Annotated in this window: 59 protein-coding genes, 4 tRNA genes and 1 riboswitch (1 of these 64 running past the window's edge); of the genes, 49 read left to right on the forward strand and 14 right to left on the reverse strand. The window is 51.9% G+C overall.

The window, feature by feature from the left end:
* From CVU77_05590 to CVU77_05650, 13 genes are all read left to right on the forward strand, one after another.
* Nucleotides 1–2014: hypothetical protein (locus CVU77_05590; protein PKN01273.1), on the forward strand; the 2014-nt coding region annotated here is incomplete at its 5' end.
* A 142-nt stretch (nucleotides 2015–2156) separates the two neighbouring features.
* On the forward strand, nucleotides 2157–2402 hold the full coding sequence (locus CVU77_05595) for a hypothetical protein (GenBank protein PKN01274.1): 246 nt from the start codon (nucleotides 2157–2159) through the stop codon (nucleotides 2400–2402).
* Between the two features lie 250 nt (nucleotides 2403–2652).
* Nucleotides 2653–3261: a translation initiation factor IF-3 gene (locus CVU77_05600; protein PKN01275.1), complete on the forward strand. Its 609-nt coding sequence runs from the start codon at nucleotides 2653–2655 to the stop codon at nucleotides 3259–3261.
* A 40-nt stretch (nucleotides 3262–3301) separates the two neighbouring features.
* Nucleotides 3302–3694 carry a 50S ribosomal protein L20 gene (locus CVU77_05605; GenBank protein PKN01276.1) on the forward strand — a complete coding sequence of 131 codons (393 nt, stop codon included), beginning with the start codon at nucleotides 3302–3304 and terminating at the stop codon, nucleotides 3692–3694.
* Nucleotides 3695–5029 carry a Trk family potassium uptake protein gene (locus tag CVU77_05610; protein ID PKN01277.1) on the forward strand — a complete coding sequence of 445 codons (1335 nt, stop codon included), beginning with the start codon at nucleotides 3695–3697 and terminating at the stop codon, nucleotides 5027–5029.
* A gap of 5 nt (nucleotides 5030–5034) precedes the next feature.
* Nucleotides 5035–5739 (forward strand): potassium uptake system protein, encoded by a 705-nt coding sequence (locus tag CVU77_05615; GenBank protein ID PKN01278.1) that lies wholly within the window; start codon nucleotides 5035–5037, stop codon nucleotides 5737–5739.
* Nucleotides 5740–5761: 22 nt separating this feature from the next.
* Nucleotides 5762–6037 carry a hypothetical protein gene (locus tag CVU77_05620; GenBank protein PKN01279.1) on the forward strand — a complete coding sequence of 92 codons (276 nt, stop codon included), beginning with the start codon at nucleotides 5762–5764 and terminating at the stop codon, nucleotides 6035–6037.
* Nucleotides 6037–7080 carry a phenylalanine--tRNA ligase subunit alpha gene (locus CVU77_05625; GenBank protein ID PKN01280.1) on the forward strand — a complete coding sequence of 348 codons (1044 nt, stop codon included), beginning with the start codon at nucleotides 6037–6039 and terminating at the stop codon, nucleotides 7078–7080. Before CVU77_05620 ends, CVU77_05625 begins: the two co-directional genes overlap by 1 nt.
* Before the next feature lie 124 nt (nucleotides 7081–7204).
* A complete protein-coding gene (locus CVU77_05630; protein ID PKN01281.1) occupies nucleotides 7205–9646 on the forward strand; it encodes a phenylalanine--tRNA ligase subunit beta in 2442 nt (813 codons plus the stop codon).
* 69 nt (nucleotides 9647–9715) lie between these two features.
* Complete coding sequence (locus tag CVU77_05635; GenBank protein ID PKN01282.1) at nucleotides 9716–10075, forward strand: hypothetical protein; 360 nt, start codon at nucleotides 9716–9718, stop codon at nucleotides 10073–10075.
* On the forward strand, nucleotides 10072–10413 hold the full coding sequence (locus tag CVU77_05640) for a hypothetical protein (GenBank protein PKN01283.1): 342 nt from the start codon (nucleotides 10072–10074) through the stop codon (nucleotides 10411–10413). The genes CVU77_05635 and CVU77_05640 overlap by 4 nt, the downstream gene beginning before the upstream one ends.
* A gap of 34 nt (nucleotides 10414–10447) precedes the next feature.
* Nucleotides 10448–10696, forward strand: a complete 249-nt coding sequence (locus CVU77_05645) for a hypothetical protein (protein PKN01284.1) — start codon at nucleotides 10448–10450, stop codon at nucleotides 10694–10696.
* A gap of 18 nt (nucleotides 10697–10714) precedes the next feature.
* Nucleotides 10715–10787 (forward strand) — tRNA-Phe (locus CVU77_05650).
* Between the two features lie 36 nt (nucleotides 10788–10823).
* Here CVU77_05650 and CVU77_05655 read toward each other — a convergent pair.
* A complete protein-coding gene (locus tag CVU77_05655) occupies nucleotides 10824–11534 on the reverse strand; it encodes a hypothetical protein (protein ID PKN01285.1) in 711 nt (236 codons plus the stop codon).
* Nucleotides 11535–11694: 160 nt separating this feature from the next.
* Between CVU77_05655 and CVU77_05660 the strand changes: the two genes are divergently transcribed.
* From CVU77_05660 to arsB, 6 genes are all read left to right on the forward strand, one after another.
* Nucleotides 11695–12915: a hypothetical protein gene (locus tag CVU77_05660; protein PKN01286.1), complete on the forward strand. Its 1221-nt coding sequence runs from the start codon at nucleotides 11695–11697 to the stop codon at nucleotides 12913–12915.
* A gap of 12 nt (nucleotides 12916–12927) precedes the next feature.
* A complete protein-coding gene (locus CVU77_05665) occupies nucleotides 12928–13161 on the forward strand; it encodes a thioredoxin family protein (GenBank protein ID PKN01287.1) in 234 nt (77 codons plus the stop codon).
* Nucleotides 13162–13221: 60 nt separating this feature from the next.
* Nucleotides 13222–13563, forward strand: coding sequence for a transcriptional regulator (locus CVU77_05670; GenBank protein ID PKN01288.1), 342 nt, complete (start codon nucleotides 13222–13224; stop codon nucleotides 13561–13563).
* A gap of 6 nt (nucleotides 13564–13569) precedes the next feature.
* Nucleotides 13570–14139 carry a hypothetical protein gene (locus tag CVU77_05675; protein PKN01289.1) on the forward strand — a complete coding sequence of 190 codons (570 nt, stop codon included), beginning with the start codon at nucleotides 13570–13572 and terminating at the stop codon, nucleotides 14137–14139.
* 214 nt (nucleotides 14140–14353) lie between these two features.
* Complete coding sequence (locus tag CVU77_05680; protein ID PKN01290.1) at nucleotides 14354–14800, forward strand: arsenate reductase ArsC; 447 nt, start codon at nucleotides 14354–14356, stop codon at nucleotides 14798–14800.
* Between the two features lie 33 nt (nucleotides 14801–14833).
* Nucleotides 14834–16006, forward strand: coding sequence for an arsenical-resistance protein (arsB, locus tag CVU77_05685; protein ID PKN01291.1), 1173 nt, complete (start codon nucleotides 14834–14836; stop codon nucleotides 16004–16006).
* Between the two features lie 36 nt (nucleotides 16007–16042).
* Here arsB and CVU77_05690 read toward each other — a convergent pair whose 3' ends face one another.
* The 4 genes from CVU77_05690 to CVU77_05705 all read right to left on the reverse strand — a co-directional run bounded on the left by CVU77_05690 (nucleotide 16043) and on the right by CVU77_05705 (nucleotide 19749).
* On the reverse strand, nucleotides 16043–17176 hold the full coding sequence (locus tag CVU77_05690) for a hypothetical protein (GenBank protein ID PKN01292.1): 1134 nt from the start codon (nucleotides 17174–17176) through the stop codon (nucleotides 16043–16045).
* Nucleotides 17145–17831 (reverse strand): ABC transporter permease, encoded by a 687-nt coding sequence (locus CVU77_05695; protein ID PKN01293.1) that lies wholly within the window; start codon nucleotides 17829–17831, stop codon nucleotides 17145–17147. The genes CVU77_05690 and CVU77_05695 overlap by 32 nt, the downstream gene beginning before the upstream one ends.
* Nucleotides 17831–18829 (reverse strand): hypothetical protein, encoded by a 999-nt coding sequence (locus tag CVU77_05700; GenBank protein ID PKN01294.1) that lies wholly within the window; start codon nucleotides 18827–18829, stop codon nucleotides 17831–17833. The genes CVU77_05695 and CVU77_05700 overlap by 1 nt, the downstream gene beginning before the upstream one ends.
* Before the next feature lie 71 nt (nucleotides 18830–18900).
* Nucleotides 18901–19749 carry a tungsten ABC transporter substrate-binding protein gene (locus CVU77_05705; GenBank protein ID PKN01337.1) on the reverse strand — a complete coding sequence of 283 codons (849 nt, stop codon included), beginning with the start codon at nucleotides 19747–19749 and terminating at the stop codon, nucleotides 18901–18903.
* A riboswitch (molybdenum cofactor riboswitch) is annotated at nucleotides 19738–19896 on the reverse strand. Its footprint overlaps the gene before it by 12 nt.
* A gap of 60 nt (nucleotides 19897–19956) precedes the next feature.
* Here CVU77_05705 and modA point away from each other — a divergent pair.
* From modA to CVU77_05820, 23 genes are all read left to right on the forward strand, one after another.
* A complete protein-coding gene (gene modA, locus CVU77_05710) occupies nucleotides 19957–20856 on the forward strand; it encodes a molybdate ABC transporter substrate-binding protein (protein ID PKN01295.1) in 900 nt (299 codons plus the stop codon).
* Nucleotides 20857–20859: 3 nt separating this feature from the next.
* Entirely contained in the window at nucleotides 20860–21648 is a 789-nt protein-coding gene (locus CVU77_05715) for an ABC transporter permease (GenBank protein PKN01296.1), read from the forward strand.
* Between the two features lie 3 nt (nucleotides 21649–21651).
* Entirely contained in the window at nucleotides 21652–22746 is a 1095-nt protein-coding gene (locus tag CVU77_05720; protein PKN01297.1) for an ABC transporter, read from the forward strand.
* Between the two features lie 43 nt (nucleotides 22747–22789).
* Nucleotides 22790–26260 (forward strand): DNA polymerase III subunit alpha, encoded by a 3471-nt coding sequence (locus tag CVU77_05725; GenBank protein PKN01298.1) that lies wholly within the window; start codon nucleotides 22790–22792, stop codon nucleotides 26258–26260.
* Nucleotides 26261–26361: 101 nt separating this feature from the next.
* Nucleotides 26362–27315, forward strand: coding sequence for a hypothetical protein (locus tag CVU77_05730; GenBank protein PKN01299.1), 954 nt, complete (start codon nucleotides 26362–26364; stop codon nucleotides 27313–27315).
* Between the two features lies 1 nt (nucleotide 27316).
* On the forward strand, nucleotides 27317–28018 hold the full coding sequence (locus CVU77_05735; GenBank protein ID PKN01300.1) for a hypothetical protein: 702 nt from the start codon (nucleotides 27317–27319) through the stop codon (nucleotides 28016–28018).
* A 14-nt stretch (nucleotides 28019–28032) separates the two neighbouring features.
* The gene (locus CVU77_05740) at nucleotides 28033–29058 is read left to right on the forward strand and encodes an acetyl-CoA carboxylase carboxyl transferase subunit alpha (GenBank protein PKN01301.1); all 1026 of its coding nucleotides are present in this window, start codon (nucleotides 28033–28035) and stop codon (nucleotides 29056–29058) included.
* A gap of 18 nt (nucleotides 29059–29076) precedes the next feature.
* On the forward strand, nucleotides 29077–30066 hold the full coding sequence (locus CVU77_05745; protein ID PKN01302.1) for a fructose-1,6-bisphosphate aldolase: 990 nt from the start codon (nucleotides 29077–29079) through the stop codon (nucleotides 30064–30066).
* Between the two features lie 33 nt (nucleotides 30067–30099).
* Nucleotides 30100–31788: a diphosphate--fructose-6-phosphate 1-phosphotransferase gene (locus CVU77_05750; GenBank protein ID PKN01303.1), complete on the forward strand. Its 1689-nt coding sequence runs from the start codon at nucleotides 30100–30102 to the stop codon at nucleotides 31786–31788.
* Nucleotides 31785–33245 carry a pyridoxal-5-phosphate-dependent protein subunit beta gene (locus CVU77_05755; GenBank protein PKN01304.1) on the forward strand — a complete coding sequence of 487 codons (1461 nt, stop codon included), beginning with the start codon at nucleotides 31785–31787 and terminating at the stop codon, nucleotides 33243–33245. The genes CVU77_05750 and CVU77_05755 overlap by 4 nt, the downstream gene beginning before the upstream one ends.
* A gap of 107 nt (nucleotides 33246–33352) precedes the next feature.
* Complete coding sequence (locus tag CVU77_05760; protein PKN01305.1) at nucleotides 33353–33811, forward strand: hypothetical protein; 459 nt, start codon at nucleotides 33353–33355, stop codon at nucleotides 33809–33811.
* A 54-nt stretch (nucleotides 33812–33865) separates the two neighbouring features.
* Nucleotides 33866–35071 (forward strand): YgeY family selenium metabolism-linked hydrolase, encoded by a 1206-nt coding sequence (locus CVU77_05765; protein PKN01306.1) that lies wholly within the window; start codon nucleotides 33866–33868, stop codon nucleotides 35069–35071.
* A gap of 108 nt (nucleotides 35072–35179) precedes the next feature.
* Complete coding sequence (locus CVU77_05770) at nucleotides 35180–36376, forward strand: knotted carbamoyltransferase YgeW (GenBank protein PKN01338.1); 1197 nt, start codon at nucleotides 35180–35182, stop codon at nucleotides 36374–36376.
* A gap of 153 nt (nucleotides 36377–36529) precedes the next feature.
* The gene (locus tag CVU77_05775) at nucleotides 36530–37591 is read left to right on the forward strand and encodes a hypothetical protein (protein PKN01307.1); all 1062 of its coding nucleotides are present in this window, start codon (nucleotides 36530–36532) and stop codon (nucleotides 37589–37591) included.
* Nucleotides 37588–38517, forward strand: a complete 930-nt coding sequence (locus CVU77_05780) for a hypothetical protein (GenBank protein PKN01308.1) — start codon at nucleotides 37588–37590, stop codon at nucleotides 38515–38517. The genes CVU77_05775 and CVU77_05780 overlap by 4 nt, the downstream gene beginning before the upstream one ends.
* Before the next feature lie 97 nt (nucleotides 38518–38614).
* The gene (gene arcC, locus CVU77_05785; GenBank protein ID PKN01309.1) at nucleotides 38615–39556 is read left to right on the forward strand and encodes a carbamate kinase; all 942 of its coding nucleotides are present in this window, start codon (nucleotides 38615–38617) and stop codon (nucleotides 39554–39556) included.
* Between the two features lie 73 nt (nucleotides 39557–39629).
* On the forward strand, nucleotides 39630–40397 hold the full coding sequence (locus CVU77_05790; protein PKN01310.1) for a hypothetical protein: 768 nt from the start codon (nucleotides 39630–39632) through the stop codon (nucleotides 40395–40397).
* Nucleotides 40398–40430: 33 nt separating this feature from the next.
* Complete coding sequence (locus CVU77_05795) at nucleotides 40431–41375, forward strand: hypothetical protein (GenBank protein PKN01311.1); 945 nt, start codon at nucleotides 40431–40433, stop codon at nucleotides 41373–41375.
* Nucleotides 41369–42493, forward strand: coding sequence for a hypothetical protein (locus tag CVU77_05800; protein ID PKN01312.1), 1125 nt, complete (start codon nucleotides 41369–41371; stop codon nucleotides 42491–42493). The genes CVU77_05795 and CVU77_05800 overlap by 7 nt, the downstream gene beginning before the upstream one ends.
* Nucleotides 42494–42499: 6 nt before the next feature.
* Entirely contained in the window at nucleotides 42500–43735 is a 1236-nt protein-coding gene (gene thrC, locus CVU77_05805; protein ID PKN01313.1) for a threonine synthase, read from the forward strand.
* A 2-nt stretch (nucleotides 43736–43737) separates the two neighbouring features.
* On the forward strand, nucleotides 43738–44355 hold the full coding sequence (locus tag CVU77_05810) for a hypothetical protein (GenBank protein ID PKN01314.1): 618 nt from the start codon (nucleotides 43738–43740) through the stop codon (nucleotides 44353–44355).
* Between the two features lie 47 nt (nucleotides 44356–44402).
* Complete coding sequence (locus CVU77_05815) at nucleotides 44403–44720, forward strand: hypothetical protein (GenBank protein ID PKN01315.1); 318 nt, start codon at nucleotides 44403–44405, stop codon at nucleotides 44718–44720.
* Nucleotides 44721–45019: 299 nt separating this feature from the next.
* Nucleotides 45020–45364 carry a hypothetical protein gene (locus CVU77_05820; protein ID PKN01316.1) on the forward strand — a complete coding sequence of 115 codons (345 nt, stop codon included), beginning with the start codon at nucleotides 45020–45022 and terminating at the stop codon, nucleotides 45362–45364.
* Nucleotides 45365–45400: 36 nt separating this feature from the next.
* On the opposite strand, the gene CVU77_05825 is transcribed toward CVU77_05820, so the two are convergent.
* From CVU77_05825 to CVU77_05865, 9 genes are all read right to left on the reverse strand, one after another.
* Nucleotides 45401–46243, reverse strand: coding sequence for a 23S rRNA (guanosine(2251)-2'-O)-methyltransferase RlmB (locus CVU77_05825; GenBank protein PKN01317.1), 843 nt, complete (start codon nucleotides 46241–46243; stop codon nucleotides 45401–45403).
* Nucleotides 46244–46387: 144 nt separating this feature from the next.
* Nucleotides 46388–47728, reverse strand: coding sequence for a cysteine--tRNA ligase (locus CVU77_05830; protein ID PKN01339.1), 1341 nt, complete (start codon nucleotides 47726–47728; stop codon nucleotides 46388–46390).
* 114 nt (nucleotides 47729–47842) lie between these two features.
* The gene (locus tag CVU77_05835) at nucleotides 47843–49222 is read right to left on the reverse strand and encodes a hypothetical protein (protein ID PKN01318.1); all 1380 of its coding nucleotides are present in this window, start codon (nucleotides 49220–49222) and stop codon (nucleotides 47843–47845) included.
* A complete protein-coding gene (locus CVU77_05840; protein PKN01319.1) occupies nucleotides 49223–49690 on the reverse strand; it encodes a 2-C-methyl-D-erythritol 2,4-cyclodiphosphate synthase in 468 nt (155 codons plus the stop codon). It lies immediately after the preceding gene.
* Nucleotides 49687–50400 (reverse strand): 2-C-methyl-D-erythritol 4-phosphate cytidylyltransferase, encoded by a 714-nt coding sequence (ispD, locus tag CVU77_05845; protein ID PKN01320.1) that lies wholly within the window; start codon nucleotides 50398–50400, stop codon nucleotides 49687–49689. Before ispD ends, CVU77_05840 begins: the two co-directional genes overlap by 4 nt.
* A 15-nt stretch (nucleotides 50401–50415) precedes the next feature.
* Complete coding sequence (locus CVU77_05850) at nucleotides 50416–51402, reverse strand: PIN domain nuclease (GenBank protein PKN01321.1); 987 nt, start codon at nucleotides 51400–51402, stop codon at nucleotides 50416–50418.
* A gap of 125 nt (nucleotides 51403–51527) precedes the next feature.
* Complete coding sequence (aroE, locus tag CVU77_05855; protein PKN01322.1) at nucleotides 51528–52409, reverse strand: shikimate dehydrogenase; 882 nt, start codon at nucleotides 52407–52409, stop codon at nucleotides 51528–51530.
* Nucleotides 52406–52918, reverse strand: coding sequence for a hypothetical protein (locus tag CVU77_05860; protein PKN01323.1), 513 nt, complete (start codon nucleotides 52916–52918; stop codon nucleotides 52406–52408). Before CVU77_05860 ends, aroE begins: the two co-directional genes overlap by 4 nt.
* 81 nt (nucleotides 52919–52999) lie before the next feature.
* Nucleotides 53000–54109 (reverse strand): hypothetical protein, encoded by a 1110-nt coding sequence (locus tag CVU77_05865; GenBank protein ID PKN01324.1) that lies wholly within the window; start codon nucleotides 54107–54109, stop codon nucleotides 53000–53002.
* A gap of 225 nt (nucleotides 54110–54334) precedes the next feature.
* Between CVU77_05865 and CVU77_05870 the strand changes: the two genes are divergently transcribed.
* The 7 genes from CVU77_05870 to CVU77_05900 all read left to right on the forward strand — a co-directional run.
* On the forward strand, nucleotides 54335–54865 hold the full coding sequence (locus CVU77_05870; protein PKN01325.1) for a hypothetical protein: 531 nt from the start codon (nucleotides 54335–54337) through the stop codon (nucleotides 54863–54865).
* 283 nt (nucleotides 54866–55148) lie between these two features.
* On the forward strand, nucleotides 55149–56246 hold the full coding sequence (locus tag CVU77_05875) for a nitronate monooxygenase (protein PKN01326.1): 1098 nt from the start codon (nucleotides 55149–55151) through the stop codon (nucleotides 56244–56246).
* A 62-nt stretch (nucleotides 56247–56308) separates the two neighbouring features.
* Nucleotides 56309–56381, forward strand: a tRNA-Lys gene (locus CVU77_05880).
* Nucleotides 56382–56395: 14 nt separating this feature from the next.
* Nucleotides 56396–56467 (forward strand) — tRNA-Glu (locus CVU77_05885).
* Nucleotides 56468–56553: 86 nt separating this feature from the next.
* Nucleotides 56554–56627, forward strand: a tRNA-Arg gene (locus tag CVU77_05890).
* Nucleotides 56628–56663: 36 nt separating this feature from the next.
* Nucleotides 56664–57443, forward strand: a complete 780-nt coding sequence (locus tag CVU77_05895) for an ABC transporter ATP-binding protein (protein PKN01327.1) — start codon at nucleotides 56664–56666, stop codon at nucleotides 57441–57443.
* On the forward strand, nucleotides 57430–57671 hold the 5' end (the start) of the coding sequence (locus tag CVU77_05900; GenBank protein ID PKN01328.1) for an ABC transporter permease. 550 nt of this gene lie beyond the right edge of the window; 242 of the gene's 792 nt are visible here — the first part of the coding sequence; the start codon lies at nucleotides 57430–57432; its stop codon lies beyond the right edge, outside the window. The genes CVU77_05895 and CVU77_05900 overlap by 14 nt, the downstream gene beginning before the upstream one ends.

The following is a 57671-nucleotide window of genomic DNA, read 5'->3' on the forward strand; positions in this document are numbered from 1 at the left end:
GATTCTTCGCTTCGCTCAGAATGACGCTCGCCAAAGGACTCAGGATGACAAAAAACTCAGGGTGACGGATCCCCGTGTTACTCGCAATGACAATAGCGGTTTCGTCCTCCGCCGCGCCGCCGCCTTTGTCTTTTTCTCTTTACTCTTCACCCTTCCCGCTTCCCGTCTTTTGGCCTCATCCCAAATAACCCACACATCCAAAACCGACTGGCAAAACGGCGTTTTAGTAAACGCTACTTGGTATCCCGAAACCCAAATCCAGCTTGATTGGCAGGGTTCGACATTTACCACGCCCGGCCACTCCCCGTCCGAGATGTGGCTCGCCGGATGGAAGTATCGTCGGAGAATCACGATAAACAACTCCCTCGCTTACGGCCTTAGCGATTATCAGGTCTGGATTCCGACGAGCGCCTTTGGCTCAAACTGGACGCTGATACGCTCATCCGCGCAAACAACAATGGCGGATTTTCGTTTCACACCCTCGACAGCCACAACAACAATACCATACTGGATAGACCCCGACACCACAACCGCCAACTGTCGCGGATTTTGGGTGAAAATCTCTACACTACCCGCTACTTCAGGAACTACGATTTATATGTATTATGGAAACCCAAGCACCGGTGCGCCCACAATCAAAGTAGGAGATGCGGAATTACCCGGATGGAATGCATATATTATAAAACTGGTTCGTGGTGGGAGCGTCGCTGATGGTAACTATTGGATTGATCCGGATGGAGGAAGTACAAGCAATGCCTATCAGATATATTGCGAAATGACAACGGATGGCGGCGGATGGGATATGATTTATACATCCGGACAATATATTGATTTAGATTCTGAAGTCACTCCGACAAGTCCGAATGTTGGAACATATGGGACTGATGGATATAGACGGAAAGCGGGTTTTTTGCCATTTAAGGATGTTATTTTTGTTAATCACAACAATAGCGAAAAGGAGTGGTTCAAAAGAAATAGTGGAACGCAGACAACATTGGAAGAGTTGGCTTATCAATCTGATGCGGGCGACCAATCTATGGGATTATGGACAGCGTATGGTATTTATTCATCAGCCAATTACGAAATGATGGTTAGTGGCATACGCGCACAGGATGATTTTAATCAAGGTTTTATGGCAAGTGGATATGTTACTGGTTATAAAAATGTGAATAGTTGGCAAAGTGATAGCAGTTCAAGATATTGGAGACATCAGGCACAGAATACCGGTTATGCGGGGGTGGCGTGGAATGAAAATGGTCATACAAATGTAACGAATAAACTTGTGAGCGTTGGTTTAAGAGGGACGTTAGTAATGACATCTACTCCCACAATATCGTCCGTCGCCGCCGAAGAAGGCGCGTTTTTCTCAACCGGAACCTATCGCTCCGCCGTCATAGACACCGCCTCAAAAGTCGTTGTCTCAAGCGTTTCGTGGAACCCCTCAACGCAACCTGCTGGAACCGCGCTCGTCGTCGGAATCCGCGTATCGTCTTATCCGTTTTCGATAAACTCATCAACCCCGTCGTGGCTTGCCGTATCAAACGGCCAATCGCTCAACTGGCACGGCCGTTACATTCAATATCAAAGCACATTTACGACGACAAACTCGACGACAACACCCCGCCTTGAAGATATATCAGTAACTTACAGGGTAAAGCCCTGGCAGGAAAAATCAGTAACGAGAACCCCGCCAAATTCTTTCGGTTTCGGCGGGGGAGAAACTTGGGCTTGGCAAGTCCCCGTAAAATCCGGCTCCGCTCTGACGATAACCGCCTACATCCGCTACAACACCGAATACGGCGGCGCGGCGACGAAACCAAAACTTACACTTTCGGGTGCAGGTATTTCTCCGGCGAGCATATCGGCGACATCCTCCGCCGAGAACGCATGGGAACTCTTGACCATAAACGCCGGAACACCGTCGCAAAACGCTACGCTCACTCTTAAAACGGAAGGTTTCTCGACGAATCCCGCCGCAAAGTTTTATATCGACGATATAAATGTTTCGCAGTAGGGACAGGTCGAGACCTGTCCCTACAAAAAACCCGACCCGCCTTTATCGTGTCGTTACCCACACATCCCCGACGTCCAATAATATAATTCGTTATTTTTGCTATAATCCGTTTGAAGCGGGGTAACATAAAAGGGGGAATATCATGACGGTAATAGCCCTGCATAGAATCCTGCGGGACAAACTCACGGATGAGGGAGCGGAAGCTCTTGTAAACTTGCTTGACAAGGTCTCATCAAAATCGGAAGATGCCATGCTGGAACACGCCGAAGAACGTTTCGAAAGACGGCTTTCCGACGTTAAAGCCGATATAATCAAGTGGATGTTTATATTTATCTTCGGACAGTTTTGGGCCATAGTAGGCGTACTTTTTGCGTTCTTCAGGAAGTAATCCCCACACCTTGACACGACGGGTGCTTTTTTATATAATGGCCACGTTGAAAGAAGCCGTCAGAAGTACAGCGGCTCGCCTCAAGCGCCACGTAAGGCGGCAAAGAGGCCCGATATAATATCGGTCGAAAAGTCCGAAAGCTCCCGCGGAATGAAAATCATCCCGCGTATATAAGGGAGCGCAGGACATTCGGGAGATGCCGCGCAAGGCGTCTCCTTTGTTTTTTACCCGGGAGGTAACCCTCAACTAAATGAGTTACGACAGAATTTTTTACAGAATCAATCAGCAGATACGCACCTCTACGGTGCGTTTGGTGGATTTCGACGGAACACAGATAGGCATAGTGCCTATCCAGACGGCGCTTGAAAAAGCTCGGGAACGTTTTCTGGACCTTGTGGAAATAGTTCCCAAGGCGAACCCTCCTGTCTGTAAAATAATGGAGTACGCAAAGTTCAAGTACGAGGAATCCAAGAGAGTAAAGGATTCCAGAAAAAAGCACAAAGGCGGGGAACTTAAAGAAATACGGATGCGCCCGCACATAGGCGATCACGACCTCGACGTCAAACTGCGCCACGCCAGAGAATTCCTCACGGAACACAACAAAGTTCGCGTAAGCATAATATTCTACGGACGCGAAATGACGCACAGAGATCTCGGGTCCGCGCTCTTTGAGAAAATCACACAGCGGCTTTCAGATGTGTCCGAGCCGGCCCCCAGACCCAAAATGCTCGGTAACAGAATGATATTCATAATAGAACCGGCCAAGAACAAGCCGAAAACGAACGCCCCCGCGAAACCGCAGGCGCCGCAAACGCCCGCGCCGCAGCCGGCGCCCGCCGATAAACCGGCGCAGCCCTGAACGGATACTTATAACAATAAAATAGAAGGAGCCCCGAACAATGAGAGTCAAAACAGGCGTAAGCACACGCCAGAGAAAAAAGAAGTATTTTAAGCTCGCCAAAGGTTTTTATTCCGACAAATCCAGAAAGTGGCGCCAGGTCAAACAGCAGGTGGAGCGCGCCCTCAGAACGTCCTATGTGGGACGGAAAAAGAGAAAAAGAGAATTCCGCTCGCTCTGGATAATGAGAGTCAACGCCGCGTCCCGCGAAATGGGCATAAGTTACAGCCGTTTCATGCACGGTCTGCGTCTTGCCGGAATAGGCGTCGACAGAAAACAACTTTCCGAGATAGCCCTCGGAGACCCCAAACTCTTCAAGGCGATAGTAGAAGCGGCGCAAAAAGCGCTCGCCGCGGAACCACCTAAAGCGCCCGAGGCCGTCTCCAAACAGTAAATGAGCCACGCGCGTAAAATACTTTTCTTTTTCGCCGCCTCGATTGCCGTCGGCGGAGCGATATTGAGCATGCCTTTCGTCAGGCATGTCCCCTGTCAGCCCGCTGTCGGCGGAAGCAGCGCCTGGCTCACGGGATTTTTTACCGCGGCCTCGGCGATTTGCGTTACCGGCTTGAGCGTGGTGAACATCAACGAGTATTTCAACCTCGGCGGACAGCTGGTCATACTTGTTCTTATACAAATAGGAGCTCTCGGATACGTAACTTTCGCCACGGCGTCCGGAATGATACTGGGGAAAATCCAGATTCGCGAACGGCTGGCGATTAAAGAAGTCGTGGACCCATACAGTTTCGAGGGTCTTCTGGCCTTGCTTAAACGCATCATAAAAATGGCCATTGTAATAGAACTCGCCGGAGCCGTGGTGTTAAGCTCCCTGTTTCTCCGGTATTTTCCGCCGCTCAAGGCCGTCTACTACGGAGTATTCCACGCCGTGTCCGCCTTCGCTAACGCGGGGTTTTCGCTGTTTCCGTCGAGCTTTGAGTTCTTTTCGCGCGACTACGGCATAATGGCCGTGCTCTGCGCGCTGATACTTTCCGGAGGAATAGGTTTTCTTGTCCTGGCGGAACTTCTGGATTTTCGCCGCATTAAGGGGCTCACGCTTCACGCAAAAATGGCATTGATAGTATCGGGCGTTCTGCTTGTAGCCGGCACCGCGGCCGTCTTAATCTTTGAGAGCTCAAACCCGGACACGTTCGGCGGACGGGGAATTATTGAAAAAATCGGAAATGCCGTTTTTCTTTCGGTCACGGCGCGCACGGCCGGTTTTAACACCATCAAGACGGCCATGCTGTCTCCTTCGACCCTGTTTTTTCTTATGATGCTTATGTTCGTGGGGGCGTCGCCCGGTGGAACCGGCGGCGGAATAAAAACCACTACTTTCGGCTCCGCGATTCTTTGGGCGTTCGCTTTTATCCGCGGCAAAGAAGATGTCAACGTTTTCGGACGGAAAATTCCTCACGAGCAGGTAAGAAAATCAGGCGCGTACGTAATGATGGGACTTGCCACGCTGCTGGTTTCATATCTGGTGTTTTCTTTCGTGGAACCGGCTCTGGAACCGCTGGAGCCGCTGGAAGGAATGTTTGAGGTCGTCTCGGCTTTCGGCACGGTGGGTTTAAGCACCGGAATCACGCCTTACCTCGGCGGAGGCGCCAAAATTATTCTCATTTTTACTATGATAACGGGCAGAATCGGCCCGCTGACTCTGGCTATGTCGGCCATAACCAGACGGGAAAAAGATCTCATACAGTATCCGGAGGAACGCATTGTAATAGGTTGAAAACTATGAACACTGACAAACAGTATTTCATCGTAGGATTGGGCACTTTCGGAATGAGTTTGGCAAAATCTCTGACCGACAGAAACGCGCAGGTTTTGGCCATAGACATAAACAAGGAAAGGGTGGACGAAGCGTCGTCGCAGGGCGTAAATGCCGTAGTAGCCGACGCCACCGAGGAAAAAATATTAAAAAAACTCGGACTCGACGATTTCGACGTGGGCGTCGTGGCCATAGGCGAGAACCTGGAAGCCAGCATACTGACCACGCTGCTTCTTAAGGACATGGGCATAAAGCACATAATCGTCAAGAGTATGAGCCCGCATCACTCGCGCATCGCCGGCAAAGTCGGAGCCGACAGGGTTATTTATCCGGAATCGGATATGGCCGTAAAACTCGCCGACGCAATGCTTATGCCTTCCATAATAGAAGAAATAGAACTCTCCAAGGAGTATAATCTTGTCGAGATAGTCCTGCCAAAAGTTTTTTTCGACAAGACCCTGGCGGAGAGCAAACTCAAAGAAAATTTCAATCTTACCCTGATCGCCATACGCAGAAAAGAGACGGTAATATCCGAGGACGGCGCGACGGATATAAAAGAAGAAATGCTCGTTTCTCCCGACTCGCGCGAGGCCTTGCAGGAAGGCGACGTGATACTTGTGGTCGGCAAAGAGGCGGACACACAGAAATTACGACAACTTTCGGAAAAATAATCAGAGGATTATCGGATAAACTATGACAAAGAAAAAAGACAAAGGCCCTCTCGACGAAGTGCTCGAGATGAGCGCCTTTTATATGATGAACAAAAGATACGACAAGGCCGTGGAGGTCTTGAAGTCGGCGCTACTGCAAAATCCCGACGACGCCGAACTTAACTACAATCTCGGACTCAACTACGAGGTTCTTAACAAAACCGAAGAAGCCATAGAGATGTTTCAGAAAGCCCTGGCGGCCAACCCCTCGCACAAACACGCATCCGAGCATCTCTCCAAACTTATGGAAATACGATAATGCCGCAAACGCAAGAAATCATAAAATCGCTCGAAAAGATAAAATCCGAATATTCCGCCGGCGCGGATCGGGCTAAATCAGCCGCCGAACTCGCCGACTGGAAAGCCCGATATCTCGGCAAAAAAGGGGAACTCGCCGCCATAATGTCATCGCTGGGCGGCCTCTCCGTCGACGACAAAAAAATCGCCGGTCGTCTCGCCAACGAAATCAAAACCGCCGTCGAGGAAATCTACGAAAAAAGCATACGCTCCATCCACGAATCCGAATATATCGCCCGCCTTGGCGCCGTCTCGGATCTGACTCTGCCGTCTGTCGGCGTGCCCCGCGGCCGGACTCATCCTCTCAGCGACACCATGGAAGAAATATCGTCAATATTCGTTTCGCTCGGCTTCGCCGTCGCCGACGGCCCCGAAATAGAGGACGACTATCACAATTTCGCGGCGCTTAATTTTCCGGACTCTCATCCGGCCAAAGAAATGCAGGACACTTTTTACGTGTCGTCGGAAGGCGCCGAAAAACTGCTCCGCACGCACACCTCGCCCGTGCAGATAAGGTCGATGAAAGGCGGAACGCCGCCGTTTAAGTTCATAGCGCCCGGCCGCGTTTACCGTCACGAAGCCGTCGACGCCACCCACTCTTACGTCTTTCATCAGGTCGAAGGTTTCTGCGTCGATAAAAAAACGAATCTCGCCGACCTTAAAACTGTGCTCGAAACATTTATAGAAAAATTCTTCGGCAAAAAATCTTCCGTAAGATTCCGCCCCAGCTACTTTCCGTTCACGGAGCCGTCCGTCGAGGTCGACGTTGAATGCCTCGTATGTTCCGGCGCGGGTTGCAAGGCGTGCAAGAACTCCGGCTTCATAGAACTTCTCGGCGCCGGAATGATACACCCGAACGTTCTTTCAAATTGCGGACTCGACCCCAACGTCTGGCAGGGCTACGCTTTCGGCATAGGCGTGGAACGATTCGCCATGCAAAAGTACGGTGTGGACGATATGCGTCTTTTTTACAAAAACGAAATGCGGTTTCTCAGACAATTTTAATACAAATGCGAATATTTGAAAAATCCCCTTTTAATTCCCCCTTAGAAAAGGGGGCGAGGGGGGTTGTGTTTTCCTCGGCGATTTTACAACCCCCGTACCCCCTTTGTTAAGGGGGAATTTACTATTGTCCGACGCCGCGTCTTCCCATAAAAATATGCTTCTTTCATACGAGTGGCTTAAAGAATTTATCGAACTTAAAGAAACGCCCGAAGAAATCGCGCGCATACTTACGACGCTGGGTTTTGAATCTGCCGTCCGGCCGGCCAACTCCGGATTTTCGGGAATCGTCGCGGCGAAAGTCGTCTCCAAAGTTCCGCATCCCGCGGCCGATAAACTTTCGCTCTGCGAGGTCTCCGACGGCGCGGCGACGTACAAAGTCGTCTGCGGCGCGCCAAACGTGGAAGCGGGGCAGATTGTGCCTCTGGCCAAAATCGGCGCGACGGTGGGCGGCGTCAAAATAAAAAAAGCAAAACTCCGCGGCGTGGAATCCGAGGGAATGATATGCTCCGAAAGGGAACTCGGCATCGCCGACGCGTCCGAAGGCATAATGACGCTCTCGTCCGCCGAAGCCGGACGTCTCGGCAGGGATTTCGCCGAACTTTATCCTCCCGATTTCATAATCGAAGTCGAAACGCTCCCCAACCGGCCCGATATCCTGTCGCACTACGGCGTGGCTATGGAACTCTCGGCCAAGCTGAACCGCCCCGTTAAACCCCCCGCCGCCGCCGGCGACAAAATCAGGCCCGACGGCCTCCTTGCCGACGTTGAACCGACACTGCTTGCGGGCAATACGCCCGGGTGCGAATCTTATACCGCCGTCGCCCTCGACGATGTCGCCGTGGCCGAATCGCCCGAGTGGCTCAAAAACCGTCTGCGCCTGTGCGGGTACCGCCCCATAAACGCCGCCGTCGATATTACCAATTACGTAATGACCGAGATGGGACATCCGCTGCACGCCTTCGACCGCGACAAACTCTCAGGCGGCAAGGTCATTGTACGCGCGGCTTCGCCGGGGGAAAAAATAAAAGCCCTCGACGGCAAAACCTACGACCTCGGCGAGAGCGACATAGTCATAGCCGACGGAGCCGGCGCGGCATGCGCCATAGCCGGAATAATAGGCGGCGAAACATCGGCCGTGTCGTCTTCGACCAAAAGAATTCTGCTTGAATCGGCCGTATTCAATCCGCAAAGAGTGTTCGCCGCGCGCCGCCGGCTTAAAATATCCACGGAGTCGTCCTACCGGTTCGAGCGCGGAATGAGCAAAGCGCGCTCCATTGCGGCCTGTCAGCGCGCCGTCGAATTGCTCAAAAACCTCTGCTCGGCAAGACCGTCGGCTATCGTGGACCACGGGGCCGGACTTCCCAAAAATAAAATAGCCGTTTTCTTTGAAAAAATCCTTTCTCATACCGGAGTAAACATAGCCGAAACCAAAGTCCGCGGGATTCTTGCGGCGCTTTCCTTTGAAATAGTCCGCGAGGAAAAAGATTTTATAGTCGTAGAGCCGCCGTCTTTCAGACGCGACATCTTTCTTCAGGAAGACGTTATCGAGGAAATAATCAGAGTTTTCGGCTACGACAACGCGCGTTTCGATTCCGCGCCGGCGCCCATACCCGACGGGAGTTTCGCCGCCGACCGCAGACGTTTCGACTTTGTATCATCCGCCAGACGTTTTCTGGCCTCGGCCGGCTTTGTTGAAAACGTAAACTACGGAATGATAGCCCCCGGGTGGTTTTCTTACTTCGACGAAAAGCTCTGTGTTAAAATAATAAACCCGGTGTCGCCCGAAGCCGCCGCCTTGCGGCCTTCGATTTTCTGCCAGATGTGGGAATGTTTTAGGGCAAATCTCGGCGAAGGTTACGATTCACAAATGATTTACGAAATCGGAAACATATTCTATGACGGCGCGCAAACCCGTTCGCTCGGATTATTGGCGTCGGGCAACGTATTCGGCGACAACTGGAAAAAGGCGTCTTTGGACGCCGATTTTTACTTCCTGAAAGGCATACTCGAAAAACTTTCATTCTTCGCCTGTAAAGACATCCGGCCGGAGTTCGCCGTCGATTCCGGCGCTTCAAATCCGCCGGGCGGCGCGAAGACGCCGGATTTTCTGGCCTTCGGCATAAACATTATTTCGGAAGAAGAGCATATCGGCCGCATTGGCCCGGTAGCGCCGTCGCTGGCTTTGGCCGCCGGAGCAAAATCACCCGTGTGGTGGGCCGAACTCAACGTCGATATTCTTGCCGAGAAACCCCGAAGAAACCCGATTCACAAACAATATTCTGTTTTTCCGGCGTCGTCCATGGATTTCTCGCTTATGGTGGAAGAAGGAATCCCATTCGGAACTATAAAAGACAACATCCTGAGGGTTATGGGCGATGAGGCGCATCTCGTTGAGTCCGCGGCTCCGGCCGATGTCTGGCGTTCGCCTTCCGGCGAAACCAGCGTGCTCGTCAGAATAACTCTGCGCCATCCGTCAAAAACACTCGACGCCGCCTCGCTCGGCTCTCTGCACGGTAAAATTACAGCGGGGCTGACGCAAATCCCCGGATTGAAACTAAGGGCATAACGCAAAGCGTTTGACTTTGCGGGCCGTTTTTTATAGAATAAAAAAGTGAAAAAAAACACCGGCAGGGTGATGGTGGTTGACGATGATCCGGCCATCTGCGATCTTTTGAAATCGGCGCTTGAAACGGAGGGGTATATCGTCGACGTTTGCGAAAACGACGCCGATGTCGATATATCTCTTGCCAAATTCCGGCCCGACGCCATTCTGATGGACGCGTCGATGCCGGGACTCGACGGCATCTCTTTGTGCCGCCATATAAAGCAGTCGCCCGCGACATCGTCGATACCGGTTATAATCGTAAGCGCTTTCGACGACGACAAAACCCGCCACGACGCCTCGCTTTTCGGAGCCGACGATTTCGTGGCCAAGCCGTTCGACGTAAAAAACCTGCTCGAAAAAATAAAAAAACTTGCGGGGGAGCCCAAATGAATACACTTATAGCCGTCTGTCTCGTCGTAGCCACAATATCGGCCACCGTCTCGGCGGTCTATCTTATCATGACGCTCATTCAGATGCGCCGCACAGCCGCGGAAGCCGAGGCGCTTCTGGCTTATCTGAATCTGGAAGTCAGAAAAGTCGGGAACATCGGCGACACCATCGCTTCGGCGGTTTCATCCGTGGCTTCGAGCGCTCTGTTCCTTAAGATACCGTACGTGGCAAAAATCGCCGTCGGAGCGGTCGGCGCCCTGGCCGCTATGATAATGCGCCGCAAAAAGAATTCCGACTCAACCTGCTGCGCCGGCGAAGCTCATAACTCAAAGAAATAGTCCCTAAACAAGGGTATTTTCAACGGAGGACACCATGTCCGAAAGGTCTTCAGGCGAAACATTATTGGCTTTTATACTGGGCGGAATAATAGGCGCGGCGCTGGGAGTGATTTACGCTCCCGCTTCCGGCAAGGAAACGCGCAAAAAACTCAACGAAGTGGGCGATGAAATAAAAGAGGGTTTGGACGATTTTGTATCCGACGCCAAAGAACGTTTCAGCGTGGAAAAAGAAAAAATAGAATCTGTCATAGACGCTGGAAAAAAGGCGTACGAGAAAAAATAACGCAACAAAAGTTTCAATGCCGCGGTAGCTCAGTCGGTAGAGCACCGGTCTGAAAAACCGGGTGTCGACGGTTCGATCCCGTCCTGCGGCATTTTTTCTTTTTTTTAAGGTCAAGACCGCAGAAGCGTCAAACGCCGGATCTTATTTCTATAACGTCGCCTTCTCGTATTATATAATCCTTTCCCACAACCCGCACCAATCCCTTCTCCTTGGCGTCGTTCATGTTGTGAGCGCTCAAAAAATCCTCGAAAGAAACGATATCCGCCTTAATGAAACCCCTCGCCAGGTCGCTGTGTATCCGTCCGGCGCATTCAACTATATCTGACCCTTTTCTTACGGGCCACGCGTGCACTTCCTTGGGCCCCGCGGTATAAAAAAAGACAATACCCGCCTTTTCCAAAGCCGCCTTTATTATGGCGTCGACCTCATCTTCCGCAGGATCCTCCGGATTCGACACTTCTACGGAGACAACGGGCTTCATGCTCGACGGCGCAAGAATCTTCAGGTATTTCGTCTCGTCATCCGTCAACGCCGCGTCGCACAGGGGGATTTCTTTTTCAAGAAACGACAACGCTTTATTGAGCGCGGACATCTCCGCCGCATCCGGCGCGTTGGCGAGGCGGGATTCGATTTTTTCCATATCATGTATCAAAACATCCAGGATACTGCCCTTGGCCGCCGCGATGGCGTCGGCCTTGACAAGTTCCGCGCGCGCAAGTTCGACAAAAAAAGGCGAGATTTTGTCGGGCTCGCATTTTTCCACAAGGGCAAGCATACGCTCGTCGCGGTATTTTACTTTGCCCTCGGGAAGATTAATTCCGAAAAAACTTATTTTCAATGCAGGCCTCCTCACTGTCCTTTTATCAGACGTATATTTTAGATTATTTTGATTTTTTTACCGCCTGCGGCGCGGCATACTTGACAATTTACGGCGCGTTTGTTATGATTACATATAAATATATATTGATATGTAGCCGCGTTTCGGCAAGAGGATAGGATTGAAAGAATCTCATAAATTTTTCGTTATGCTCGCGGCGTTCGCAGCGGCCTACTTTCTGCCTGTTGAACAAACAGGCCTCGACGGCTCGAGCGCCGAAGCCCTTTTTATGCTCCGCGAATACGCAAGAGCGCACGTTATCCTTTGCCTTGTCCCCGCGTTTTTCATAGCGAGCGCGATAGCCAATTTTGTCAGCCAAAACGCAGTCATCAAATACTTCGGCGAAAAGACAAATAAGTTTCTGGCTTATTCCGTGGCATCCGTTTCCGGAACGATTCTTGCGGTATGTTCCTGCACGGTTCTTCCTATCTTCGCGGGAATTCATAAACGCGGAGCGGGCATAGGCCCCGCCTCTACATTCTTGTATTCCGGCCCGGCGATAAATGTCCTTGCCATAATACTTACCGCCAGAGTTCTTGGCGCTCGTATGGGCGCGGCGCGCGCCGCCGGCTCCATTATATTTTCCGTTCTTATCGGCATGGCGATGCAGTTTATCTTCGGCAAAACCGATGCGGCGAACGCGCGGGACGCCGCCAAAATTAAAGCGCCTCCCGCCTGCTGCGACGCGACTGTAAAACCGGCCCGGTCATCGACGGACAATGCCGATAGCGATACAGTCAGACCGTTGTGGAAAAACTCCGTTTTTTTTGCCCTGCTGGCGGGCATATTGGTATTTGCCAACTGGGGACGCGCCGAATCACCCGCGATTTGGCTTTTAATCTATAATCTGAAATGGTTTATAACCGCCGTGACGGCGATTTGCCTCGCGGTCATTCTCATCAAATGGTTTTCCGTCGACGAACTTAAAGAATGGACTGCTTCGTCGTGGGGTTTTGCCAAGCGGATATTTCCGCTGCTTTTTGCCGGTGTGCTCGTAGCCGGTTTTTTACTCGGCCGACCGGGTCATACCGCGCTCATTCCCGAGTCGTGGATACAAAATCTCGTCGGAGGAAACGGTTTCGGCGCGAATATCTTTGCTTCCGTCGCCGGCGCTCTTATGTATTTCGCCACGCTTACCGAGGTGCCGATTTTGCAAGGCCTCATCGGCGCCGGTATGGGCAAGGGTCCCGCGCTCGCCTTGCTTCTGGCGGGCCCCGCTTTGAGTTTGCCGAATATGCTGGTTTTGCGGGGAATACTCGGAATAAAAAAAACGCTTGTCTACGCCTTGCTCGTGGTGTCGGCCGCTACATTTGCGGGCTCGTTCTACGGAAAATTTTTTTAGCGGAGATAACTTATGAAAATAGAAATACTCGGAACAGGGTGCGCTAAGTGTAGATTGCTTTTTGAATCGGCTCAGAAGGCCGTGCAAGAGTCGGGATTAACGGCCGATGTCGCCAAAGTCGACTGTATCCGTGATATAATAGATTACGGCGTTATGGTCACGCCCGCGCTCGTTATCGACGGAGAAGTCAAGACCTCGGGCAGAATCCCGTCCGTCGACGAAATAAAAAACTGGATTAAGAAATAAAATCTGACGGAACCTGGCATTCGCCGAACGCTTTAGAATTCTTGCGCGGGAATATAAATCATGAAAAACTTGCTTAAAATATTCAAAGCGCTGGGCGACCCCGCCCGCCTTAAAATAATCAAGATTCTGGAGACGCGCAGTATGTGCGTCTGCGAGATTACGGCGGCGCTTGATTCGCCGCAGCCAAATGTGTCCCATCACCTGAGAATTCTCAAAGAAGCCGGTTTGATAGTGGACGTCAAAAACGGCAAGTGGGTGGAATACGAACTTGCGGACTACGCGCCATCGCCGGAATTGCGGCGGATTATAGATTCCGCGTCCAAAATGCTAAAAAACGACAAAGCCGTCGCGGCCGCGATCAAAAAATCGCGGTGCGCTGACAGAAAAAAACTTTGCCGGTAAAAATATATGACTTGGACTGCTCAGAAAACGCTGCTTAAAAACGTCGCCATAATTTCCGTTTTGCCGTGCGTGGCGGAGTCGGACAAATTAAGATATATCGCCGAGTTCGACGCCGATATATCCGATGCAATGCCGTACCTCAACACGGTAATAGAAAACGCGGTTTACAATCACGCGGGGAAGAACATAACCCTGACCAAAGACGGTATGATGATCGGTATTCACGGACGCCGCATAGCCGCCGGCAAAGTCAAAGACATCGCCGCGGCGGCCGAACTCAACGCCTGGCTGACCGATACGGTCAACGACGTCTGGAGCCGTCGGAATGAAATAACGCCGAACTATGAGCGGCGCAGGAAGCCGGCGGCCGTGGACTTGTATAAACTTCTGCCTCGGACGAATTGCGGCCGGTGCGGCGAGAAGACCTGCATCGCGTTTGCGCTGAAACTTTCGGAGGAGCAGAAAAACGTCGTCGCCTGCGCGGAGCTGTTTTCGGGGACGTTCGACGATAAAAAGAGAGAATTATTGCGTATTCTGAAAACATGCGGATATCCGATGCCCGCCGTATTTACTTAAATTGAGACAATTGAAAAAGTATCCAAAATGTCACCCTGAACGAAGTGAAGGGTCTATCTTGTCGTCGAAAGACGAGATTCTTCGCGGAGTTTATCCTGAGCGAAAAACCGAAATTCTTCCCACCCGATATATCGGGTGTCAGAATGACACCGCGAAGGACTCGGAATGACAAATACGGGGTTTTTCAACGGTCTCAAATTAAAGGATAATTTTCATGGGAAAGAAAAAAGTTTTGTTTATATGCGTTCATAACTCCGCCCGCTCTCAGATGGCCGAAACGTTTTTGAACGCTTTGGGCGGCGAAATATTCGAAGCAAAAAGCGCAGGTCTTGAACCCGGCAAACTTAATCCGGTGGTCGTGGAGGCGATGATGGAAATCGGCTTGGATATTTCCGGCAATAAAGCTAAAAAGGCCGCCGATATCGCGGTGTCAGGCGAGTCGTTTGATTTTGTAATAACCGTCTGCGACAATGGGGCCGCTGCGACCTGTCCGTTTTTTCCGGGAGGAGGCGAGCGGTTACACTGGGGGTTCGACGATCCTTCTTCTTTTACGGGTACGTATGACGAAAAACTCGCAAAAACGCGCGTTGTGCGCGACCAAATAAAAAATAAAATGGCGGATTTCTCATCGGGAAAAACAGGGGGAAAAGAAAATGTCTGATTGTTGCGGCGGCAATACCGTAGGGAGAGTTTTATGAGCAATTCTTGCGCGGAAAGAAACATGAATATTTTCGAGCGATACCTCACGCTCTGGGTGGCTTTATGCATAGCCGGCGGCATACTTCTTGGACGGTTTGCGCCCGGCGCGGCCAAATATCTCGACGGCCTGGCGATTTATGCCGGCGAAGCCCCCGTCGTTTCCATACCGATAGCGGTCTGTCTTTTCTTTATGATGTATCCTATAATGGTCAAGATAGATTTCGCCAAAGTCGTAGCGGCCGGAAAATCTCCCAAGCCCGCGGGCTTGACGCTTTTCGTCAACTGGGCGATAAAACCGTTCACGATGTATGCCATCTCTCTTCTTTTTCTGGGCGTTCTTTTCAAAAATTTCATAGGCGCCGACGCCGTGGATTACGTCAAAATGCCGCTGGGTCTTGATTTGTCCGTCGGAGCGACCCACGGCGCGGGCATGGTCGTGCTGCGCGAAGGCATCAAAATGCTGGAAATCCCTTTGTGGCGAAGCTACCTGGCCGGTTGCATCCTTCTGGGCGCGGCTCCTTGCACCGCGATGGTGCTTGTGTGGGGATACATGGCAAAAGGCAACGACGGGCACACTCTGGTTATGGTCGCCATCAATTCTCTTTCTATGCTGGCGCTCTACGGCATACTCGGCGGGTTTCTGCTCGGAGCGGGACGTCTGCCGATTCCGTGGGAAGCGCTGGCTTTATCCATAGCTATTTACGTGGCGCTCCCTCTTGCAGCCGGGTATCTTTCCAGAAAACTCATAATTAAAACAAAAGGCGAGGGCTGGTTTAATAATAATTTCTTGCACCATCTTACGCCGGTATCCATCGTCGCGCTTCTTGTTACACTTGTACTTTTATTTTCTTTCAAGGGAGACGTCATAACGTCGAGGCCGCTTACAATATTGTGGATCGCGGCGCCGCTTTTCATTCAGACGAATCTTATTTTCGCGCTGACTTACGCGGCGGCGAAATTTATGAAACTGCGTTACGAAGACGCCGCGCCGTCGGCCCTTATCGGGGCATCCAACCATTTTGAGGTGGCCATAGCCACGGCTGTAATGCTTTTCGGATTATCGTCGGGCGCGGCGTTGGCCACGGTGGTGGGGGTGCTTATCGAAGTTCCCGTGATGCTTATGCTTGTGGGATTTTCAAAAAGAACGGCGGGTTGGTTTAAACAATAAAAGTCAATAAAAACACGGACTATCGTCGGGAAATACTCACCCGCGCAGAATATGCGCGGCGGTGGCCTTGAATGTCAGGTAAACTTTTGAGCCGGTTTTAAGTTTGAGCGATTCCACGGATTGTTTGGTTACCACGGTTTCAAAATTAACGCCCCCGACGGCGGCTTTCACGGAATAGACGGAACCCATCGGCTCGATTTTGCCGACAACCGCCTCAAAAGAGTTTCTGGCGCTTGAATCTATCGGCGCAAGCGACACGAATATGTCCTCGGCGCGGAGCACTAAATAAATCTTCCGCGTCGAACCTCCGACGGCGGCGGAATCCGAATCACAAAAGTTTCCCGGACCAGTTTCAATTTGCAATTCTCCGACCGAAAAAATATTTCTTCCGCCTTCGCTCGATAAAAACCCCTCAAAAACATTTTCCGCGAACGAGTATTCGGCGGCTTCCAAATTCCCGGGACGGCTGAAAAATGCGTCCGCATCCGCTCCCGCGTCGATACTGCCCTTGTTCATAAAAAAAATTGTTCCGCTTATTTTTCTGGCCTGCGCCATATTATGTGTCGTTACAATTACGGTTTTTCCTTTCAGGGCTATGTTTTGCATCATTCGTTCCGCCGCGGCCGCGCCTACGGGATCCAGATTGGCCGTCGGCTCGTCGAAGATATAACAGTCGGGGTCAAGTATGGCGGCCCTGGCCATAGACAGCCGCTGTTTCTCTCCGCCGGAAAGCGCTCCGGCGGGCAGTGTTGCCTTGCCTTCGAGACCGGCCATCGACAGAGCGGCGTCAATCCCGTCGCGCGACGGCTTTACGCCTCTGACCCTGAGGCCGTAAACCAGATTTTCTTCGACCGACGCTTTGAAAAATACGGGATTCTGAAAAGCGAATCCCATACGCCTTCGGACGGCAAGTTTCCGCGCGCGGCTCATCTTTGAAAGCGGTTTGTCGTCGTAAAAGATGTCGCCGCCGTCGATTTTTTCAAGCAGCGCCACGGCTTTAAGCAGCGATGTCTTACCGGCTCCGTTGGGCCCCATAAGAACGTTCATCGCGCCGCTTTCAAAGACCGCGGACGCTCCGTCGAGTATCTTTTTTGAAGAGGCGTGTTTTGTCGCGCCCTCGATTTTTATTTTCATCGGTTCACTTTCCCTGAGCCAGTTGCAGCAGGGCATTCGCGGACATAGCCACGAGTATGAGAATAAACCCGAGCGCCAGCCCCGTCTCAAAATTGCCTTTCATCGTCTCAAGGGCTATGGCCGTAGTCAGAACTCTTGTCTCGCCCCTGATGTTTCCGCCGAGCATCATCGTCATTCCCGTTTCTCCGATGACGCGGGCGAAACCCATTATGACCGCGCTCGCAAAAGCGAAACGCCCCTCTTTTACGACCGCAAGAGCCGTCTGTAAACGGTCCGCGCCCATTGCGCGGGCAAGTTCGGAAGTTTCCCGCGCAATGTTTTTAAGCGCCGAGACGGTAAGCGTAAGTATTATAGGAAATGCCAGAACCGCCTGGGCGGCGGCCATAGCGTAAGGCGTGTAAAGCATCCCCAGAAATCCCATCGGCCCCCGACGACTTATGAGCCCGTAAACGAACAGACCCACGGCCACGGCCGGCACCGCCAGCCACGCGTTGAGCGCGCCGACGAGAAATCTTCTTCCGCGAAAGTCGCGCAGCGCAACCGCCACGCCGGCGGGGATGGCCGCGATGGCGGCGATAGCCGTCGCCGAGGCCGAAACGACCACCGACAAAAGCGCGATCTCGACTATTTCCCTTTGAGGGGGAAACAGCATCGAGACCGCGCGGCTGAGGCCTTCAAAAATATACTCCATTAAAACTTAACCTGGAACTGCCACGTCAACAGATCGTTCGCTACCGACGGAGTTTCGGCTGCCACCTCGTAATTTATACGGAAAGAAAAGAAATCATCGTATTGAATAAGAGCGCCAATGGTAGTCCTTGATATTTCGTCGTCGGCAACAGCGGAGTTTGCGTCGTAATGGTCTTGCCGAGCCAGCAGAAGAGCGTAGGGGTAAGTCCACTTTGAAACCGGGAAAACATAATAACCCGCGGTGAAATAATAGCCGCTTTTGTCGGTCGCGCCGTCGCTGCCCGATATCTGCTCTGCTTTTACCAGAACCGGAGGCCCCGCCTTGCGATTTTCATACGCGACTTCCACTCCGCGACGGTTTTTTGTAACTTTGGCGGCGCCTGTTTTTCCGTCGTAGAGCGAACCGCCGATGCTAAGACCTTCAGCGGGCGACACTATCAGCCGGGCAATGCCCGCGCCGTAGTTGTTCTGCGCGGAAGCATTTGGTCCCGCGCCGTTATAACCGCCTATGGCCACAAACGGCTTGAGCGGAGTATTTTTGAAATTTTTGGACAACTCCGCGCCGATTTCTCTGGTCGGATAAACTAAATCCGTAACTACGTAGGACTTATTTATCAACTCCAAATCGGCGTCGGCCGTGACCTGTTCTTTCGAGAAATTATATTTGAACTGTCCCATTTTGACATCAAACCAGTCGAAGTAGTTTATGCGGAAGAACGAGTCGAGCAATTTCAGCGTTCCCGCGGTGGAATCCATAGAAAAAGCGTAGGACACGTCGTCGGAAACCGAGGCCTTTATCTCTATGCGGGCGTTCGGCACGGAAAATGTGGGCGTGCTCGTGTCGCTCAGCGCCCAGTCCGCGCGCACGCGGGCGAATCCGCCGATTTTTACTTTGGGATAAACCGTCGCCGTGCCCTCGGCTGCCGGCGCAACGGCCGCGCACACCGCCATTATGCAACCCGCCGCGAATATCGCGGCGCTTCTCGTAAATATTTTCATACTGCCTCCTGAATTATGTTGTCGATTCTTTTCGTCGATACCGCCAAAAAACACGGCACATTTCGATTATATTATTTTTTCGCGTCGGGGAAAAACAACGGCCCGCCGTATTTTTCCACCCCGTAATTCTTTATAATATTCTGCCCTTCCTTGCCCGTGATAAAAGAAATGAACCGCTCCGCGAGCGCGCGGTTTACGTGCGGATATTTCTTGTCGGAAACGGCTATTACCGAGTAAGGATTGAGCAGCAAAGCAGACCCCTCGGATATTACGGAAAGGTTGACAAGCTCCTTCTTGTGCGCCAGCCATGTGGCTCTGTCGGTAAGAGTGTAAGCGGGTTTTTCCTCGGCGATTCTCAGAGTAACCTCCATACCGCTTCCGCTTTCCATATATACCTCGGCAGGAGGTTCGACGGCGGCGGCTTTCCATAGCGCGCGCTCTTTTTTGTGAGTGCCCGAGTCGTCGCCACGGGAAACGAACGCCGCGTTTTTCTGCGCGAAGGCGCGCAACGCTTCCGCGACATCAAGTCCCTCGGCTCCGGCGGGATCGTCCGACGGACCGACTATAATGAAATCGTTGTACATTACGTCGTAACGTTTCGGGCCGAAGCCGTCGGCCACGAACTTTTCCTCGGACGCGCGGTCGTGCACCAGCAATACATCGGCGTTGCCGTCGCGGGCAAGGCGTATCGCCTGACCGCTTCCGACGGCAATGACCTTGACTTTGCATCCGTATTTCTTCTCGAAAGGGGGGATAAGCGCGTCGAAAAGACCCGAATCCATCGTCGATGTGGTCGACGCCAGCGTCAACTTTTTTGACTCCCCCGCCTTGGCCGCGGAATTGATCGCGGATGCCGAAAACAAAAAAAATCCAACTGCCCATAAAGCGGACAATCGGCGCAACGAATAACGACTCTTCATAACTTCTCCTTTCCTCAATGGGAAGCATCGTCCGTTTCCGGGCGCGCTCTGTCGGTCCGGTTTCCATATTCGACGGACGTTCGATTTATTCGGCGAACGTCTTACATAATCGAGTTTAGGAAAAAGGACTCGGAGTGTGCGCGTGTATTATACAAAAAAGTGTCAAATTTATGTAGAATATGCGAAAATCATTTTTGGGAGGATGACATGAAGATTATCCGCACAGGACTTAAAACATTTGCGCTTTCGGCCTCAATGTTTTTTATGACAACCGTTTCGTCGACGGCCGATATGACGGCCGCTGCGGAGAAAACGAAGGAATTATTTTTCTTTTGCGGCTCGGCCGTCAAAGTGCCGATGGACGAAATAATATCCGCGTACGAAAAATCCTCGGGCGTCAAAATAAACGTCATATACGGCGGCTCCGGCACGCTGCTTTCGCAGATGGAACTCTCCCGCCGCGGCGACGTCTATCTGTGCGGCTCGCCCGACTACATTGAAATAGGCGAGCGCAAAAAACTGCTCGTCCCGGACACCGACAAAAAAATCGCTTATCTGGTTCCCGCCATAATAGTGCCGAAAGGCAACCCGAAAAATATCCGGACTCTCGACGATCTCGCGCGCAAAGGCGTGCGGGTCGGCATTGGAAATCCCGAGACGGTTTGTCTGGGACTTTACAGCGTGGAACTTCTGCAATACAACAAACTGCTTGAAAAAGTTCTTCCGAACGTTGTCGTCTACGCCAAGTCGTGCGAAGACACCGCCACTCTGGCCGTGCTCGGAAAAGTCGACGCCATAATCGGCTGGGACGTCTTTGAATCGTGGAATCCGACGGAAGTCGAGTGGGTAAAGCTCGACGGTAAACGCATACCTCGGCTGGCCTACGCGCCCGTGGCGCTGACGGTCTTCGCGCGCGACCGCGCGGCATCCTCGCATTTTATCGACTATCTTTTTTCCGGCGACGCCGCGGAAATATGGCGCAAGTGGGGATATATATCCGACGAGGCCGAGGCGCGCAAACACGCGCCGGCGGCGGCCATCGGCGGAGAATACAAGATTCCCGAAAATTACTACAAAACACTTAAAAAAATCAGGGGCATCAGATAATAGATGAAGAAAAACGTTTTACCGGCGATAGGTTATCTCGCGCTTGGCGCGGCGGCGGCGTTTTTCGCGGTCGCACTGGCCGGACTCTTCTGGAAAATGGCCGAAACCGCCCCGCAAAGGTCTTTCTCTGCGGAGCGCGCGTGGTTCGCCGTGCGGCTGTCCCTGTCGAGCGCGACAATATCGACCGCCCTCGCGATGGCCTTCGCGCTTCCGGCCGGCTATGTTCTGTCCCGACGGAATTTCGCCGGCAAGAGCGTGCTGGAAGCGGCTCTTCTTCTGCCCATGGTGATTTCGCCGGTGGCGCTGGGCGCGCTGCTTTTGATTTTCTTCGATACGCCGACCGGACGTTTCATCGAAAAGGTGACCGGTCCCGTGGTTTTTGAGACGCGCGGCATAGTCGCCGCCCAGTTCGTCGTCATAGCCGGACTTGCCGTTACCCTGGCTAAAACCGTTTTCGACTACGTCGGCCGCGACTACGAAGACACCGCCAGAGCTCTCGGCTGCGGGGAAACCGAAACATTTTTCAGAGTCACGCTTCCCATCGCTTCCCGCGGACTCGCCGCATCGGCGATTCTGGTGTGGGCGCGGGCGCTCGGAGAGTTCGGCGCTTCCGTCACACTTGCCGGAGCCACCACTTACAAAACCGAAACGCTGCCCGTGGCTATTTATCTTGCTCTGGCCTCCGCCGACGTGTATCACACCGGAGTGCTTATCATTCTTTCTTTCGCCATGGCTCTGGCGGTTCTTTTTATTTTGAAAAAAGCGGCGTCGTCGCAAGGCGGACATTATTGATATATGCTTGAACTTAAAAATATAAATTACCGGACGGGCGGCTTCGCCCTCGACGACATTTCGCTTGCCGCGTCCCGAAAGGAATATTTCGTTCTGCTCGGACCGACGGGCAGCGGAAAAACCCTGATACTTAAAACTATCGCGGGATTGATTCCGCCAATGTCGGGGAATATTATTTTCGACGGAAACGACATAACGCGCGTGCCTCCCGAGGATCGCGGCTTCGGATACGTCGCGCAGGATTACCGGCTGTTTCCGCATCTGGGCGTTTCGGACAACATTCTCTTTTCGCCCGAAGCAAGAAATCTTTCCGCCGCCAGCCGCAAAAAACTTCTCGACGGCCTGACCGCCTCGCTGGAGATATCCGACCTGCTCGAAAGGAGTGTCCGCAACCTTTCGGGCGGCGAGCGCCAGCGCGTGGCTCTGGCGCGGACTCTGGCATCCAAGCCGCGACTCGTTCTGCTCGACGAACCGTTTTCCGCCATCGACGAGGGCCTCAAAAAACTTCTGTGGTTTGAAATAAAAAACATACTGGCGACCGCTGCGGCGCCGGTGGTGCACGTAACCCACGACATCGAAGAAGCGGTCACTCTGGCCGACAAAATCGCCGTAATCATCGACGGCAAAATATGCCAGAGCGGAACGCCCGACGATATACTGCTGCGTCCCGCGTCCGAAAGAATAGCCCGCTATCTGGGGATAACGAACATCTACCCGGGCCGCGTAATATCTTCGGGCGACGGCCTTTGCGCGGTGGACTGCTCCGGATTACAAATTGCGGCCCCCGCGCCCGATATCGCGCCGGCCGACGGCTCGGCCGTTTCCGTCTGCGTCCGCCCGCAAAGCGTAAAAATCATCCGGGACGGCGAAAGCGTCCGCGACGAACTCAGAGAAAATCTTTTCGACGGCGAAGTCGTTAAAACTTATTTTTTCTCGGATACGGCCGGTGTATTTATCCGCTGCGGACGTCTTGTATTTGAGGCGAGATTCCCGCACGCGGTTTATCACAGAAACAAGCTCTCCATCGGGAAAAACGTCCGTATCGCGTTGTGGCGGCCGGATGTGATGATATATAAACCCGATTTTTTGCTAAAATAACCCCGCCTTAAACGTTAAAACGCATTTATCGCCGCCCCAACCAATGCAACAGCAGTCGTTCGTCCATCTACATAATCACACCGAATATTCGCTTCTCGACGGGGCGTGCAAAATCTTCGACGGCAAGAAGCCCGGCGAACTTTTTAAAGTCATAGCCGACCGTTACAAGATGCGATCCCTGGCCATCACCGACCACGGCAATATGTTCGGGGCCATAGAGTTCTATCTTGCCGCCCTTGAATCCGGCATAAAACCCATAATCGGCTGCGAGGTCTACGTCTCAAAAACTTCCCGCCTCGAAAGAGACCCGCGCTCGCGCAACCATCACCTTACGCTTCTGGCCAGAACCAACGAGGGCTACCGCAACCTCATGAAGCTCGTAACCATAGGTTACGTAGAGGGCTTCTACCGGAAACCCCGCATCGACTTTGAAGCGCTGTCGCGCCACTCCGAGGGCCTCGTATGCCTCTCCGGATGTCTGCAGGGGGAAATTCCCCAGGCGTTTCTCAGCGGTAAAGACGATGAAGCCGAGGCGCTCGCTAAAAAATATCTGGAACTTTTCGGCAAGGAAAGATATTACCTTGAAGTGATGGACAACGGGATGAAAGAGCAGCGCGACGTGGCCAAAAAACTCGTCGAACTCTCAAAAAAAACCGGCGCGGGCCTCGCAGCCACAAACGACTGCCACTATCTTCACAAGGCCGACGCCGAAATCCACGACATACTCCTTTGCGTCGACACAGGCACCACTCTCGACGACCCGAAACGTCTGAAGTTTTCTACGGACGAATTCTATTACCGGCCGCCCGAGGAAATGATAAGAATCTTCGCCGACCTGCCCGAAGCCATATCGAACACCGTAAAAATTTCGGATATGTGCGCCGTGGAACTCAACCGCGGACAATTTCTCCTGCCCGCCTACAACGACATCCCCGAAGGTCTCACGCCGTCGACGTATCTCGAACAACTCTGCCTCGAAGGCCTCAAAAAACGCTACCCCAAACCGACCGAAGAACATCACGCCCGTCTGAAAAAAGAACTCGGCGTCATAGAAAAAATGAACTTCGCGGAATATTTTCTCATCGTGCGCGATTTCGTGGAATACGCGCGCGCCAACGGCGTGCCCGTGGGCTACGGCCGGGGTTCCGGAGCCGGCTCCATCGTGGCTTACGTTCTTAATATAACCAATATCTGCCCTCTCAAATACGGCCTGCTCTTCGAGCGTTTTCTTAATCCCGACCGCCGGACGATGCCCGACCTTGATATCGACTTTGCCGACATAGGCCGCGACAAAGTCATCGACTATGTCCGCAAAAAGTACGGCGCCGACAGAGTGGCGCAGATAATAACTTACTCGGCGATGCAATCGCGCTCGGCCATAAAAGACGTGGCGCGGGTGATGGGTTTTGCGGCCACCGACGCAAACAAACTCGCCTCTCTGGTGCCGCAACAGCCCGGCACAAGCATTCAGGAATCGCTGCGGACAGTGGCCGATCTCAAAAAAATATATTCTTCCGACGATAAAGTCCGCAAGTGCCTCGACGCCGCCATGAAAATAGAGGGGCTCAAAAGACACACGGGCGTCCACGCCGCCGGAATAGTCATCGCCAAGGACGACATCACCAACTACGTTCCTATGGCCGTCTCAAAACGCGACAACGCCACCGTCACTCAGTACGACGGCGACTCGCTGCTGGAACTGGGACTTCTTAAAGTCGACATTTTGGGCATCAAGACCCTCAGCGTGGTGGACGAATGCAGAAAATCAGTGGCCGGGATCCGCGGCAAAAAAATCGCCGAGGTGCCTCACGACGACGTTAAAACTTACAAACTGTTCGCCGAGGCCAAAACGATGGGCGTTTTCCAGCTTGAATCTTCGGGGATGAGAGGCCTCTTAAGAAACCTTAAGCCCACGGACATAGAGGATATAATCGCCCTTATATCTCTATACAGACCCGGACCTATGGGCGCCGGAATGCTCGACGACTTCGTGGCCAGAAAACACAAAAGGGTCAAGATAGTATATGAGCATCCGCTGCTTGAACCGATATTAAAAGACACCTACGGCGTCATACTTTATCAGGAACACGTTATGAAGATTGCGCAGGCGCTGGCGGGTTTTACCGCCGGGCAGGCGGATCTTCTGCGCCGCGCGATGGGCAAAAAAAAGCCGGAGGAAATCGCCAAACTCGAAGGCGACTTCACGGGCGGATGCAAGAAAAACGGCATAGACGTTAAAACGGCCAAGAAGATTTTCGATCAGATACAGCACTTCGGCGGATACGGGTTCAACAAATCGCACGCCGCCGCCTACGCGATGCTCGCTTACGAAACGGCGTATCTTAAAGCGAATTTTACCATAGAGTTTCTCACCGCCCTTGTCAATTCCGAAATAGGCCGCTCGACCAAAAAAGAAGAGGACAACAAAGTGGTGGCCTATCTTAAAGAAGCGGAAAATTACGGCATAAAAATTCTCCCGCCGTCGATAAACAAATCCGCCGGAATGTTTACCGTCGAAGACAACGCCATAAGATACGGACTGCTGGCCGTCAAAAACGTCGGCGAAGCGGCCGCCGCTCACATACGGAAAGTCAGAGACGAATCCGGCGAGTTCAAAAATACTTACGATTTTATGCTCAGGGCGTCGTCGAGGGAAGTCAACCGCAAGGCCGTGGAGTCGCTGATAAAGGCCGGGGCGTTCGATTTCGTCGCCGAGACGGCCGGCTATGCCCGCGCGGAGTTTCTGGCCAAGTTCGAGAAGATGGGGGAGTTCGCGGCAAGATTCAATTCGAGCGGCGGCTCGTCGGGAATGCTCTTCGGCGTCGACGAGACGGAACCGGATTTTACCGCGGAATTCCGCCCGTTCACCGAACACGAATGCCTCAAACAGGAAAAAGAAGTCCTCGGGTCTTATCTGTCGGGGCATCCGCTGGCCAAAATGGAAGACGAGCTTAACAAATATTCGACCCACAGAATAGCCGAACTGCTCGGCGACAATCCGCCGCAGGGTTTCATCAAAGTGGCCGGCCTGATCGAAAGCGTCAGAAAATGTGTCACCAAATCCAAGGAGACATTTGCCAGATTCAAGATTGAGGATACCGCCGACGACATAGACGTGGTCATATTCCCCAGAAGTTATCAGGGGAACGCCGCCAAACTACTGGAAAGCGGCGCCACCGTAGTGGTCAAAGGCCGTCTCAACAACCGAGAACCGCGCGAACTCATAGCCGAAGAAGTCACCGACCTCGAAGAAGTCCGGCGGCTCGCGCCCGTGCATTATGAAAAAATGACCATAAAACTTATGGCGGCGGGGGTAGAAGACGATTTTCTGGCGGCTTTAAGAAAAACATTGCTTTCCCATCCGGGGGATACCAAGGTGTGTCTGGAAGCGACCGGAGCGGGGGGAGAGAAATTTCTCATTGAAACCCAGATGGCTGTAAAGGTGGACACCCGTCTTTTTGAAGCGGTCAAGAAGATGATGGGCGCCGAGAACGTTATTTTGACAAAAGCTTAAAAAATATGTAGAATTGACATCCCAAGGCCTTCCGGATTCATCCGTCGGAAATACGGCCGCCCCGGACGCTGTGCGGACGGGTTTTATGAGGGAGGAAAGCCATGCGCAGGATAGTTTTGGTTTTAGCCGCCGTGATCGCGGCCTCACCCGCCGTTTTTTCTCAAACCCCGCAGTCAACCACACCCGACGAATATACCCTCAACATTTCCAAACTTAAAGACAAAGACCCTCTCGCGCGACGTTCCGCCGCCGAAGCGCTGGGCGCCCTGCGCGATCAGCGCGCCATAGGCGACCTGACAACGGCCCTTCGCGACAACAATCCGCTCGTCAGACAGGCGGTCGTCGACGCTTTGGGAATGCTCAGAGCCAACTCGGCGATAAAACCCATAGGCGAAGCCCTGGTTACCGATAAGGAAGCTCAGGTCAGACAGAGCGCCGCCATAGCCCTCGGATACATCGGAAGCGACGGCGGACAGGATTACCTGTCCAAGGGTCTGGAAGATAAAGTGTCCGGAGTCAGATATTCCGCCGCCGCTTCGCTCGGCCAGATTCGCTCGCCGGAGGCGGTCGCCGCTCTTTCTAAATTTCTTGCGGATCCCGACGCCGGAATGAGACGCAGCGTTCTTGTGGCTCTGGACCGCGCCGAAGATTCCTCGCCTTTGCCGTCGGTCAGAAATATGCTGGGCGACACCGACCCCGTAGTGCGGGCTATGGCCGCCAAGTTCGCCGGAAAGTTCAAAGACGCGGAAAGCCGCGCGGCGCTCAAGGAAATGCTCGGCGACAAAGATAAACGCGCCGTCGTCAACGCCGCTTACGCTCTGGGCCGCCTCGGAGACACTTCGGGCTTTCAGGCGGTGTCAAAAATCGTAAAATCCGAGCAGGACGTCACAATAAAAACTCTTTCGGTCGAGGCGCTGGAAGCCATAGGCGGCTCGCAGTCCGTATCCCTTCTTAAAGAAATGCTCAACGACCCCGACGAATACGTAAAAAACTCGGCCCGCTACGCTCTCATAAGAATGCGCGTGCCGCTCGACGACAAAACCAAGAAAAAATAAAATGAAACTTACAGCGAAGTTCTCAAAATTACCGTCGATGTTTCTGGCAATATCTTTGGCGCTGTCGGCCGCGATACCGGCCGCGGCGTGGGAAATAATTGACGTCCCGACGGCCGAACCCATCGACTATTCCACTTACCGCCTGGGCTTCCGGCTTTACGGAGGCGGGGGAATACTGACGCGGGCCACCTTCGGCGTATTCCGCAACGTAAACCTCGGCTTCGCGTGGGACATAAAGAACATAATCGGCGCGAACGACGTGGAACTCGTTCCGCCGTCGATACATCTTAAAATCCGCTTTTACGAAGGCGACAAAAAATTCCCGGCGTTTGCCATCGGCTACGAAGCCCAGGGGCATTACTGGGACAAAGCCGGGCAACTCTATACCGAAAAAGAACGTGGGATATATATGGTCGCCACAAGGGAAATGTTCACCCCGGGGCTCGAATTTTCTCTGGGCGGAAACGTCAACGATTTCAAGGAATCCATCGTCTACGGTTTCGCCGGCGCCGAGTACGATTTGGAAACCGTGTCTTTTCTTCTCGAATACGACAATCTTCATTTGGAAGAAAATCAGCGCCTGAACGCCGGTCTGCGCTTCAAAATCACGCCCGACCTTCACTTTGAACTGGCCGGCAAAAACATAGGCAGAAACTATCCGGCCGAAAGAATCATCAAGTCAAACTACATAGCACGGTTCTAAAACGAATCCCGCCAATGGAAACTTCCAGACACTGCATCGAGTTTGAAGTCCCCATATTTGAACTCGAAGAAAAAATAAAGTCGCTAAAAGATTCCGTCCCACGGACGGGCATCACATCCGGCGCCGACATAAAATCTCTGGAAGAAACCTGCGAACGTCTGAAAACGGAAATCTACGGCAATCTGACCCCGTGGCAGCGGGTTCTTCTGGCCCGCCATCCGCGCAGGCCGTACTTTCTCGACTATGTCCCTTTTATTTTTTCGGACTTTACCGAACTCCGCGGAGACCGTTGTTTCGCAGACGATAAGGCGGTCGTGGCGGCGCTGGCGACCATAGACGGCAAGTCCTGCGCCGTCATAGGCCAGCAAAAAGGCCGCACACTCGACGAAAACCTCGCGCGCAATTACGGAATGGCCCATCCCGAAGGTTACCGCAAGGCGCTGCGCATCATGAAACTGGCCGAAAAATTCCGGCTGCCGCTTTTGACTTTCATTGACACGCCGGGCGCGTATCCCGGCATCGGCGCCGAAGAAAGAGGCCAGGCCGAGGCCATTGCCCGCAATCTCAAAACGATGTCTTCCCTTAAAATACCCGTCATAGCAACCGTCATAGGCGAAGGCGGCTCGGGAGGAGCTCTCGGAATCGGCGTGGCCGACAGAATAGTTATAATGGAAAATGCCTACTACTCGGTGATTACGCCCGAGGGCTGCTCCGCTATACTTTTCAAGGACTCCCGACGCGCGCCCGAAGCCGCGGCGGCATTAAAAATTACCGCTTCGGATTTAATGGAATTGTCCATAGCCGACGCGATTGTGCCTGAGCCCCTGGGCGGAGCCGACAAAGACCCGTCGTCGGCGGCGGCGGCGCTTAAAAAAGTATTGCTTGAGCAGCTTGCTTCGCTTTCTAAAATCCCTTTTGATAAACTTCCGCAGGAAAGATACAAGAAATACCGCGTCATCGGCTCGGCGCAAAAGACAAAATCCGAAGGTCGCGGAACCCGCGGAACATCCGCGAAAAAATCTCAAAAAACAAAGCACTAAAAATCAGGGAGGAACAATATGCCTTTGACACCGATGAAGCAGATTCTCGACGAAGCCAGAAAAAAGGGCTACGGCGTGGGCGCTTACAACGTCAACAACATGGAGCAGATTCAGGCGATAATGGCCGCCGCGTCAAAAACGCAGTCGCCCGTCATAATTCAGGCGTCGCGCGGAGCGCTTAAATATTCCAATTTCACTTACCTCAAACACCTTATGATTGCGGCCGCCGAGGAAAATCCGACGATACCGCTGTCAATGCACCTCGACCACGGCAACTCGCTTGACACCGTCAAGAAATCTATCGACCTGGGTTTTACTTCCGTAATGATAGACGGCTCTCTTAAAGAAGACGGCAAGACCGCCTCCGACTACGCCTACAACGTGGCGGTCACCCGCTCCGTCGTGGAATACGCCCACAAATACGGCGTTACCGTCGAGGGTGAAATCGGCACGCTGGGCGGCATAGAAGACGGCGTGGGTTCGGGCTCCATCCACATTACCGACCCCAAGGAAGCAAAGAGATTCGTCGACGACACCGGTCTCGACGCGCTGGCCATAGCCATAGGAACTTCGCACGGCGCGTACAAATTTAAGGGCGCGGTCAATCTCGCGCTCGACGTCTTAAAAGAAGTCCGCGCGCTCATCGACATTCCGCTGGTTCTCCACGGAGCGTCGAGCGTGCCCAAGGAACTCATCGACGCAGTCAACAAATACGGCGGCAAAATGCCCGGCGCAACCGGCGTTCCGATGGCCTCGCTCAAAGAGGCCATAAAACTCGGCGTCTCCAAAATCAATGTCGATACCGACGGACGTCTGGCCGTGACCGCCGCCATCCGCAAGGTCTTCGCCGAGTCGCCGGAGAAATTCGACCCGCGCGATTATCTGGGCCCCGCGCGCGACACCCTCACGGAACTCATCGCCAAAAAGATGGAGGACTTCGGCACGGCGGGACACGCTTCCGACTACAAGCCGATGTCGCTTGAAGAGGCGAAGAGGTTTTACAGGTAGTTGTGGTTTCGAAATACAGTTGCGAGGATTATTATGCCCAAAGCCAAAATATCCGAAATCGAGGCCGTAAGATTAAACTTTAAGCCGGTTTTGCCGGCGGTCTTGAAAAAAGGCCCCGCGCGGATAAAACCGAAATTCGGCAAGCCGACGGAAAGCGTTTCTGACAGCGACGACCTCAGGAAACTTTTTCCGAACACTTACGGCCTGCCGACGGTAAGTTTCATCGCGGGCGACAATACGCCGGTGTCGAAAAAAGCCCTCAAAGTCGGCGTGGTGCTTTCCGGAGGGCAGGCGCCCGGCGGACACAACGTCATCGCGGGGCTTTTCGACGGCTTGAAAAAAGCCAATCCCAAAAACAAACTCATCGGTTTTCTGGGCGGGCCGTCGGGAATACTCGACGACAAATGGCGGGAAATAACCTCGCAATATCTTGCCGGTTACAGAAACACCGGCGGATTTGATATTATTCAGTCCGGCCGCACCAAGATAGAAACGCCCGAACAATTCGAGCGGACGAAAAAAGTTTTGAGCGCCGACGAAATAGACGCTCTCGTCGTCGTAGGCGGCGACGATTCCAACACCAACGCGGCTCTTTTGGCCGAATACTTTAAAAAAGAAAATATGGACGTAAGCGTAATCGGCGTTCCCAAAACCATCGACGGCGACCTCAAAAATGATTGGGTCGAGACGTCCTTCGGCTTCGATACCACCACAAAAATCTATTCGGAACTCGCGGGCAACATCTGCCGCGACGTCAATTCGGCCCGCAAGTATTGGCATTTCATCCGCCTGATGGGAAGGAGCGCCTCTCACATAACTCTTGAAGTCGCGCTCAAAACGCGGCCCAATATAACCCTCATCGGCGAGGAAGTGCTTGACAAAAAGATGACACTCGCCGAAGTCGTCGACGGCATAGCCGCCGTGATAGCCGCGCGCGCGGGCGACAAAAAAAACTTCGGCGTGATACTCGTTCCGGAGGGCTTGATTGAGTTTATTCCCGAGATGAAAGAACTCATAACCGCCCTCAACGACGTTATGGCCGAAAACGAATCCGCCGTCAACGCGATACCCTCGGCCGACGAAAAAAAGAATTTCGTCTGCTCGCGCCTTCCCGAGAATCTCGCCGCTCTTATGAAGTCCCTGCCGCCAATAATCGCCTCGCAGCTTCTCATCGACAGAGACCCGCACGGAAACGTTCAGGTGTCGCAGATTGAGACGGAAAAACTGCTCATCGAAATGCTTAAAGTCCGCCTTTCCGAAATGAAAAAAACCGGCGCCTACGCGGGAAAATTTTCCGCCATAACGCACTTCTTCGGCTACGAAGGCCGCTGCGGAGCCCCGTCGAACTTCGACGCGAACTACACGTACGCGCTGGGATATAACGCCGCGGCGCTTGCCTTAAACGGTCTTACGGGCTATATGTCGTCCGTGCGAAAACTCGTCAAGGAATCTTCGACGTGGATCGCCGGCGGCGTGCCACTGACGACAATGATGAATATCGAAAGAAGAAAAGGCAAAGAGAAACCTGTCATCAAAAAGGCCCTTGTAAAACTCGACGGCGCTCCTTTCGCGGCGCTCCTTAAAAACCGCGACGAATGGGCGATTACGGAAGGGTACGTTTATCCGGGGCCGATACAATACTTCGGACCGGCGGCCGTGACGGATATGACGACAATCACGCTTAAATACGAACAATCCACGAAAAAGGAGATCTCAAGATGAAGATCAACGAAAAGGTTTTGGCAAAAACAATCGCCCGATGCAAAGAGCGCGGAATAATCATTCCGACTTTCGCCCAGCAGAAAGATCCCTCGAAAGTTCCGCAGAAGATAAAAGACAAACTCAAAACAATAGGGCTTCAGGACACGCACCCCTTGAATCTCTTTCGCATAACATGGAAAAATAATCCCAAAGAAAACGGCGGAGACGGGCTCTACGGGGACGTCAACTATCTGGAAATTCCCTCGGCCATATCGGGCGTGAAAGCCCGAATCGTGGGCATAGTAGGTAAATGGTTCCCGACGGGCGCGCACAAAGTCGGGGCGGCTTTCGGGTGCCTGGCTCCGCGTCTCGTCACAGGAAACTTCGATCCCGCGACGCAGAAAGCCGTGTGGCCCTCGACGGGAAACTACTGTCGCGGCGGAGCGTTCGACTGCGCGCTTCTTGCCTGCGACGCGATAGCGATACTCCCTCAGGAGATGTCCAAAGAGCGTTTCGAGTGGCTCAAAGAAATAGGCGCCAGCGAGATTTTCGCCACGCCCGGCTGCGAGTCCAACGTCAAAGAAATATACGACAAGTGCCACGAGCTCAGGAAAGAGCGCGGTGATAAAATCGTAATATTCAACCAATTCGACGAGTTCGGAAACACAATGTGGCACTACGAAGTCACGGCCTCGGCAATGGAAGAAGTTTTCAACAAAATCAAAGGCGCGCGCGGTCGCTTCTCGGCATATGTTTCGGCCACCGGCTCGGCGGGCACCATAGGCGCCGGCGAATATCTCAAAAAGAAATTCCCGACGATGAAAATAGCGGCCACCGAGGCGTTGCAATGCCCCACGCTGTATCTAAACGGCTTCGGCGGACACAGAATCGAGGGCATAGGAGACAAGCACGTGCCGTGGGTTCACAACGTCCGCAATACCGACAACGTCGTAGCCATCGACGACGAATTCACAATGAGAGTGCTGCGCTTATTCAATGAGGAAGCCGGCAAAAAGCGTCTCCAGAAGGCCGGGGTTTCCAAGGCCGTCGTCGAAAAACTCCAACTTCTGGGAATATCGAGCATCTGCAATCTGATCGCGTCCATCAAAATGGCCAAGTACTACGAGATGAACGAAAACGACGTGATATTCACGGTCTTCACCGACTCGGCCGCCATGTATCTGTCGCGTCTGGATGAACTCACCAAGGAACGCGGCCAATATACCGAGGAGAACGCGGCTATCGACATTGAACACTGCCTCGGTGGCGTGGGAATCGACTGGCTTAAGGAACTCAGCTACCAGGACAGGAAAGCCATTCATAATCTGAAATATTTCACTTGGGTGGAACAGCAGGGAAAGACGGTCGAGGAGATAAACGCCCTCTGGGAACCGGAATTCTGGGACAAGATTTTCACGCAGATCCCCGAATGGGATCGTCTCATAGAAGAGTTTAACAAGAAAACGGGATTGGCGTAAGACACCGGGCACGCGCCCGAGTATTTCAAGCCGACCCAAAAAATCTGACCGGCCGCAGGCCGGATGTGCGGCCGAGCGCAAAGCGCGCGCCGCAAACGGAGGACTTTATGGTAAGATTTGCCGTGGACAAGTCGTTGTCGCTGGAAAAACAGTCGCTGCTGAAAATGGCTCTTTCAATCTCTCAGGAGTTAACCGGTTCCGACGGCGGTTCGGTAATGCTGGTGGAAGGCGACAATCTGGTGATTCGCGGATACTCAGCGTCGGATCCTTCAATCGACGCGGCGTCCAAAATGGGAATCTCCGTAAAAGTCGGAGAACGCGCCTCCGGCAAGGCCGCCCAGACAGGCGAGTCGGTCGTCATAGTCGGAGACATAACAAAAGACAATCGTTTCTCCGGACTGCAGAAGTTCCACGAAATCAAATCCGGCGCGTCCGTGCCCGTCAAAAAAGACAACCTTGTAAAAGGCGTCATAAACGTTCACCGCGTCAAATCCAGCGCTCCCATAACAAAAGACGACGTGGACGTAGTAAGCGTGGTCGGCAAATCTCTGGCCGAAGCGCTTTAATCGGCATCGGCTTATTTTCGTTACAAAAAAATATATGAACCGGAGGCATTTTCAATGGCACTGATTTCCTCGAAAGCGCTCCACGAAAGAGCGAAACACTACGAAAAAGACATGGTCAAGTTCGCGCGCGACCTGGTGGCGATTCCGTCGTTTCCCATGCAGGAAGGCCGTCTCGTTAAACGCATAGCCGCCGAAATGAAGAAGGTCGGCTTCGACAAAGTGAAAGTGGACAAGATGGGCAACATCATCGGCGTCGTCGGAAAAGGCAAGACGAAAATCATGATAGACGCCCATATCGACACGGTGGGAGTGGGCGACCCTAAAGCGTGGAAATGGGATCCTTTCAAAGGAAAGTACGAAAAGGGGATGATTTACGGAAGAGGCGCCACCGACCAGAAACTATCTATGGTGCCTATGGTTTATGCCGGCAAAATTATCAAGGATTTGAAACTCGACGGCGACTATACCGTCTGGATGGTAGGGTCGTGTCAGGAAGAGGATTGCGACGGATTGCCCCTGCTGCACATAATTCAGAAAGAAAAGATGAAACCCGATTACGTCGTGATAACCGAGCCCACAAACCTAAAGGTTTATCGCGGTCATCGCGGCAGAATGGAAATGAAGGTCGTCGTAAAAGGCGTCTCCTGTCACGCTTCGGCGCCCGAACGGGGCGACAACGCCGTCCAGAAAATGTCTTTTATCGTGCAGGAAGTAACCAAACTAAACGTTCGTCTCAAAAAGGATAAATTCCTGGGCAAGGGCACTGTGGCCGTGACGAAAATAGAATGCCAGACGCCCTCTCTTAACGCCGTCCCCGACGAAGCCACCATTTATCTCGACAGACGCCTGACCGCCGGAGAAACTCTTAAATCGGCCGTAGCCGAGATAAAGCGTCTTCCCTCGGTAAAGAAATTCAAAGGCCGCGTCGAAGTTCTTCAATACGAGGCGATTTCATGGACGGGACTTAAAGTCGGACAGGAAAAATATTTCCCGACGTGGGTCATACCGGAGAACCACAAACTCACAAAAGCCATGGTTAAAGCGGCTTCCATCGCTCTTGAAAAAAAGCCCGTCGTGGACAAATGGACGTTCTCCACAAACGGCGTGGCCTCTATGGGGCGGCTCAAAATCCCGACCATAGGATTCGGACCGGCACACGAGATATATGCCCACCAGGTGGACGAGCGGATGCCAGTGGAGCACCTGCGCAGAGCCGCCGTGTGTTATGCCGCGTTCCCTAAGATACTGACTTCGAAATAATAAAGGGGAGATTAGGAAATTAGGAGATTGGGAGATGAAAATCAGAAACTCTTAAATAAAAAGGAGACAGGCGCGGGAATCTCCGACGAACCGCGCCGGCAAAAACTTATGACAGCCAAAATCGACGTAAACAAGGCGCTCGCAAGGATCGCCGAAATCAAGACACGTTTTTTCAACAAGGATTTCCTTCTGACGTGGATGTACAAGGCCGATGAACTTGAAGTCGTTCTTTCCCTGGCCGAAGTGCTCAAGGAACTCCACGCGCAAAATGTTTCGCTTAAAGTTTTCGACACCGGCATCGCCGTGTCGAACTTCCGCGACAACTCCACGCGCACGAGATTTTCGTTCGCATCCGCCTGCAACCTTCTGGGACTTGCCGTGCAGGATCTCGACGAAGGCAAATCGCAAATCGCCCACGGCGAAACCGTGCGCGAGACGGCCAATATGATATCGTTTCTGACGGAAGCCGTAGGCATCAGAGACGATATGTTCATCGGCAAAGGCCATACCTATATGAAAGAGGTCTCGGACGCCCTCGACGACGGATATAAAAACGGCGTGCTTAACCAGCGTCCGGCCATAGTAAACCTGCAGTGCGACCTCGACCACCCCACACAGGCGATGTCGGACCTGCTCTATATCAAAAACCATTTCGGCGGATTCGACAAACTCAAAGGCAAAAAAATAGCCATGACGTGGGCGTACTCGCCTTCCTACGGCAAACCGCTTTCTGTGCCGCAGGGCGTGATAACGCTTATGTCGCGTTTCGGGATGAATGTCGCGCTGGCCTATCCCAAGGGTTACGAACTCCTGCCGGAAACCCTCGAAGTTTCAAAAAAACACGCCAAGGAATCAGGCGGCGAATTTTCCGCATCGAATTCCATGGACGAAGCGTTCAGAGACGCCGACATAGTGTATCCTAAGTCGTGGGCTTCTTACGAAGTCATGAAAAAAAGGACGGGGCTCGTCGAAAAAGGCGACAAACAGGGACTTTCCGACCTTGAAAAACAGTGCCTCGCGGAAAACGCCACTCACAAGGACTGGACTTGCGACGAAGCCAAGATGAAACTCACCAAGGGCGGCGAAGCCGTTTATATGCACTGTCTGCCCGCCGACATTACCGGCGTTTCGTGCAAAGAGGGCGAAGTTTCGGCGGGAGTTTTCGAGAAATACCGCATCGGAACTTACAAAGAAGCGGGTTTCAAGCCGTTCGTCATAGCCGCTATGATGATGGCCTGCCGCTTCAAGAATCCGTCGGCCGTTATCTCGGATTTGCTGAAAAAAAACGCTACGCGCGTAAAATAGACGGCTGGCGCCGGCCCCCGATTATTCCAGCCGCCCGTCTTATCCCGGCCGCGACCGGAGCGGACATTTTGCTCCCGACGGAAATCTGTAACGCCGGAGCCGACGACCTGCGAAAATCCGCAGGCGGCGCCGCGCAGATAGATTTTAATAAAAATGGAAAAACTGTTGCCTTTGGCGTTACCGGACGAATGGGAAGAATACCGTCCACAGGAAATAAACAATAACACACTAACCATATGGTTCGGACATAAAAATCGGTTTCTGCCCCTTCTCGCTTTACCGGACGACCCTAATTTTTCGCAAGACCTGCGCAATCCTCAAACGGCAAAATATGATTACAATGCCCGTTTGGATATTACCGATTATATAGTCGAGCGCGCCGCCGGGGGATTTCTTGAAAGTTATCTGCTGCCCATCCCTGCGCAGTGTTCCACGACTCCTGCATTGGGCGCGTCTGACATTCTATCTTGCGACTGGAGAAAACAATTCGACGAGATGGGTTTTACCGCCGAAAAAGGAACATTTTTAGGTGAAGAGGCCGTATTTATTATCGGTAAAAACGGTGAAAGAACTTGCCAAGCAGTCAGAATCAACGCCTTTATTATCGGCGGAGACGTACTATTTTATACAACCTTGTCCCCGAGAAATACCCCGATTCATTCCGCCGTTTGCGAGGTGACAAAAACAAGTCATCAATGGATTACATATTGCAAATGCCAATATTGCAGACCCCATCCGCGATGTTCGACTCTGGAAAAAGAAGGGCTTGTTCACTCGGAGAAAGTCAGGCCATTGTTGGAATACGTTTTTTCAGAAATCAGAAAACGGTTGACATCAAAAAATCCAACGCAGGAGGCATGGGATATACGAAACGAAGGAGCATCATATTCAGAATATGACTGCTCCAAACTTACGCGGACGATATATCCGTTTTTACCGCGCACGGCGCGAGAACAATACGATTATTTCAAAAATCGCGGCGCCATAATTTCTTCGCGATATGACCTCCATGAAGGGGATTTGATATTTTTTAAGGACGGGGCGGAACAAATCAAGCATGTGGGGTATGTGGTTTCCAATATAGACGGAAACATTCAATTTATTCATTCAACCGCCAAGAAGGGAGTGAGGGATTTTGACTGGAACACAACTGGCCCCGAGGGAAACAAAAACAAATACGGTGAACTGAATTTTGCGGGGGGAGGAAGGCCGTGAAAAAAATTATTTTGCCGATTGTTTTGATGTCTTGCGCGGCGGTTATGCCGGTTTGCTCGGCTGACCCGGTAAAAATATCTTTCGAAAGAGACGGATATATCTGGACAACCATATCAAACGGCGATAAGTCCGCGCGGATTTGCAAGGGCTGTGACTCTGATATATCCCCCGACGGGAATAAATTGGTGTTCACTTATGATACCTCCAAGGGATATGCGTCCATAAACAGAAAAATCGCCGTCGTTGACTTGAATTCAGGAAAAATCAATATATTAACTTCTATCCCTGACAATAATAGTTATGGTCCCATATGGTCGCCCGACGGAAAACAAATAGCGTTTATGCATCGGACTAACGACGGATGGGATGTGGGAATTGTAAACAGTGACGGCGACAATTTTCACCTGCTTACTCATGGCACGGGAAACAGCTGGAATATGTTCTCTTCTCCCGCATGGTCGCCCGACGGAAAATATATATTGTTCCATGATATGGAGTATCTGTACAAAATAAATCTTGAAGGTGAAATATCCATGGCGGAAAAAATAAAAGACATTCTGGATTTTTCAACATACAGCATATGCGACGGGACAAGATTTTTACTGTCGAAAGATGAAAGATATCTGCTGATTGATCCGCCGGACGTAAGTCGTTTCGGCATGAAGGGTCTTACGGGCCCCGTTTATGCGCTCGTTGTTTATGACAGAAAGACAAAAATCGCCGCCAAAATATCTCCCGATAATTTATACGCTCATCGCCCGGACTGGGTGAACGAAAGAGAGATTATTTTCGAAGGGACAACGGAAGAGGATTTTGCGCGGATGGGCGAATGGAGGGCGCCAAGCAACATATATAAAATTTCCATTGACGGCAAAGACCTCAAATTGCTGATAAAAAACGGCGGGTCGCCATCCTGCTCGAAATGAATGCGTCCCGTCAGGTAAATTCAATGACCCAAAATTCTGTAAAAATACAAATCTGTCATCCCCAATGTTCCTATATTATTTCACGGAGAACGCATAAATGGGAAAAACAATCGTAGTCGCCATCGGCGGAAACTCGCTTATCAAGGACGATAAGCATATGTCGGTGCCGGATCAGTACAAAGCCGTGTGCGAGACGGCGGCTAATCTTGCCGGTCTCATAGAAGCCGGCAACCGCGTAGTCGTAACTCACGGCAACGGCCCGCAGGTCGGCTTCATACTCCTTCGCTCCGAGCATTCCAGAGGGCTTATGCACGAGGTTCCTCTTGAGGTTATAGTAGCCGACACTCAGGGAGCCATCGGCTACCAGCTGCAGCAGGCGCTCCAGAACGAACTCTGGAACCGTAAAATCAGAAAAAATGTGGTGACCGTGGTAACGCAGGCGCTCGTCGATAAAACCGATCCGGCTTTTCAGAAGCCGTCGAAACCCATCGGGCAGTTTTATTCGGCCGAGAACGCCAAAGAGAGAATGGAAAAAGAGAAGTGGACTATGGTCGAAGACGCAGGGCGCGGATGGCGCCGCGTGGTGCCGTCGCCCAAACCGTCGCGCATAATAGAAAGCAAGGCCATTAAAAATCTGGTGTCGGAAGACGTGGTGGTGATTTCCGTCGGAGGCGGTGGAATTCCCGTAGTCGCCGACGACAAAGGCGCCCTCTCGGGCGTGGCCGCCGTTATCGACAAGGATCTGGCGTCGGCCGTCCTGGCAAAGGAAATCGGAGCCGATATGCTCGTCATATCGACGGCCGTCCCCAAGGTTTATCTTAACTTCGGCAAGCCGGATCAGAAGTCACTCGACAAGATTACAATCAAAGAAGCCAAACAATATATATCCGAAGGTCACTTCAAACCCGGCTCAATGCTTCCTAAGGTGCAGGCGTGCGTTTCATTTCTGGAGGCGGGAGGAAAAGAGGCGCTCATAACTATGCCTGAAACCCTGACCGAAGCGCTCGAGGGCAAAAACGGAACTCTGATAGTAAGATGAACTGCTCGCGGATTCGGATTTTTTAATACATAGCGCTCGCGATATATTCATATCCAAAGAGGGGGATGAAAAAATGGGGTTTAAAAAAATCGCGTATGGTTTGTTGTTTTTGTGGGGGATGTCGCTTGCGTCGCGGCTTTACGCTCCGCCGCCCGGATGGGTAGAAACCAGACCGACAATTCAGGAAGAGATAGCGGAATACGAAAAAAAGCGCGTTCTCTCGCCTCGCGCCTCCGCGCTAAAAAATATTTTTGAGGAATTAAAAATAAATCCCGCCTCGCCGGCGCTGCAAGCCGAGTATCTGCAATATTTCCCCGAGAATCAAAGGGACTTTGACGCTATATTCGGGTATGATATGGATGCTCCCGGATGGCTTGAGGGCGCGAAGGAATTATATAGAAGCGGCAATGAGTATATCCTGATTCTTGAAAAGTTCAATCGGCGATATATGCCTTATATCTGTAAGATATCGCTTGATATTGCTAAAGAGAGTTCAGCTTTTGAGGTTGACAGATACGGCGAACTTAGAATGTTAATGACGGGTTTACTGTTTAAAAATCCCGAAATTTTCCGGAAAAAACTTTTTTCGCTCGCTCCGCCAGAACGCGCCGCCGCTATTCGCTTTGCGATACAGCACATATATGGCGAGCAATTTCCCGGATTCTTTGCAAAATTGCGCAAGGATGGCGATAACGAATTCATTTCTCTTATCGGAGATGCCATAAAGTGGGGCGTGGGGTTGGATATGGGATGTTCTTGCAGATTGTTACCGCCCGACGCCACGAGTTATATAATAAATATATCAAGCGACACCGCCGAAGGCGGATGTGAACATCACTAATCAGAGCCAGCGCGATAAACGGAGTACTGCGGCATGAAACAAAAAAATATTTTCTCGTCGGAAACAGTCAAAGAGATAGAAGGTATCGGCCCCAAGACCGGCAAAGTCCTTGCCGATGCCGGCATTAAAACGCTGGAAGATTTCCGACGGGCGGACATAAAACGACTTAGTAAAACGACGGGGATTGCCGGGCGGGTTTTGTCGGCATGGAAATCGTCAGCGGTATTGCAGCGGATTATCGGCATAGACCGTCAGATAGCGGAAGTCCTCGTCAAAAACAACATACGTGATTTAATTGTCTTGCGCAATGCTAATCCGAAGAAAATTCTCGAAATAATCAAGTCCGCCCGCGAACCGAAAGACAAGTACAACATCATTCCCGACACTTACACGAAAATCGTTACTCTTGAAAAAGTTTTGATGTGGCAGTGCTCCGTTAACACAAGTCATATTGCGCCCGGCGGATTTGGCGCTCCCGCCAGATTGTCCGCCGACGGCTATATAAACATTTGGATAATCAGAGAATATGAAACGAAGTTTTCCACATTGGGTTCTATTTTTATCGCGGGCAGACATATTTACACTTTAGAACCGCCGGATCGCAACAATGCCGCTACCGACAATTATCTTACAGCCGGAAGAATTTTTCCGGGCAGTTACTCGTCCTTTGTCAGAACAGACGGCACCCGCGGTTGGAGGATAGAATTAAAAAATGTCCCCGCGAGGAGCGATATCCAAATTCATAAGGGCAGTCATCCTGAACACACGTGGGGGTGTATTTTGCCCGGAATGGACAAAGGGAATGATAGAGTGTATGATAGTGACACTGCGATGAAAACTATTAAGGCCCAAGTGGAATCGTCGGGGACGAATCCCGATATTACGGTTAATGTTTGCGGCGTGCCCATAAGTATAATCAATGAGCCGCCCACTCAGCCGCCGTCCACGCCGCCGACGTCTTCCGGCGGCGGGTGGTAAAAAATATGAACGGCGGACATTATTTCAACTCCGTCGCAAAAGAACAGGTTTTGGCCGTTCTTGAAAAGAACGGAATGCTCCCGCCCGATAAAACATACGAACGGGTCGTCAAAAACAAAATCGCGCTGGGTCAAAAACTTTGGGATACGGTTATCGGTGATGCCATAGGTCAAGAATTGCGTGAATTTTGTGAGACCTCAATAAAAGAGCGGGGGAGATTTTATCATATCGAACATATCCCAAGATACGCCGCATTCGGACACGATATAGCGGATTGCTTTTGCCGTTTATTCGGGGTCTCGGAAAATACGGCGAGCGATATCGCCGCCGCCGGAGCGTTATTGAATTCTTACGCCGCCCTTTTCGACAAAATCTGTGATGATTACACCGAATTGCGTCCGCATCTCATGCGCCGGTGTTCGCCTGAAATTTTGTCCCGTGCGGCGTCGCTCACGCTATCGGACACAAAACCATTTTTTAGATTAAAAGAAAACGACGCTCCGTTGGTCAAAATCGTTGTTCTTTTGATTAGAGAATATTTCAACAGGTGTGCGGCTATACTTGATTGTTCGGGAGGCGATAAAATCCGCGCGGAATTTCAAAACACGGTTTCGCTACTTTATAAATCGGAATTAACGAGTATAAATCTCACATTCGCCGCGAGAATGTCCGGGAAAAGTGTATATAAGATTTTACGGAATAAGAGCTCTTTGCTTATATGGCTATTGGTTTTGCCTTGTTTATCGCCTCCCGCAAGGAAGTGCGGCGGAAAATTAAGCCGGCTAAAGGAAGCGGTTCTGGATTTGGGCGACGTATTTTGGATATTGGATGATATTGTGGACTCCTCGGAGGATTTGAGTTGCGTCAGATGGGGTTATCCGACATTGCAATTTACAGGGCGAGTTTTTTTAGAAAACAGAGATTGTGCGTCGATTTTAGACGATATGCTTAATCGCGGCATAATATCATCGGCAGCCGAAAATATGTGCATCAAATATCGAAACGCAAAAAGAGAGTTGGAAAAGATGACACACAACATCGTTGATTTTGATAAAATATTTCTCCCATGGTTCAGGATGTGGATTGATTCTACGGGTTGCGCATATTTTCGGGAGTAATTGAAAATGAAAAAAATCCTCGGATACCGCTGTCTGGACTGCGGCAAAGAAATAAAATACGAGCCGCTCAGATACCTCTGCGACTGCGGGGGGAATCTCGACGTGGTTTACGACTACGCCGCGATAAAAAAAACGCTGACCCGCCGGTCGCTTGAAAGCAATTATCGTCTTGACCACTGGCGTTACCTCGACGTCCTGCCGCTCGCAAATCTCGACAAAATACCCAATCTTCAGGTCGGATGGACACCCGTTTATAAAACCCCGCGATTAGCCAAGGCGCTCGGCGCAGGGCAGGTTTTCATAAAGGACGATTCGCGCAATCCTTCGGCGTCTTTCAAAGACAGAGCGTCGTCGGTGGCTCTGGCTTACGCCCGCGAAAACGGCGTAAAAAAAATCGTGGCCGCTTCCACCGGCAACGCGGGCGCGGCTCTGGCTTGCATGGCGGCAAGCGTGGGTTTTCCGTGCGTGATAATAGTTCCTAAATCCGCGCCCAAGGCAAAGATTGCCCAGCTTATGAACTTCGGCGCGACGGTCATCGCCGTCGACGGCATGTACGACGACGCTTATGACCTCTCCGTAAAAGCCACTCAACAATTCGGATGGTACAACCGCAACACCGGATATAACCCCATTACCCGCGAAGGCAAAAAAACCTGCGGACACGAAATCTGCGAGCAGTTCGGATGGACGCCGCCGGATTATGTCCTTGTGTCCGTGGGCGACGGCAACATTATAAGCGGCATCTGGAAAGGTTTCAAGGATATGAAAGCGCTGGGGCTCGTCGACAAACTGCCGAAGATGGTCGCCGTACAGTCCGAAAAATCGAACGCGGTTTCTCTGGCGTACGCCACCGCCGCGAAAAATCCTTCCTCAAAAATCGAAATAATGCCGGTTCACGCCTCGACTATCGCCGATTCAATATCCGTCGATATGCCCAGAGACGGCATCGCCGCCGTGCGCGCGTTGATTGAATCCGGCGGATTCGCCGTGGAAGTCGCCGACGAGGAAATCATAGCGGCGATATCCGTCTGCGCACGCGAAACCGGCGTATTTCCGGAGCCGGCAGGCGCGGCATCCGTCGCGGGACTCAAAAAAATCGCATTCCGCATAAAGGATTCCGAAACGGCTTTGTGCGTAGTCACCGGTTCGGGGCTTAAAGATATCGCGGCGGCATCCAAATCGGTCGGCGAGCCGCCCGTGATAGCGCCCACCGTCGACGCCCTCTCGAAACTCCTCCAATAATTATGATAAGCAATATTTTAGAAATTCTCGGCGGATGGGATACCGCGCTTTTTCGAATTTTAAACGGCTCGCTGACGTGCGGATTTATGGACGCGCTGATGCCTTTCGTTACAAATACCAAAAACTTCTATCCGGCGTTTATTCTGCTGTTCGCGGGGTTGATGATTTTCGGCAAATATCGCGGCAGAATCGCGGGCATAACCGTGGTAATGGGAACAAGCATAGCCGACGTTATTTCAAGCAGGATACTCAAAGAGTTATTTGCCCGACCCCGGCCATTCGTTACCCTTGAAGACGTCCGGCAGTTGGTAGGCGCGGCCGGATTTTCCATGCCGTCGTCGCACGCTTTCAACTCATTCGCGGCGGCCACGATGTTCGCTCTTTTTTTCGATAAAAAACTTCCGGACATAAAAAATCCCGCCGAAAGATTCGCGCGGGAAAAGTGGGCGGCGATTGTCGCGTATTTTCTGGCTTTTTTAAGCGCGTATTCGCGGATTTACGTCGGGGTTCACTATCCGGCCGACTCCCTTGTCGGCGCGGCGGGGGGAATGTTGACTGGGTGGCTGTCGTACAAGGCGGCGAAGGCCGTCGCGGTTAGGGCGGGACGGCCGCTTGATTGAATAAGTATCGAAAAAACAATATCCGGATTTTTGGGTGATACGTTTTCTTGACTTCGTCCGTTTATTTTTATATGACGTCGGCTCAGACCACCGGCGGGGATAAGGGGGAAAGACCGATGGCTTTAGTGAACACGCTCAAAATCTACGAGATGTTAAGACCTCAGTTCAAAGACGAATCCGCCAAAACCATAGCCAAAGCGATAGAAAACTCGCTTGAAGAGTTTCATTTAGGTCAAAAAGAGGTTCTCGCCACGAAAGAAGACCTTGCTACAACCAAAACCGAGATTATAAAATGGATGTTCATCTTTTGGGTGGGGCAGGTCGGCGTAATGACGGGACTTTTCGCGGTTTTTTTGAGAAGATAAAAATGGAAGAAAAATTCTGCGCCACCTCGTAGCGTGCTCTCTCTCGTAGTTTCTCTCCAATAAATATTTCAAAATCGTCATATAAAAATTTCAACCGAGCGATTTATTGCTCGGTTTTTTTATTTAACACAAAAAGGGGGGTGATAAATTGTATCGGTCCCGATTTACCGGGACGATGTAGGCGCCAACCTTGGTTGGCTTGTAGTTGCAGACCATTGGTCTGCCCAGAGAGATACCCCGTCCCGATAAATCGGGACACCCCTTTTACAAAAGGGGAAATTTAAATTGGAGGTTGTTTTATGAAAAAATTGATCGTTGGTTTGTTGGTTGTCAGTTTTGCAGGTTGTTCAATGAAAAGCCCAATGTTTCATTCCACAATGACAAGTATTCAAGTGCCGGCCGACAAGTATGAAATTCTCAGTTCCGAGGAAGTTCGCGGCCGCGCGACTAACTCAATTCTTTTTGGGTTACTATTTTTTGGTGATGCTGGTTTAGCAGCAGCATATAAGGACGCACTCTCAAAAAATCCAAGCGCAAATACCCTTGTGAATACTATGGTGGATGGACAACATTCAAATATTCTTGGGATTTATCAGAGTTATACTACTATTGTTACAGGTTTACCGGCGAGAATAAAGAAATAAAAACAGAGTAGCGGGTGGTATGAGGCGAGTAGTTCTTTACTTCCGCCGCGCGGCATATAAAATGATACCCGCCGCTACCGAAGCGTTAAGCGACGCGATTGATTTATTCTGGGGGATGGCGACGACCTCGTCGCAGAGTTCCGCGACGGTTTTTCTGATGCCGCTTTCTTCCGAGCCGATGACAACCGCCAGCTTTTCGGGAAAAACAAAACCTTCCATCGTCTTTGCGCCTTCTGAAGCAGTGCCCACCGCAAAATATTCCAAATCTTTCAACGCCGATATCGCGTTCTTCACGTTAGGCACGCTGTATACGTCTATGTGCGAAACCGCTCCGGCCGAGGCCGTATGCACCGCGCCGGTGAGTGTGGCGGCTCTCCATTTTTGTATGACGACTCCGTCGGCGCCGAAACACACGGCGGAACGTATTATGGCTCCGAGATTATGCGTATCGGTTATCTCGTCGAGAATCACGAACAGCCCTTTGTCGAGAGCCGCGGCCTTATCCTTGAGTTCGTCCATACCCAAAAGAGGAGTGCCTGACACCAGCGCAAGAATATTTTCCGAACGACCCGCGATTTCTCTGAGTTTTTCGGGCGGAACAAAATGAAACGGAACGCCGTTGGCCTTGGCAAGCGATATTATTTCGTCGAGACCGCTTGAGCGGGTAGACACAAGAAGCTTGGAAACCCTCGCAGGATTTTTTATGATGAACTCGCGCACAGGATGATACCCCGCCACAAAATCCGCCGAATCGCGCGCGGGCTTCCTGTCTTTGGAAAATTGCGGTTTGAAAACTTTATGTCGCTTATCTCTGTTCATTGTGCCTTCCTTTTTTATGATGATACCATTGAAAAACCTATTTTTTGACCATTTTGTCATTCCCGAATGTTTTAATCCCCGATAAAGACACTCGGGGACGAATCCATTATCGACGGAAAATCTGGATTCCCGCTGGAGTTTACCCCCGCGAAGGCGGGGGCGGGAATGACAAGAGAAGGTTTTTCAACGGTCACATGATACAGCTTAAATCTTTTTAATCTTGGCTCCGGATTTTGTGTCTTCCACGGCATATCCCAGGGCCTTCAACTTTTCGCGGAAATCGTCGGAAAGCTTAAAGTTTTTCGCTTTGCGCGCGGCTTCCCGATCAGCGGCCAATTTCAGAACTTCCTGCGGAACTTTATCTCCGGCGACTGCCAAAGCAATGCCCAGAACACCGAGCATTTCAGCCAGCGCATCGACGGCGCCCGCAGTTCCCGCAAAAGCCATATCAACCGCGGAATGAACGCTTGCCAGAGCGGATGCGGTATTGAAATCGTCGGACATGGCGGCGTCGAATTTTTCGAGCAACTCCGTCCGCCTGTCGGCGCCCGACGGCGCGGCGTCTTCGACCCTGACATCCAAAGCGTTTTGAATTCTGCGGCAGGCCGCCGCCGACTGTTTCAGGCCTTCGTCGGAAAAATCAAGCGGAGAGCGGTAATGCTGCGAAAGCAGAAAATATCTTACAACCGCCGGATTATATTTTGCGAAGATATCGCCCAAAGCGAAAAAGTTGCCGAGCGATTTCGACATCTTCTGGTCGTTTATCGTGACAAATCCGTTGTGAACGAAGTAACGGGCGAAAGTTTTGCCGTCGTGCGCGGCCTCCGACTGCGCTATCTCGTTTTCGTGATGGGGGAAAATAAGGTCCTGTCCGCCGCCGTGTATGTCTATCGTGTCGCCCAGATATTTTTGCGCCATTGCCGAACATTCGATGTGCCAGCCCGGACGGCCTTCGCCCCACGGCGACGGCCACGCGGGTTCGAGCGCTTTCGATTTTTTCCATAAGGCGAAATCGAGCGGGTCGGCCTTTTTTTCGTCGGGGGAGACCCGCGCGCCGCTCATAAGCTCGTCGAGATTGCGCTTAGAAAGCTTGCCGTATCCGGCGAACTTTCTTACGGCGAAATAAACATCGCCGCCCGCCTCATAGGCAAAACCTTTTTCCGTAAGTTGCCGCACAAGCTCCACTATCTCCGGCAGCGTTTCGGTGACCTTGGGATAGACGTCCGCGTCAAGCACGGAAAGTTTTCTTATCTGCTCAAAATATTCGTCTATGTATTTTGACGCTATCTCAGCCGGCGAAACGCCCGCCGCGGCGGCGCGTTTTATTATTTTGTCGTCGACATCGGTAAAATTCTGTATATGCCTTACCGCGAAACCAGCGCGATTAAGAAACCTCTTTATGACATCGAAAGCCACATAGCATCGCGCGTGCCCCAAATGCGCCGAGTCGTAGGGCGTTATGCCGCAGACGTACATCCGCGCGGTTTTTCCGTCGAGAGGGGAGAATTCCTCTTTTTTTTGCGAAAGCGTGTTATATACTTTTATTTTCATATTTAATAGCGGGTTTTTGTAGCGGCGGGATTGCTATCCCGCAATTATGGCGAATGGCAATTCGCCCGCTACAAGTGACCGGGGTATACCCGGCGGCAGTGACATAAGTCAACGCCTGCCGTTTTGCGGCTTGGAGTAATACTCTATGCGCGAAATCTCGGCCTTTACTCTGTCTCTGTCGAGATGATGAGGATCTAATTCCAGTACCTTCCGGAAATGTTCCAGCGCCCTTTTCTCGTCGAAAATCCGGTAAGCGCAGGCCAGCGCCAGCCGGTAATGAAACTCGGCGTTGGCGGGGAATATCGCGGCGCCGCGGGTCAACTGCTCGACAGCGGCCTCGTCCCAGCCGCCCGCCGACAATCTCGACGCTTCCGCGAATATATTCTCCGATAATTCGTAATCCCGCCTGTTGCCCAGATGAGCTTTCTGATACCACTGGAAGAATCCGGCGAAAAATACGACAAAGGCCGCAAGCGCGGCAAGATACAGCGCCGCTCCCCTGCCTTTGACCGCGGAATCGCCCGCTGACACCGCGGGATTATCGTCGGCGGCTGAAATACTTTTTCGCAGCGTCTCCGGAGTCAGCGACCATAACCCAAGCGGTATGAATACCGGAAGTATCGGAAGCCACAACCTCGGCTCTATCATTATTGTCATCGTAAAATGGATTATGGCGAAAAACGGGATTACCAGAGCTGCCCGCCTCATAAAAAGCGGTTTCGACCGGAAATCTCTGAAAGCATAAAAAACAAACGGCCCGAAAAATATCAGCGCGTAAATATAAGTCCTGAGGTCGGACAGATTTGAACCAAGATAAAATAAATCCGAATAGTAGGCCTTGATGGCGAAAGTCCTTCTGAGCAGCGCGTAAATCCCAATACCGAGAGCTCCCGCGACCGCCGTCTCGACGATGACCGCGGTATTTTTCCTCCGGCCCCAGCGCGCGAAAAGCCATATCGGCACAAGCAAAATGGCCGTCTCGCGGTTGAACATGGCGACCCCAAGAACCGCAAGAAAAGCGGCGTACCTTCCGCTTGCCGCCGCGTACATTCCGACGACAAAGAAAAATAAATTCGGAATATCCATCGGCTGGAAGTAATATCTTATATAGGTAAACGGCAACAGAGCGAAAAGCCACAACACGCCTATGACGGCCGCCTCGCGCGCGAACCACTTAGTAAGGAACGTAAAGAAAAACCAGCCCGCCAGCATTGTAAAAACAAACCGTATCGCCGTAAACGCTGTCTGAAAATCCAAGCCGGAACGCATCAGACCTTCCGCCGCGTAATGCACGAAAACTCTGTACTGTATGGGCGCGGGAGCCGACGCGGATATTACCTGCTCGTGAAGCGCTTTCTGCACACCTCTTACTCTTGAATCTACAAACCAGTCGTGGACTACGACCTGCGCGGCGCTCATCGCGGCAATCAGAATGAAAACCGCGGTCTTTGAAAACGTCGGGGATTTAGAGGGAAAATTGGAGGGCATCTATTTAAGAAGGCAGACGGCGAAAGCCGCCATTCCTTTTTTACTGCCTACCGCGCCGAGACGTTCGTTGGTTGTGGCCTTCACGGAAACTTCCGACGACTTGATGCCGGCGGCGCGCGCGATGTTGGATACCATCGCCGGAGCGAAAGGGGAAATTTTCGGCGCCTCGGCGACTATCACGGAATCCAGATTGACAATTTTATATCCGCGTTTCCTTATTTTTGCGGCTACTTTTTTAAGAAGCCCGACGGACGACGCGCCTCTGTACGCCGGATCGGTGTTCGGAAAAAGCATCCCTATATCGCCGAGACCCGAGGCGCCCAGCAGGGCATCCATAATCGCGTGTACCAGAACGTCGGCGTCCGAATGTCCGTCGAGACCTTTCGGATGTTTGATCCTTACGCCGCCCAGAACCAGCGCGCGGCCTTTCTTAAAACGATGTATGTCGTAACCCATCCCGATTTTCATCTTTTGACCTTTTTGCGGGCCAATAATATGGCTTCGGCGGCGGCCATATCGCGCCGCGTAGTTATCTTGAAATTCTCCGCGGAACCCGCGACTAATGCCGGCTGTATCCCGATGTTTTCCACGAGATACGAATCGTCGGTAGCCGAGGCGTCGGGCCTCTCGTAAGCCCTCATTATTATTTCCTTGCCAAAAACCTGCGGCGTCTGCGCCATAAATACGCTTGAGCGCGGGACGGTTCTTGAAACCAGCCGCCCGCCGTCGCTCGATATTTTTACCGTGTCGGTGGCCGGCATCGCGGCCAGAGCCGCGCCCTGTTTTGCGGCGGCGCGGATAGTGTCGGCTATGATTTTTTGCGTCACCAGCGGCCGGGCGCCGTCGTGCACCAAAACCATCGAGGATGTGTCTGAAACGGCATTCAGGGCATTTGCCACGGAGTCAAAACGTTGGCTTCCTCCGGCCACAAACTTTACGCTCAAGCCGCGTTTGACGGCGCGACCGCCCGATGCAGCATACGCCTTGCGGACTTTTTCGGTCATACCGGCAGGAACTGCCACAATTATCTGGCTCACCCCGCGCGCTGAAAAAAGCGCATCGAGCGACCATTCGTAGACAGGTTTGCCGCAGAGCGGCGCAAACTGCTTCAGAGAGCCGAACCTGCGGCCTCTTCCGGCCGCCACTATTATGGCCGATATTTTATTTTTGCGGGTCATCGCGTTATTTACGGTTTATTTTTCGCCTTCGACGGATTTTACGAATATCATCCTGCCCGACGACGTCTGCAGAAGCGACACTACCACGCAGTCGATTCTCTTTCCCAAAAGACGTCTGCCGTCTTCCACCACGACCATCGTTCCATCGTCGAGAAAGCCGACGCCCTGCTCGCGTTCCTTGCCTTCTTTGGCCACGTAAATCTGCATTTTTTCGCCCGGAAGGTGCACGGGTTTAAGGGCGTTTGAAAGGTCGTTGATGTTCAGCACGACTATTCCCTGAAGCGCCGCGATTTTATTGAGGTTGAAATCCGTCGTTATTATGCGCGACTCAAGTTCTTTTGCCAGTTGTATGAGTTTAAGATCCACCTCGCGGATTTGTGGTATGTCTTTATCGATTATTTTTACGGCAATCAGAGATTCTTTCTGTATCTGCGCTATGATGTTGAGTCCCCGTCTTGCCCTCGTGCGCTTGGCGGAATCGGACGAATCGGCAAGGCCTTGCAGCTCCTCAAGTATGAACTTGGGAACGCCCAGCACCCCGTTGAGAAAATTCGTGGCGATGACGTCGGCGATTCTTCCGTCTATAATCGACGAAGTGTCAACCAGATAAATCTGGGCTCCGCTCTTTTTTGTTCTTTTGAGTATGTCTCTGTCGAGCAGATCCAATTCGTTTTTCTTCATTACTGCCAGGGTCACGCCGAGATACGCAAACGCGAACTTTATAAGCAGGGAGTAATCGCGCATAATTTCGTAGAGTTTCTGATTCTCGATGAGAAAAACCGTGTAATCCAGAAGTTTCGCGCCGATCAATCCCAGTATCGCACCCACAATCGCGGCGATAAGCGTATCAAGAGCTATTTTTTCCACCAGATACTCTATGACGATAACGACAGCGGCTATGGCAAATCCTATGGCCGCTCCTTTTATGCTGCGGGAAACCTGCAGATAACCTATTAACCCGCCGCCCGCAACGGCCAGTAATCTTAAAGTCCAGATAAGCAAAATGTCCTCCTGTTGAATCAGTGATTAGTGAATAGTGGTTAGTGGTTAGTGGCTGGTAAAAACTTTTATATGGCTACCGATAGATAGCAAAAACAAACTAACCACTAACCACTAACCACTTTCTTTTATGCTTTGTTTTCAAGGGCTTTTTTCATCGCTTCCAGCGGCGCAGGGCGTCCCGTCCATATTTCAAAAGCGAGCGCGCCCTGATGAAGCAGCATACCCAATCCGCCGGCGTGCCTGAGTCCCATCAACGAGGCCGACTTCAAAAGCTCCGTTTTACGGTTATACACAAGATCATAAACGAATGCGTCTTTCGCTCCGGCCGATACAATCGACAAATCATCCATCGACATAATAGCGGGGTCGCCTTCTTTCATTCCGACGGGGGACGCGTTTACTATCAAACCGGCTCCGACGGCCCGTCGCGCCGAATCGACAACCTTCGCGCCGAACTTCGCGGCCAGCCGCGACGCTCTGTCGGCAGCCGTGTCGCAAACGGCTATTTCCGACGCTCCCCGCGATTTAAGCGCGGCGACAACCGCCTGCGCGGCGCCGCCGGCGCCCATTACCAGGACTTTTTTTCCGTCCGGCGAAAAACCTTCGGCGTCGAGCGCCTTCAAAAAACCGCCGGCGTCGGTATTATATCCGAGCAGAAGGCCGTCCGCGCCCGCCGCTATGGTATTGACCGCGCCTATCCGGCGCGCGAATGCGTCGAGGTCGTCGAGGTATTGTATAACCGCTTCCTTGTGGGGAACGGTAATGTTGACTCCGGCCAGTCGGTGCTTCTTTATGGCCGCAATCGCCTCGCCCAACTCCGACGGCTCCACTTCAAACGCGGCATAGTGCCACTCCGCCATCCCCGCGGCTTCAAACGCCGCATTCTGCATCGACGGCGACAGCGTATGCCCCACCGGCTTGCCGAAAATACCGACCAGACGGCTTTTGCCGCGCCGTCGGGCGCTATCCAGGGCGGACTCGATGGCGGTTTCCGCGCAGGTTGTCATTTTTTATTTTTGTCGCCGAGTGTCTCAATTTTTCGGCGGGCGGTTCTATTGTCGGGATATCTGGCCGCGGCGCGGGCGAAAGCGTGCAGGGCGCGCTCCTTCTCGCCGAGCATCTCATAAACGCATCCAAGATGCACCATCGCCCATTCTTCGTAAGGTTTTACCGCCAAAACACGCAAGGTTTTTCTGAGCGACTCGCGGTAGTCGCCGGAATAATAATCCCTGACGGCGCCGAAGCCCGCCTCATTAAAAGAATCTCTCTGAGCGCTCGCGGATTTACCGCCGCCGGCCTGACGTGTTTGCTGCGGCGGCATCCCCATATACAACGCGATGAACGACAGAGATATCAGCAGAATCGCTATTTTTTTGTGATAAAGAACGACCCTCTTGTCGTTTGCCAAAAATTCCCGCATCAGGGCGTTCATGGACAGAACAAGGGCCGGATTGTAAAGAAACGCGACGCCCAGAGCAAAAAGCGCCGCGCCTATGACTATTTTAACGGCGTCCATAAGGGTGCTATTTTATCAAAATGAGAGAGGTTTTCAAAGGAGGGGCGCGTCACAAAACTGCTTAAATTGCGGGAAAATACGCTATCCGCGACGGTCAAAAACCAAAACCGTACCGCCAAGACGGCCGGAGCCGTCGTCTATGGCGGTGATATTTACGCGGGCAGAGGCGCTTTCGAGCGAACCGTCGATTACGGAACCTATCGACGAGCCGGATTTTTTCAGAAGTTCAAGCAAAACAGCGTCTTTTACGACTTCCACCACATGGCGGCCGCGCATTATTACGGGTTCGTCGGCCGTAATGCCAAGAATATCGCAGGCGACTTTATTTACGTACACGATATTGTCCGAAGAGTCCAAAACCACAAGACCGGATTTCACGCCCGATGCCACCTCGTAAACGAAATTATTTATAAGACATTCGGTCGTGGAACGCGCGCTGTTTTCCGCGGCGGCGCCCTTGGAAACTTTATCGAGTATGGAGTTCACGGCAACGGCGACTTCGCCGATTTCATCACGGTCGCTCACGGTAATACGTTCCGCCGAACTGCCCAGAAGAACGCTTTCAAGATTTTTATGAATTTTTTTCAACCTGGCGACAATAGTGAAATGCAGCGTCAGATAGAAAAAAACCACTCCGGCGAAAATAAGTCCGGCAAGAATATACAAGGCGCCGGTACGGGCCGAAGCGGCGTCGGCGTCAATTTTCTGCGAAGACACTCCCGTCACAAGAAAAGCCGGCGGATCGACTTCCAGCGGCACGGCGTAATCGTAACCCGATGGATCGGACCGTCTGAAAAAAAGAGGAGAAGTCATCGACGGGAGCGAATTAACCAGCCGGTCATCGGGAAATTTCTGCGCCCAAAGCTCTATCTTATTGTCGGCTAAGATGGCGCCGTCGGACGACAGCACGCTCGCCCTCGAGAAATCGGGAGACGAACTCATCTCCTGCAAATAGTTCAGAAGCGAAACGTCGTCATGCGCCCTCACCGCCTGCGAAACGCGAGTGATCATTATGTCCGTTATATTCTTGGTTTTATCGCGAAGCGCGCGGTGCAGGTGGGAATAAACCGCGGGCAGATGCACAAAAAAGAAAACAGCGGACAATACGGCTGCCAGAAAAACGGCTGAAGCGGCAAGAGGCAGCATTACAATGGATTTTTTTTTAGGTGACATCGTCGCAATATCATTCATAATGGCCTCGCGGGTTTTGAATTCCTATTAGGTTTTGTTATACTTGACCCGTCGCCGGTTCACTCAGCGGCAAAGCAAAACGCCGGCGGGAATCCGACGAACATTTTGACGGGAGGTGAGAATATCATGGACATCGTTACAATTCTTTGCCTGGTAGCGGCAGTCGTAATCGTGGCGGTTCTGGTTTCCCGTAAAAAAAAGAAACCCGAATAAACAAAACCAAAGATGCCGCCGACATCCTTCAACGCCGCCGATATACTGTTTCTGACGTTTCTTTGCGTATCAGCGGCGAGTGATTTATTCTATCAAAAAATATACAACAAGTCAATCGTTATTTTTCTTGCCGGCGGCGTTTTTGTCGTCGTAGCCGGCATATCCGAAACAACGATTCAGAGCGCTTCATTAGGCCTGCTTCTGGGTTTTTTCGCGCTGCTGCCTTTTTACTTTGTCGGCGCGATGGGCCCCGGCGATGTTAAATTTTTAGCGGTCGCGGGGTGGTATTTCGGGCCGTCAAATTTGTTATACGGTTCGCTGTACGGAGCGGCGCTCGGAGGTTTGGGAGCCGTAGTTATACTGTCCCGGCGCGGCGCGTTAAAAACAACGATGATGCGCGCGTTTGAAATAATGAAGTCATTTTTAGTTACCGGCGGCAACATCCCGCCGCCACCGGCAGATTCCATAAAACTGCCATACGCTTTTTTTCTGGCGGGCGGTCTTGCGGCAAGGGTCGCGGAAATAAAGTTCCTGATTCCGTAAAACTATATGCTTCGGCTTGTTCTTGGCATGTCCGTGGGCGCTGCGTGGGGATTAGTTTTTTGGTTTTTCGGACGTTGCGACGACGGCGTTTGCTTATTTACATCCGCATGGCAGACAACCGTTACGGGCGGCGCGGCCGTGGGCGCCATTTGGGCCGTTTGGAAAGATAAAAATTGACAAAAAAGTAAGCCGCCGATTTTGAGCGGACGCGATTTTTTTTATATAATGACCCAAGTTGTGCCGCGTCTTATATCGGTATTTATGACGAGGAACCCATAAAAATATGTCACCCAAAACAAAACTGCCGGATCTGGTAATAGGCGATCTACACATAAATCCCCCGATAGTGCAGGGCGGGATGGGCGTAAGGATTTCTCTCAACGGCCTTGCCTCGGCGGTAGCCGAAGCGGGCGGGGTGGGTACCATAGCATGCGCTCTAATAGGCGGTATCAAATCCCATATGTCGTCCGACGATCACACAGCGGCCGATACTGACGAATTGGCTTTTCAAATACGGGAGTCAAGAAAAAAAACAAAAGGGGTCATAGCCGTCAACATAATGATGGCCCTTACCAACTACGACGCCCTTTACAAGACGGCCGTCCGTGAAGGCGTCGACATAATTTTTTCGGGAGCAGGATTACCGCTGCGTCTGCCCGAGTACGTAAAAGGTTCAAAAACAAAAATAGCTCCGATAGTATCTTCGGGCAGAGCGACCGAGCTGATAGCAAAAACCTGGCTGCGCAAATATAACTACACGCCCGACGCGATTGTTTTAGAAGGCCCGCTTGCCGGCGGACATCTGGGTTATACTTTTGAGGAATTGGAAGATAAGGCGAAAATGCCAAAGTGGGAGGAAATCCTTCCCGACGTCGTGGCCGTGGCGAATAAATACGTGGCAGCCAACGGACGCAAGATTCCCGTTATTGTCGGAGGCGGAATTTTCGACGGCAAAGACATAGCCAAAGCGCTCAGGTTGGGCGCGGCGGGTGTCCAGATTGCCACCAGATTCGCCGCAACCGTGGAATGCGACGCGCACGAAAACTTCAAGAAAGCCATAGTAGCTTGCAAAGAAGAAGATATAACGATAATAAAGAGCCCGGTCGGAATGCCGGGCAGGGCGCTTTCAAACTCGTTTCTTGAAAAAGCCAAAAGCGGCCAGATAAAATTCGATTGCAGTTTCCAGTGTCTGCATACCTGTGACCCGCTCAGGTCTCCTTATTGTATAGCAACGGCTCTTATAGCCGCCGCAGAAGGCCGCCTGGACGACGGGTTTGTTTTCGTGGGACAAAATGCGGGCAGGGTTAAAAGCATTATGCCCGTTCGGGAACTTATCAACGAGTTAGTCGCCGAGACCGAACAGGAACTGGGTTTGAAATAAATTTTTCAGGAACGCCGCGCACGGTCTTTGCGACGCGCGCTGTTTTTTTACGACACATTCACGGGCCTATAGCTCAGTTGGTAGAGCACCTGACTTTTAATCAGGGTGTCGAAGGTTCGAATCCTTCTAGGCTCATTTTTTTTGGATATGCCCCCATCGTCTAGGAGTTAGGACACGGCCCTTTCAAGGCCGCGGCAGGGGTGCGAATCCCCTTGGGGGCATTTTTAGGACATATCCTCCGACCTTCCGACAACCGTTAACGGGCGGTTTCACCGCCTTAGAGTGTTTTCCTTCAACATCCGAATATGCCCCCATAGCTCAACTGGATAGAGTGAACGGCTTCGAACCGTTAGGTTGCAGGTTCAAGTCCTGCTGGGGGCGCGTTCAGGCCGTTGCGGGAAGGCGCAGAGTTATCCCATGTCAGAAAATATAATAGAACTCAAAAGCATCAAAAAAACTTATTCGTCGGGATTGTTCCGTCCGGTAAAAACCGCCGCCGTATGCGGTGTCGACCTGTCGGTGAAAAGAGGCGAGATATTCGGACTCCTCGGCCCGAACGGCGCGGGAAAAACCACGATACTAAACATAATAATAGGGTTGCTGGCGGCCGACGCGGGCTCCGTAGGAATAATGGGGGAGGACTCCACGCGGGGAATGTCCGACCGTATACGCAATAAAATGAATATGTGCTCGGGCAATCCAAATTTTCCCTGGTGCATGACCGTCACGGAAATCCTGTTTTTTTATGGATTACTCTATGGTCTGGGCGCAAGACGTTCCCGCGAGGCCGCACAAAAATGGATAAAGTCGTTCGAGCTCGAAAAACATGCCTGCACAAGATTCGATGAACTATCGACAGGGACAAAACAGCGTCTTGCCATGGCCAAATCCCTTCTCAATGATCCGGACATACTGCTTCTCGACGAACCGACAATCGGGCTCGACCCCGACATAGCCCGCAAAATAAGGACACTTATAAAGAAAATACACGCCGAAACATCCATAACTATAATACTGACTACCCATTATATGAAAGAGGCCGAGGAACTCGCCGGAAGAATCGCTTTTATAAAAAACGGCTCCGTCACCGCCCTCGGAACTTCGGAAGAATTACGCGGAATAACAAAGCAGGAAGATCTCGAAGGCGCGTTTCTTGAACTCGCCGCCGACGATAAACTTTATTATGAACGCCATTAAGCGCGAAATAGAAAAGACACTGGCCTTCACTTACAGAAATTACATATTTCTGAAGCGGAATATCTTCACTTTTTTTGAAATTCTTTTCTGGCCGATGATGGGGCTTTTTTCGATAGGACTTATGGGTAGTTTTCTGGGGCTGGGGGAAAATATGCTCTCGTTCCTGCTTACGGGAACGATACTTTCCGGAGTGGTGCAGGTAACGCAACTCGACGTGTCGTACGGAGT

Source organism: Elusimicrobia bacterium HGW-Elusimicrobia-1 (assembly GCA_002841695.1).
In the GTDB taxonomy this organism is placed as follows: domain Bacteria; phylum Elusimicrobiota; class Endomicrobiia; order PHAN01; family PHAN01; genus PHAN01.

Coding starts and splice junctions, on each gene's coding strand:
- CVU77_05645 (PKN01284.1), top strand. CDS start 10,448: ATGTCCGAAAGGTCTTCAGGCGAAACATTATTGGCTTTTATACTGGGC.
- CVU77_05700 (PKN01294.1), bottom strand. CDS start 18,829: ATGAAAATATTTACGAGAAGCGCCGCGATATTCGCGGCGGGTTGCATA.
- CVU77_05895 (PKN01327.1), top strand. CDS start 56,664: ATGTCAGAAAATATAATAGAACTCAAAAGCATCAAAAAAACTTATTCG.
- CVU77_05690 (PKN01292.1), bottom strand. CDS start 17,176: ATGCCCTGCTGCAACTGGCTCAGGGAAAGTGAACCGATGAAAATAAAA.
- CVU77_05775 (PKN01307.1), top strand. CDS start 36,530: ATGGAAAAACTGTTGCCTTTGGCGTTACCGGACGAATGGGAAGAATAC.
- CVU77_05610 (PKN01277.1), top strand. CDS start 3,695: ATGAGCCACGCGCGTAAAATACTTTTCTTTTTCGCCGCCTCGATTGCC.
- CVU77_05765 (PKN01306.1), top strand. CDS start 33,866: ATGGCACTGATTTCCTCGAAAGCGCTCCACGAAAGAGCGAAACACTAC.
- CVU77_05860 (PKN01323.1), bottom strand. CDS start 52,918: ATGGACGCCGTTAAAATAGTCATAGGCGCGGCGCTTTTTGCTCTGGGC.
- CVU77_05755 (PKN01304.1), top strand. CDS start 31,785: ATGAAGATCAACGAAAAGGTTTTGGCAAAAACAATCGCCCGATGCAAA.
- modA (PKN01295.1), top strand. CDS start 19,957: ATGAAGATTATCCGCACAGGACTTAAAACATTTGCGCTTTCGGCCTCA.
- CVU77_05770 (PKN01338.1), top strand. CDS start 35,180: ATGACAGCCAAAATCGACGTAAACAAGGCGCTCGCAAGGATCGCCGAA.
- CVU77_05795 (PKN01311.1), top strand. CDS start 40,431: ATGAAACAAAAAAATATTTTCTCGTCGGAAACAGTCAAAGAGATAGAA.
- CVU77_05675 (PKN01289.1), top strand. CDS start 13,570: ATGACTTGGACTGCTCAGAAAACGCTGCTTAAAAACGTCGCCATAATT.
- CVU77_05840 (PKN01319.1), bottom strand. CDS start 49,690: ATGAAAATCGGGATGGGTTACGACATACATCGTTTTAAGAAAGGCCGC.
- CVU77_05875 (PKN01326.1), top strand. CDS start 55,149: ATGTCACCCAAAACAAAACTGCCGGATCTGGTAATAGGCGATCTACAC.
- CVU77_05750 (PKN01303.1), top strand. CDS start 30,100: ATGCCCAAAGCCAAAATATCCGAAATCGAGGCCGTAAGATTAAACTTT.
- CVU77_05740 (PKN01301.1), top strand. CDS start 28,033: ATGGAAACTTCCAGACACTGCATCGAGTTTGAAGTCCCCATATTTGAA.
- CVU77_05735 (PKN01300.1), top strand. CDS start 27,317: ATGAAACTTACAGCGAAGTTCTCAAAATTACCGTCGATGTTTCTGGCA.
- CVU77_05725 (PKN01298.1), top strand. CDS start 22,790: ATGCAACAGCAGTCGTTCGTCCATCTACATAATCACACCGAATATTCG.
- arsB (PKN01291.1), top strand. CDS start 14,834: ATGAGCAATTCTTGCGCGGAAAGAAACATGAATATTTTCGAGCGATAC.
- CVU77_05745 (PKN01302.1), top strand. CDS start 29,077: ATGCCTTTGACACCGATGAAGCAGATTCTCGACGAAGCCAGAAAAAAG.
- CVU77_05695 (PKN01293.1), bottom strand. CDS start 17,831: ATGGAGTATATTTTTGAAGGCCTCAGCCGCGCGGTCTCGATGCTGTTT.
- CVU77_05680 (PKN01290.1), top strand. CDS start 14,354: ATGGGAAAGAAAAAAGTTTTGTTTATATGCGTTCATAACTCCGCCCGC.
- CVU77_05600 (PKN01275.1), top strand. CDS start 2,653: ATGAGTTACGACAGAATTTTTTACAGAATCAATCAGCAGATACGCACC.
- CVU77_05595 (PKN01274.1), top strand. CDS start 2,157: ATGACGGTAATAGCCCTGCATAGAATCCTGCGGGACAAACTCACGGAT.
- CVU77_05870 (PKN01325.1), top strand. CDS start 54,335: ATGCCGCCGACATCCTTCAACGCCGCCGATATACTGTTTCTGACGTTT.
- CVU77_05760 (PKN01305.1), top strand. CDS start 33,353: ATGGTAAGATTTGCCGTGGACAAGTCGTTGTCGCTGGAAAAACAGTCG.
- CVU77_05865 (PKN01324.1), bottom strand. CDS start 54,109: ATGAATGATATTGCGACGATGTCACCTAAAAAAAAATCCATTGTAATG.
- CVU77_05640 (PKN01283.1), top strand. CDS start 10,072: ATGAATACACTTATAGCCGTCTGTCTCGTCGTAGCCACAATATCGGCC.
- CVU77_05835 (PKN01318.1), bottom strand. CDS start 49,222: ATGCCCTCCAATTTTCCCTCTAAATCCCCGACGTTTTCAAAGACCGCG.
- CVU77_05615 (PKN01278.1), top strand. CDS start 5,035: ATGAACACTGACAAACAGTATTTCATCGTAGGATTGGGCACTTTCGGA.
- CVU77_05790 (PKN01310.1), top strand. CDS start 39,630: ATGGGGTTTAAAAAAATCGCGTATGGTTTGTTGTTTTTGTGGGGGATG.
- CVU77_05810 (PKN01314.1), top strand. CDS start 43,738: ATGATAAGCAATATTTTAGAAATTCTCGGCGGATGGGATACCGCGCTT.
- CVU77_05605 (PKN01276.1), top strand. CDS start 3,302: ATGAGAGTCAAAACAGGCGTAAGCACACGCCAGAGAAAAAAGAAGTAT.
- CVU77_05670 (PKN01288.1), top strand. CDS start 13,222: ATGAAAAACTTGCTTAAAATATTCAAAGCGCTGGGCGACCCCGCCCGC.
- CVU77_05665 (PKN01287.1), top strand. CDS start 12,928: ATGAAAATAGAAATACTCGGAACAGGGTGCGCTAAGTGTAGATTGCTT.
- thrC (PKN01313.1), top strand. CDS start 42,500: ATGAAAAAAATCCTCGGATACCGCTGTCTGGACTGCGGCAAAGAAATA.
- arcC (PKN01309.1), top strand. CDS start 38,615: ATGGGAAAAACAATCGTAGTCGCCATCGGCGGAAACTCGCTTATCAAG.
- CVU77_05620 (PKN01279.1), top strand. CDS start 5,762: ATGACAAAGAAAAAAGACAAAGGCCCTCTCGACGAAGTGCTCGAGATG.
- CVU77_05705 (PKN01337.1), bottom strand. CDS start 19,749: ATGAAGAGTCGTTATTCGTTGCGCCGATTGTCCGCTTTATGGGCAGTT.
- CVU77_05825 (PKN01317.1), bottom strand. CDS start 46,243: ATGACAAAATGGTCAAAAAATAGGTTTTTCAATGGTATCATCATAAAA.
- CVU77_05715 (PKN01296.1), top strand. CDS start 20,860: ATGAAGAAAAACGTTTTACCGGCGATAGGTTATCTCGCGCTTGGCGCG.
- CVU77_05635 (PKN01282.1), top strand. CDS start 9,716: ATGGTGGTTGACGATGATCCGGCCATCTGCGATCTTTTGAAATCGGCG.
- aroE (PKN01322.1), bottom strand. CDS start 52,409: ATGACAACCTGCGCGGAAACCGCCATCGAGTCCGCCCTGGATAGCGCC.
- CVU77_05720 (PKN01297.1), top strand. CDS start 21,652: ATGCTTGAACTTAAAAATATAAATTACCGGACGGGCGGCTTCGCCCTC.
- ispD (PKN01320.1), bottom strand. CDS start 50,400: ATGACCCGCAAAAATAAAATATCGGCCATAATAGTGGCGGCCGGAAGA.
- CVU77_05820 (PKN01316.1), top strand. CDS start 45,020: ATGAAAAAATTGATCGTTGGTTTGTTGGTTGTCAGTTTTGCAGGTTGT.
- CVU77_05730 (PKN01299.1), top strand. CDS start 26,362: ATGCGCAGGATAGTTTTGGTTTTAGCCGCCGTGATCGCGGCCTCACCC.
- CVU77_05625 (PKN01280.1), top strand. CDS start 6,037: ATGCCGCAAACGCAAGAAATCATAAAATCGCTCGAAAAGATAAAATCC.